Source organism: Flavivirga jejuensis (assembly GCF_030540765.1).
Classification (GTDB): domain Bacteria; phylum Bacteroidota; class Bacteroidia; order Flavobacteriales; family Flavobacteriaceae; genus Flavivirga; species Flavivirga jejuensis.
Genome location: NZ_JAUOEL010000010.1, coordinates 1 through 57,671, shown reverse-complemented (window position 1 = coordinate 57,671; position 57,671 = coordinate 1). Strand labels below are relative to the sequence as shown.

Sequence of the window (57,671 nt, the reverse complement as noted above, 5' to 3'; positions counted from 1 at the left end):
TTACAGTTATATGTGTATGTTCTGTTACATGTATTTTCGATTTTATGATTTCCTGAACTTTAGTATAGAAATCAATTTCGTTATTCTCATTAATGGCTATCACATCATTATGGAGTGCTTTTGATACTTTTTCTGCTAAACGATCCGACCCTCCAGCGAGTAAAACTATTTCATTGGAAATCTTTGAATCCAATTGCTGTACAGGGGTTTCTTTCCATGTCCCAGTATAAAAGTCTAACGAAGCGTAGTTTTCTTTTGAAGTATCAATGGTATCTTGAACGCCTTCTACCGGCAATGCTATAAAATCGACAAACCTTAATAATACATCACCTTCATCTGATAATAAATCAATATCATAACCTCTACCGCTTTTACTATCACGCGCATAACACCAACTCGTCCGGCTGACATCTCCATAAATAGTGACGTCGTCAACAGCATACGGTAATTTTAAAACATTGGAATCTTCTATAAAGTTTATTCCTAAACAAGTATGTAAGGCACTATCCATTAAGCTAGGCTGAAGTACATAATCTGGTTTTATATCCAATCGGATTTTATTCAATGCCTCTTCTTCACTAAAGTATAAAGTCTCCATGCCTTGAAAACTCCTCCCTAAGTTTAAACCCCATGATTTGAGCTCCTTATAATACTCCGCTCCTGCTTTTTGATGGGTTAAACGACTTTTGATTTGAGCGATATCTACTTTCGGTAGCATCAGTAATGGCTCTGTGCTTAGTATACCTTGAGCATGAATAACTTCTTGGTTATCTTCTGACTGACTGTAAACTTCGTATCCTATATTTCCTTCATCTTCAAATAAGCTAACCTGAATCGCTTTGGTTTCTCCATTAACCCGAATGGGATCCAGCCATTTAATATCCTTCAATTGGGTAACAGGTTGATCAAGACTTTGAGCTCCTGCTTCCCTGACCAATTCTAAATAGGCTACTCCTGGAAGTATTTTTTCACCTCTTACAATATGTTCTGATAAAAAGGACTCTTTACCGCTATAAATACTGGTGAATTTCTGTTCCTCCATATTGGAACGATTCTGATGTAATAACGGGTGAAGCTTCCCTATTCCATTAGATAGTCCGGTGGTCTTTGATTTTGTAATCCAATAGCGCTCCTTTGCAAATGGATATACTGGTAGGTTGATTTTATTAGGTATATTCTCTTCAGAATAGAGCATATTCCAATCTATGATCACTCCTTTTACCCAGAGCTGCACTAAGGAAACAGCTTCTTTATCTCGAATTGCTGTTTCTATATAACTTTTTCCTGCGCTTCCGGTTAGCATGATATCGTTGCTATTCTTTTTGATATTTCCTTTGAAAACCGAAGTGCCTTTTCCCGAATTATAAGCTATTAATTTAGATTTTAGTTCATCTACGGTATTTACAACTAACGACAAACGTTCTTCCATGGCCTCTCTACCTAGTTGTAAGGTGTAAGCGATATCAAATATATTAACGGAATCATGTTCTTCCAGATAACTTATCAGGTTTGAAACCTGGGCATTTAATCGTTCTGGATTCTTTGCCGAAAGTAAGATTATCGCGAGATCATTGCTTTGATATTCCCTTAACTTCTGATGATATTCCTCTAGGATTATATGCGAGTTTGCCCCACCAAATCCAAAACTACTTACTCCTCCAACTCGTGGGTGGTCACCATTGGCCTCCCAGCTGGTAGTATCTTTTTGTAAGCTCAATGGAGTGTTCTTAAGTTTTAGGTATTCGTTAGGAGTTTTTAAATGGGGATTGCCCGGAATCATTTTATGTTTGAGCGATTGGATCACCTTGATCACACCAGCAACACCTGCGGCCGCTTCTAGGTGCCCTATATTGGTCTTTGCACTTCCTACTTTTACATGTGGAACTTCTGGAAAATCCAGACCTCTGTCTTTGTATAGTTCCTTAAAGGCAAGTTTTAAACCTTCTGTTTCAATGGGGTCTCCAAGCGGTGTTCCAGTACCATGGGCTTCCATATAACCGATGTTTCGGGGATCGATATTAGCCGATCGATAAGCTTCGAGTAAAAGATCTCGTTGTGCATTAGGGTTCGGGGAAGTCAAGGTATTAGCACTTCCGCCATGGTTCTCAGACGTCCCTCGAATAACAGCATGGATTCTATCGCCATCCGCTTCTGCTTGACTTAGGGATTTGAGAACGACAACACCGACTCCCTCGCCACGGACATAACCATTGGCGCTTTGGTCGAATGTTTTACATCTGCCATCTTCGCTCAACATGCCCGCTTGGCTGAAGGATAAGGTAAGTTCCGGACTTAGCAAGGCATTTACACCTCCGGAAATGACCATATTACAACGCCCGCTCCTGATGTGTTCTACTGCCCTATGAATGGCTATCAACGAACTACTACAAGCTGTATCTATGGGTTCACTTGGCCCGTGAAGGTCCAATAGATAAGAGATTCGGTTCACAAGAACAGAATCGGAAGTTCCAGTAGAATATTGGGCTAGGCTTGTATCATCAGTATGTTTAATTGTCATTGACGAATAATCATTCGTGCAGACGCCCATAAACACTCCTGTATTTGTTCCTTTTATCTTTTCAAAAGGAATACCTGCATCTTCTAAAGCATGATAGGTTGCTTCCAAAGTAAGACGTTGCTGGGGATCCATAAGTTCTGCTTCCAATGGAGAAATCTTGAAGTATAAAGGATCGAATTTGTCCATATCCTCAATAAATCCGCCCCATTTGGATTTGGTCTTCCCTTTTTCAACCTGTGGATCACCAAACAGCTCCTGCCAATCCCACCGGTCTTCAGGAACCTCGCTAATCAAATCTTTATTGTTTTTTAGGTTTTCCCAAAAACTATCAGCATCTGGAGAACCTGGAAAACGACAACTCATCCCTATAACAGCAATAGGTTCATTATTGGATTTTGAAGACAAATGTCCTCCTGAATTTGAATGATTTTTAAAAAAGAACCGCTTCTTTTTCGATAGCTTATCAATGGTTTTTGACTTAAGTAAAGGAAGTGCCTTTTCAGGTTTTTCTCCAGATTGCACTCCTAATTTGTGCAGTTTTTGTACGTTTTCAAGATAGTCTTCAGATATATGAAAGGCTAATTTTTCTATATTAGGATAATTGAAAAAAGCGGTTGGAGAAAGGTCTATATCATAATAATCATTTAAGACATTCGTAAGTTCGGTCATGACTATAGAATCGAATCCATAATCTCCCAAAGTAGTCTGAGTTGGGATAATACTCGGGTCCTTACCTAATAAATCGGATACAAATTCGAGAATAACTTTTTCTACATCAACTTGATACGGGCTCGAATCTGTTGCTGCGCTTTTAGCTTCTTCATTTGTTTTTTCTTCCGATTCGATAGATTCTTGTTTGACTCCATCAACTGGCAGGGCTACAAAATCTTTGAAACTCAATAATACTTCACCAAATTCTGCTATTAAATCAACATCATAATTAACAATATGGCTCCCAGATTTATTGTTTTCACTTTTGCGGACATAACACCAACGGGTTTGATGAACATCTCCGAATATCATAGCATCTTTTATACTAAAAGGAATATTCAATGTCGTCCTTCCTTGTCCAAGATTTAATCCAACACAAGTTTGTAAGGCACTATCTAACAACCCAGGTTGTAAAATAAAGTGTTCTTCTTTTGGTAAAGCGATCTTGCTCAAAGCAGCAGAATCACTATAAAACAATGACTCAATACCTTTAAAACTAGTTCCTAAATTTAATCCCAGTTTTTCGAATAAGGCATAGTACGCCTTACCGCTCTTCTCATTTTTCAAAGAGGCTTTTATCTTCTCTATATCAACTGGATCTGGTTGTATTTGCGGTTCTGTACTTAATTTTCCTTTTGAATGAATAATTTCTTCATCCGGATTTTCTGTTGACTTGCTATACACCTCATAAGCAATATCATGATGGTCTTCAAACAAGCTAATTTGGATTTCTTTTGGATCTTTATTTACGCGAATGGGATTCAGCCAAACAACATCTTTCAATTGTGTGACTTGCTTTTCCAATGAACGGGAACCTACTTCTCTGGCCAACTCTAAATAAGCAACCCCAGGAAGGACTTTCTCGCCTCTTATTTGATGATGATCCAAGAAAGGTTCGTTTCCTGTAAAAATGCTCTTGTATTTTTGTTCTGAAACGTTAGACTCGTTATTATGCAATAACGGATGCATCAATGAACCAAAATATGAACCATTCCCAGAATTATTTGCGGAATCTTGATATATGTCCAACCAATAAGTATCCAACTTAAAAGGATAACCTGGTAAGGAGGTTTTGTGAACGGGTATGGATTTATAAAACTCTTGAATGGGCGTTTCGTATCCCTTGGTCCACAAATCGAACAAAAAGGATTTATCTTCATGGTCATTGAGATCATTAAGAAACTTTACTATTTTTCCGTTTTTTAGAAATATTTCATTTAGATCTAAACTATCCTTACTATTGCCTTTGGTATAGTATCCACTTTTTCCTTCTGAATCAATAAACTTAGATAGCTTTTGAATTAAGTTTTCAATGGTTTTATATCGGAACACAATGCGATGACCCAACACTTTTCGTCCCACCAAATAATTATATTCTACCTCAAGTTCATTACAATCATTTGTTGCCAGGTAATTTTTAATATGTGTCGCATAGTCTAAAAACTGAGGTTCTTCTGCGACTGAAATCGCTAAAAAATAGACGCCAGAATCTTTTTTTTCTTCTTTTTCGGCAATATGTTCTTCCAAAATCATGTGGATGTTATTTCCACCTCCGCCATAATTATTTATGGCACCCCGTCTTGGAATTTCTTTTTGATCAGCATCTTTTAATCTTGACCAATCTTCATCGTTTGCCGACATATAATAGCGTGACTTTTCCAAACTTATTTCGTCACCTAGATTCGTAAAGTCTTTTATGCCTAACTTTTTTTGTTTTTTGAAAGCATAAACCAATCGCACTAATGATGCTAAACCAGATGCAGCGTGCATATGACCGATATTGGGTTTTAGAGAACTTATCGTACAAGGGGCTGTAGTTTGTTTCTGTTTTCCCTTCCCTTTTTTAAAGTGATTTTCTGCTAATTTGAATGCCTTAATTTCTTCTGAATCTGCTAATACCGACGAAGATGCATGCGCTTCAATATGCGTGATTGAATGTAATGGAACTCCAGCTTCATTAACGGCTTCAATTATAGCACTACTTTGTTGTTTGGCATCAGGAAACGTAATGTTTCCTGCATGTCCTGCATGATTTGATGAAGATCCTAAAACAAATGCATGGATATTGTCATCCGCTTCCAAAGCCTTATCTCCCCGTTTTAACAACAAACTTATCACCCCCTCGGAAGATGTAAAACCTGAAGCTTCATTTTGAAATGGCGTATTGCTACTTCCCCCCTTGGTCATTAAACCCAAGGATTCTGTCCCGGCATAAAAGGACTTGGTCCATTCTTTTCCATATATTAAATTAACACCAGCTACGACAACATAATCAACCTCATTATTTTTGAGCATTTTTTTGCCCTGATGAAGCGCCGTTAATCCACTTGTACAAGACGTATCTATACAATAACTCGGGCCTTTAAGGTTAAAAAAATGAGATATTCGATTGGGTAAATACGTATCAAACATGCTCAAATTAGTAAATGCTGTAATAGGCGCTTTATTCAAATATTCAGCGTAAGGGTTAATTTCTTTTCCAACAATTACGGCAACTCTCTTATTTTCAAGAGAAGCAGGTAAAATACAAGCGTCCTCAAACATATGCCATACAGACATTAACAACAATCGTTGTTGAGGGGTCATGTACTTTGCTTCTGCACTTATTGTATGATAGAGATTGGCATCAAATCTTCTAAGGTTTTTGATAAAAGCTCCTTTCTTGGAAAGTACCGTTTCATCAGGATCATGATCATCTGGAATTTCCTTGATAAGACACTCTTGGCGCTCTAATTGATGCCAAAATTCTTCAATAGAATCTGACTCTGGAAAAAAACCAGCCATCCCAATAATGGCAATTGAGTCCTTTTTTTTAGTGTTTGTATTGTTGTTTTTTGCTGACGTTTCGAGTGTATTAGCGGAGGGGGTTTTGAGGGAATTTTGCATTTTAAGGGGGGGGGCGTTTGCATTTTTAATTGATGTAGTTGAAACCCTTAGTTTCTATACTTTTTTAGATCATAAATTATCCTTGACCTAAGAGAACATTTTTCCTAAAAACTTTAACCTTTTGTTTTTTAGGATCTTTAACCGCTACAAGTAAACCATCTGCATGTTTTTTTAGTGTAAGTCGATCGAAATACGCTTCTTCCGATAAATCTTTTTCTGCATAATAGGTCACTGGATTTTGAGACTCCAAATAACTGGTCCAGGACTCATATTTATCATAAGGAAGTTGAATAGATTTGTATTTTGAGAAATCTATTTCCTCTCCATTTAGAAAAGATTGTACATCAGAGTGATTGGAATTTTCTACGTTTAATAGGTAACATTTCTTCTCACTGGGGATAATTGCGCAATAGAAAAAACCTAAATTCAATAAGTATGTTATGTTTTCCACTTTTAATGATTTAATATTATTTAATAGAACGATTACTATTTCTTACTGAAATAAACTTCGTCCTTGATAATTTCCTTTTTTTGTAACGCTTGATATATTTCAAAACTATAATCACGATATCTTGGATCTGACCTAAGAATGCTTTCATATAAGGGCATACGAATTGCGGTTTTTGCAGACTTTTTGTTTTCCGAGAGATTCACCTCTGTATAGCGTTGGTTCGCCATTATAGACAATGGTGATTGATTGATTATTGCATGCGGCCACCATTTTGGAAAGAAAATCACATCTCCTGGCTCTTGATCGTAATAATACTTTGGTGCGTATGCATAGGTAGGATTATGAACCAGATGATAATCTAAATCGTAACGTATACTGGTTTGACCACCTACAAATGACGCCGAAAGCATGGCATTAGGGCTGTGTGGCGGTGGAATGATTTGAAGCGCATAAGCATGTAAAGGATCTAGAAAGAACCACCGTTTAACACCAGAAACTGCTACCGTAGCACTCACATCGTTATTAAGATGCCAATCTGTTCCCCATGTCTTTAAATTTCCAATAAACATCTGCGGAAACAAGGGCATCACAAGATCTTTTATCTTATCGTTTAATATATTTGCACTCAAATCGTCTAATAATTCTGGATAAGCATTAAAGAAATCAACAGAATTGTTGATATAAAAAGTGTCTCTCGATTTTGGATTTAGTTGATTTTCTAACACATATTTGGCTGTTATCTTTTTTGCAGCATCACCAAAACCTATATTGCTTTCTGTAGCTTGGTTTTTTGAATAATCCATACCATAAAGCTGAACGTCGCCATAGTTTTTCAAGAAGTATTCATGACTCCAAACCTTCACCGCTTTGGTGTCTTTCATTAACCCTTTTATAACTATAGGAGGTGCAGCAGGGTCACAAAGTAATGCATTGATTTTTTCGTCATTGATTTCTTCTGGCTTATACGCTTTAAGTTTGATATACGATTTTTTGTAGTCCAGCTTTTCAAAATCGGAACATTCCTTTTTGAATTTCTCAAATTTTCTTTTTAAGAATTCCCGTTCCGAATCCAACCCATAATTTGTTGAGCTTAATTGGTGCCTCACGTTTAAGTATGAATAATGCTCGATTAATTCGGCATCATCCAAAAACAAATGTTTGGCGTTTTCTAATATAAGTTGTTGATCCTTGTCATATTCAAAGGCATCGATATATAATTCATTTCTCATTCTCACTTTATTTAAAATATTGTTAACTAACTAAGATACTTTCAACTTTTTGGTAGTATGTTTTCTTTAAATATTGACTAAACTCCAATAGAGATGTGTACTCTAAAAAAATTGCAGGTCTAACGTCAATATTAAATGTTTCATTGATGATTAAACATAATTTATTCAACTTCATGGATTCGAAACCATATTCATCCAAATCCTCTTCCCATTGGATTTCAAAGCGATCTACATTTAAAATTTCTACCGATTTACTGATCAAAAAATCTTTAATTTGTTCTTCTAGTTCGTTCATTTATATCATTTTTAATTTGAATTTATTTAATTTGGTATATTCTAAATTGAACTCCTCCTCCCATTTTGTATTTTCCAACGCCAACCGAAACAATATCATTTAGCCATTGGTATTTTTTAGAGCCAGTTTCGAAAAAAAGTACTGTTCTCAGGTAATAGGTGTCGTCATCGCCCTCATTTTTACGAGTAAAACCCTTAGATTTCCAGTAAATTAACGCTCCATCATCGGTTTCCATTAAAATTCTGATATCCAGCTTCGTCGTTCCAGAGTCGTATTTCAGTAGCCAATCAGCTCCACTTAATATTTTCCCTTTAAGTTGTGGTCCCGAAAAAGTTTTCCCAATTATTGGAACTGTTGCTCTTTTTCCCTCAAGTGTTTTTCCGACAACTTGTTGCTTACCTATATTTAAATCGGCTTCAAAAAGAAATTCATATTTAAGTTCAAGATCTTGAGCCTTGACTTGTGAAGTAAGACATAAACAAGTTAATACTATAATTACTCTAAGACATTTGGTTGCTTTCATTTGCTAAGTTTATTAATTACAATTGCTTTCGCTTTTTTATAAATCATGCTAAACAAGCACTTCATTAACAGTATGATATTTCATTAATTTTTGTTGGTTTCCATAGTCTATAATAATTTGTTCCTGACCACTTTGTAGAACGTAATGCAAGATTCCAGCTCCAACTTCGGTTGGCAAAGGCTTAGCTCCTTTTGTACTTTCCATAAGTTTAATGTTAGTTTCCGTTAGTTGCATCCCTCCATCTTTCCAATAGGGCCAATTTATAGTCATTGTTCTTCCATGCCGTTTTCCAACCTCGACCTTACGATTTCGGTTTCTTGTAAAACCATCTAAGTAAGCATTAGCCATTGAATAATCTGCTTGTCCTACATTTCCCAAAGCATGTAAAGAAGAAAAGCAAAGGAAAAAACGTAATCTTAAATTTTTTGTGTACTTATCCAGATAAGTAGCGCCATTTATCTTAGGAGCGAATACTGTATCTAACTCTTGGATCGATTTATTTAAAATATAGCTATCTCTAAGTACTCCAGCACAGTGAATAATGTTATCTAAAGTCCCATGGTTTAGTAGAATTTTCTGAGTTAAACTTTTAACTTCTTGTTCTTTTGAAATATCCGATTGATAATACAGAACCTGTGAAGCGCCTTTATTTAATTTCTCTATCAGTTCATTTTGCGTATCGTTAAGCGAAGATCTACCTACCAAAATTAAAGTTAAGTCTGAGGTATGTGATAAAATATCTTTAGCTATTGTTAAACCCAATGCTCCGAGTCCTCCCGTGATCAAAATCACTTCTCCATCTTTATAGATATATTCAAAATCAATGGAATGACTTGGGACAACGATTCTGTTTCTGCTTTCTGAGTACCTTATTTGATTCTCATATTTAATAATGTGATCTGTATTTAGAAGCGATAGATTTTCCTCTGCAATTCGAACCAGTTCATGCTGATCTTTACATGTATCTACAAAAATCAACTGAGGTTTTACCTTGGTAGATTCCATTTGGCACGTGTGAATTAATCCCGATATACCATAACTTTTATCGATACATGACAGCGGAAGGATAATTTGTAAACAAATCACCTTTTTTGGTTTTCTTTTCAGCAAGTTTTGAATCGTTAGCAATACTTTTTTGGCGAGTACTGTAAAAGAGGTTTCATTGTAACGATCTGGTTTGTGAACTTTAGTAAATTGGATATTTTTAGTGATCCCATCAACCGATATATCCAGATAACAAACTAAAACATGATGCTCAATTTCACCATTCTTCTGACTCTTTTCAGCATACGATTCTTTCCACCTCAAATCGAATATAACTAATTCTTTATCCTTATTAATTTCAACTAATGTGCTTACACTTGCAGGTTCTTGATTGGAAGAAATTTTAAATGGCCAACAAAACAATTTATTTAAAGTTGTTGTTGGCAACGGAAGTCGTTTTATTAGTTGATCTGCTGTATTGATACTCCAGTTTACTTTTGCTCCGCGTACCCAATATTGGGCTAGAAGCATCCATTCTTTTTGAGCAATACAACTTTCTATTTTTCCAGGATCAATTTTTTCTGTATTTCCAAAATTGTAAGCATAATTGTAACGAATGCTGCTTTCTTTTTTCTCTTTTCCCCAAGCTTTTATGGCACTTAAAAGAGTGTCAAGTGTATTGGCTTTAATTGCTAACCTGAACTCTTTTTCTTCTCTCCCTTCTTGTAAGGTAAACGCTAATCTGTTTAGCAAAACATTTTCTGTCATTGATGATTTCAACACTGATAAACATTCTAAATAATTATCCAACATCTGCGACAATTGTAGTTCGCTTTCATCTGAAAAAATGAAAATAGACTCAGTATCTTCAAGATGATGACTTGATGTTTTATCTAGATATTCTTCAAATATCAAATGCGTATTTACCCCCCCTATTCCTAAACAATTTATAGCCATTCTTTTTGGCTTAACAACGCTATCATTACTGTTAGTTTCAGACCAATGAGTATCACTTCTTAATATGGAGAAGTGTTCTTTAACTTGAATCGCTTTATTAATTTGAGTCAAGCCTTTTACACCGTAAAACTTTTTATTTTGAACACTAGATAGTAGTTTTAACAAACAAGGAAATGTGGAGGATGTTTCGGCATGTCCAGTTAATGGCTTTAAGCTTCCAATAAAAACAGTGTTATCTTTTACATTAGATTGCTCAAAATAAGAACGATAGACAGATTGTATGGATGTCATTTCCGAAGAATCGACAAACGAGTTACCATTTGCTTCTGCTTCAATATATTCAATGGTTAATGGATCTATTTGGGATTGTTCAATAGCCTTTTTAATGGCTATTTTCTGTCCCTTGATATTTGGGCTGTTCCACTTTAAAGGAGCTTTACCGCCATGGTATACTCCAACGCCTTTAATCACCCCGTGAATATGATCTCCATCACGTTCAGCCTCCTTTAGAGGCTTTATAATAATAGCCCCAATGGCTTCACTTCTTACAAAACCATCTGCGGTTTCACTAAAGCTTTTAGTAGCATTCTGTTTGGAATAAATTCCAGTAATATCTTTTTTACCTAATTCGTGATAGGATAAATTTAAGGTTGCTGTTGCTACAATAGCCTGAATACAATCCCCACGTTTAATAGCTTGAGATGCTTTATCAATAGCCGCAATAAATGCCGAACAACCTGTGTCTACAACCTCGCTAGGGCCTTTTAAATTAAAAAGATGAGAAAGACGATTGGCATACAGCGCAGGAAACTCAATTTCGTAGTTTTTATTGGCATTTTTCATGATATCTACATATCCAGAATGTCCTCTTGTAGCTACAAATACGCCCGTTTCTTTTCTTTGAAAATCCTTAATTCTATAACCACTATTACCGATAGTAGCCCAAACAGTTTCAATTAGTTTTCGCAATTGCGAATCCATTTGAAGCGCTTCTTCATAAGAAAATTTGAATTTTTCATAATCAAAATATTCTATATCATCAATAAAACCAGCGTGATACTGTTTAATTTTACTTAATTGCGAATCTTCTAATCCTAATAAGTCAAGTCTTTTTTGTGGAATGTCTTCTGTCAAAACATTCCCTTTCTCCAGATTTTCAAAAAAAGCAGAAATATTCTCCGATTTTGGAAGTATTCCACTTATGCCAATTATCGCAAAATCATTTTGTGTATTCGAATGATGTTCTAAATCTATACTTCTGGATACATTATTGGTTTCCAGTTTTTTTTTAAGAGCTATTTTATTATCATTAACATGCTGGATTTGCTCTTCTACAAAATCTATTTCTTTAGTGTTCGATACATTAGATTCTGAAGCCTTACCATTGAGGTTCCCTGTAAAATTACTGGCTAAATAAGATAAAATATCGTCAAATGTATCGTATTCTAAAAATAAAGAATGAGGCGCATCGGGAACTAACTTTTGAAGCTCGGCCAATAATATGTTCGACAATACAGAATCAATTCCATAATTACTGATGCTTAAACTAAAATCAATTTTTTCTTTTTCTAACTTAAGTTCATTTACAAGCAATTCTGTTAAAATATTCTCTATTTTATTTTTAATCGTATGTTCATTCGTTTTTTTCTCTCTTAAAATTCCATTTTCGGTTACTTTCTCTAGCTTTTGTCTGGTCTCTTGTACTACTACTTGCGTTTCTTTTGTTTTTTGAGTTTTTAAGCGATTTCCAATATCGAATCCTTCTGCTGGTTTAGCCCAATGAAATACCTTTTTAAAAGGGTATCCTGGTAAAGCAATAGGTGTATAAGGCTCTTCAGAAAAGAATACGTCTTCTTTTATAACCATGCCTGCTTCGGTTAGTTTAGATAATAAGGCCAGTAAATCTTTACCATCTTTCACATGAATAACATCTAGAGAATCAAAATCTGATCGCTCTCCACCAAATTGAATAACAGGAATTTGCTCCTTTTCTTTAAGAGATTTTTGTAGCTGTATAAGATCCTTTTTGTTTTCTGAATCAATCCAAGAATTCATCCAAACATCATCTAGAGATAAAGCTTGCTTCATTTCATGTTTCAGAATGGTATAGGACTTCTTTCTGTCAATTTTTTTGACCTTATTATTGAGATGTGAAACAATTTCTTTTTTAGACAAGTCTGGGTTGAATACTAAATCAATTAAATCCTCATATTGAATAACTTGGTCTACAATTAAATCAATTAATTCATTGAAAGATTCATTCACTATAACTTGTTTCGAAAACAAGAACCAACGCGAATCCAAACGCTTTAAACTACTTATAATAGCTAAAGTTAATAGTGCTCGTAATTTTTTACCTCTGTCATCTATTGCAAATAAAAATGCTTCATCTTTTATTACTTTTTCAACGTTTAAATCTAAATCAAGCTTTTTGTTTAAAGCGACTTCCCACTCTTTAAGGTAATGTTGGAAAGTATATTGATAATTATAAAGCAAGCGAGCCTTATCTATGTAATAGCGAATATCGTTCGAGTCTAACTCTAAACTATTCAGTAAAGTTTCTATATACGACTCGGTAAATAGATATGGTAATAACCATTCGTGCTCATCTGTATTGATCCAAACGGGAAATTTCGGGAATTTTAAAGCATCATATTTACTGTTTTTTGAATTGAAAATGGCTTTTTTGACATCAGATTGCATGGTAATCCCACTTAATACCCCTACTAAGTAATTTGCTTTCCCGATACCACTCATACTCTTGGCAACTAACCCAAGGCGAGATAATTCTTCATAGCTATCCACAAGCCCATGTAGTGTATTTACATCCTTAAATGAACTTGCAATATGAATGTGAAATCGATTTTGATGAACTTCAACAGCATTATTTGGATCGACGTCATTTAAAAAAGCTTCATATTCACTTACTGAAGTAACAACAGTTGAAGTCCTAAATTTCATCAACCTTCTTTTAAATAATGATCGTGAAATTCTTTTTAAGACAGCATATAATTCCGAGTCGTTTGTTTCCTTTTTTAATGCCTCCCAATGTTCCTTTAGAAGTAATTTTTGCGTTACAATTTGGCCTTTACTTCCTGAGGATAATAAGAATAGAAGACCTTGGAATGATTTTTTATTTTCTGGTTTCTTTGTAACTGTCTTTTTTTCGCTATTGTAAGATGCCAATATAATATGAGAATTTGCGCCACCAAACCCAAAAGATGAAATACCCGCTACAAATCGCTGTTCGGAACTTACTTCAGGTAATGACTCAATCTTCATTGGCAATTTGAAGGGTGTAGATTTAAAGTCAATTATGGGATTAGGAATGTTAATATGTAATAATGGAGGAACTTGTTTATTCTTAAACATCATAAGTACTTTTATGACGCCTGCAATTCCTGCAGCTGCTTCTAAATGACCTATATTAGTCTTCACAGATCCTATAAAACGGCTTTCGTTTTGAATATCATGTGCTTTATATACCTGTTTTAATGCCTCAACCTCAATGGGATCGCCTAAACTTGTTCCTGTACCATGTGCTTCTACATAGGCAATCTCCGAGGCTTTTACATCTGCATCTTTCATTGCATTTTCAATAACTGCTTTTTGTGCTTCGATTTTTGGGGCGGTCATCCCTCTGCTTTTACCTGTATGATTTACAGCTGATCCCGATATTACCCCATAGATGTGATGCCCATTTTTAATAGCATCCTCCATACGTTCGAGTAAAACAAACCCAACACCATCACCAGGTACATAGCCATCTGCACTTCTATCAAAAGTTCTACAACGTCCACGATTACTTAACATTCCGGCTTTTGAAAAAGAAATATACTTCCAAGGGTGCAAATTTAAACTGACGCCTCCAGCAAAAACATAATCACTTTCATTTAATATCAAACTTTTTTTTGCCTCGTGAATAGCTATTAAAGAAGATGCACATGCAGCATTTATGGATTGACTACTGCCAGTTAAACCCAAAGAATGTGAAATTCTATTAGCTAGGATACATTCATAATTTCCAATGGCATGAAACGCGTCTATATTGTCGTTTGCTGTATTCAAAACATGCTTATAATCTGTAGACATAACTCCAGTATATACACTTGTATGAGCTTTCTGTAAGGTTTCTAGTTTTATTCCACTGTCTTCCATACAATGCCAAGCAGTCTCTAAACTGATGCGTTGCTGCGGGTCTAAATAATATGCCTCTCGGGCAGATATACCAAAAAATTCATGATCAAAACTGGTCGCATCTTTAACTAATCCGCACCATTTACTAACTGACTTTTCTGGTTCTCTTCTATTTGTAGTATAAAAATTATCTGAATTCCATCGAGTCTTAGGAATTTCTTTAATTGAATCTCTTCCTTTTATTAGATTTTTCCAGTACTGCTTATAATTTTCTGCTTCAGGAAAACGACAAGCAATACCAACTATAGCTACTTTATTTTTTGGGTTACTCATCTAAATCTCATTAATTTTAATTTCACAAAAAGTCATTAATTTATGAGCAACGCAACGTTCTATAATTTTATCTGAAATTGATTTTCTATGATTTCTTCTATCAAGCTTTTTTAATATTCTCATCCTAATTTTATATATAGCTATTTGTGAACTAAATGGGAACCCAATAAGAGATTTGGATTCATCAAACAAAAAAATGCTAAACTTATATTTCAGACACTTAACAAATATCAATGTTAGTAATTATCTCTAGCGGATTAAAACTTGCCTCTAGCGGATTAAAGCTTGTCTTAAAAGGATAAATAATTGTATTAGAGGGATTTGATATTAAAAATCTGTGAGTTGTTTGTGCTTAACTTGTTTAATTATTTCAGTATCTAGAGAAGTCTGTAAGACACATTCAGAATTGTAAGTTGAACAATACTATAATCCTCCTAAATACAGAAAAAAGTTTTGCGGAATTTACATTTGCAAATAAAATTTTCATTTTATAGACTCCATTAAATTGAATAGGAGTTAAAACGTACTTATCTTTGGCATCAAAAAAATGTCAAAAACCAAAAACACCGTTAATTGTACAATTAACAGTATTTTTACTCCCGCAGATACTATCCAAAAAAGAAACTCTTGCTATAATTAATAGTACCAACAACATAAAACATCGTTGCATAGTTGGTTTGCTGTATTCAGCGGGCTTATGTAGGAGTGAACTTTTAAACTTAAAGATAACCGACATTTACAGTGAACGTATGTTGATTTATATAAGTAATACCAAGAATAATAAAGATCACTATTCGATACTTTCAAATACTATTTTAAAAGATTTAAGGATATACTATACACAATGGAAACCTATGAAGGGTGTTTGTGAACAAAAGTATTCGGTAGGAAATGTTACCAAGATTGTAAAAAGGGCAAGTAAAAAAGCTGGTATCATTAAAAAGGTAACCCCTCATATACTGAGACATAGCTTTGCTACACACCTTTTAGAAGACGGCATTGATATTAGATATATACAAATTCTTTTAAGGCATAGTAGTATAAAAACAACAGAAATTTATACACATGTTGCCGTAAATAGCTTCAAATCCATCAGAAATCCACTAGATTTGTGAAAAAGATAATGGATATATGTGTACCAGTACACATATCCCATTGTTATGGGCAATTACGATTTACGTAAAAAATTAACACTGAAACTTGAACATTCCATCTCAAATAAAAAACGATACGTTAGATTTCTTCAATTCTGTTGACCCTTCAAAAGTTAAACAAAACCAAAAAAAAAAAAAAAAAATCACTTAAATCTTTTTGACCAACTTCAAACCAAATTTAAAGTTAAGATCGAGCTTGATGATGACAGGAATTATCATCATTGTGATCGCTTAATCACTTACATTTATCCAAGCAAAGGGATGATTGATCACCCCACTATTTACGACAGATATGAAGACCATGACTTTATTGAATCCATGGGAGGCAAAATTTGGGAACTATTTGTTGTCCTTAGTGATGTTTTTTATACTCCTTAGATATCGTTAAAAATGAAAAAACCTGTTAATCATACGATTAACAGGTTTTTAGTATAGATTGATATTCTATGTCATCGGGGTGGCAGGACGATGCCCTTACCCTCTAATCTCTTTACGTTCGGTATATTATCAATTTTTATATTAAAAAGGTTCCGAATAAGTCCCTTTTTAATTGATTTAACTTAACGTTATTTGATACTAAGATAGACAAATTTAAAGTTAAAAACAATTCAAAATTCCAATAAGTCAATGTCATTCAAAAGATTTTTATAAATATTTGGTTTTGTGTAAAACAGTTAGTCATCCTCTTTATTCATTCGGGACATCAAGCCTTCAGAAAGTTCATCTAAAAACTTTGTACGGCTCTTTTTTCTGGCTTTTATTTCTGAATAGGTTTTATAAAAGTCTTTCATATCAAAATCAAAAATTTCCTGAAATCGAATAACCATTTCTTTAAGCTCTATTTCTCCATTATTAATTGCCCTATTATAATTGAGTGCGTAGATGAGTTCTACTAATGCAGATTTTGAAGCCGTCCATTTAAAGCCTTTTACCACATTCTTTATCTTTGCACCATTCCTTCTGTTTACATTCTTAAACCGTTCTTCTAAATATTTTATAAGCCTCTTATTTGCCGTTAATTTAGCTAACAAAAGGTCGTGGGAAGTGCTAAAATCAGGATCACGGTAGTAATACTTTGAATGGGTAGCATTAAAATTATTGAAATAGATTCTAGTAAAATAATGGTCGTCCAAATACATATGTTCCTGCTCAATGTATTGAACAAAATCCATATTAACTACAAAGAACCGATTTAGCTTATTAATCTTTTTAACTATGGCTTGCTTTTTGAATGTTGTATTACCTTTTGGATATTGTATTTCAAAAGATCGCAATTCGGAATAATAGATTAAATTGGATAATGGAATTTGCTTTATTTCCTTGAAAAACTCAATTTCCATTTTATCATTCTCAAACCCTTTTTTTGTAATAGCCTTTTTAAATTTTGATATCAAGTTGCGACACAGCACAATTGATAAATCTGCCTGTTTTACAACATCTAAAGTAATTAATTGAACGTTATCTAGTTCATCCGATAACTCTTTTGATAAAATTTTCAAGTCCATACCTTTATCCCTTTATAAAATTTGTATCCCCCAAATTTATTTCGGTATAGATAATCTTACTGATGTAGGAGTCGTAAAATTAAAAGGTTAGATAATTATTTTGAAGAATATTCTTCAAAAACTATGCCTGAATTACTACATATAAATAATAGAATACTCCTTCCTTTGGAAAAATACCACCAGTAGTATATGCTGAAATTAATTCAAATGAGGTTAGCACCATTTGAATTAAAAACAATAATTTTGATATTTTTTGAAAAACAAACAGTTCTAATTACGGGAAGCCTACAAGTTTTGGCGCCTAATCCAAAGTTTTATACTTTTAACAAAGACCGCCAAATCTTTTGATTTGGCTTTAAAAATGAAAGCGATTAAGATTATTTTATACATAAACATATTATTTCTTGGCGCGATATCATGTTCAAAATTAAGCGTTGAAGATAATAAGTTTTCTCTTGTTTCTGAGAATGATACACTTCATTATGTTCAAATAAAAACAGATACTACTATTAATAATTGGCAACTTCCATATCCTGTTTATCAATTTCAGGTTGGAGATGTAGACAATAATGGGAAAGACGATATACTTGTTGGGGTAATAAAAACCACGCGATTTGATTCTACGATGAGTAAACGCCTTTTTATTTTTAAAAATTATTATGGTCTGGTAAGACCTCTTTGGCTTGGTTCATCATTGGGACAAGAATTGGTAGATTTTAAATTCGTTGAAGACAAAAAAGGGGCTCGGATACGAAGTATTGAAAAAGAAAAAAGTGGAAAATATTTGGTGGCTGAATATAAATGGCGAAAATTTGGCCTTAAGTTCACAACTTATATAAATAGAGAAATTACTATCGAAAAAGCGAAGGCATTATTAAACGAATAAAAAGCGATAATTATCAAATTATGAAATATTATATTTTAATATTAATCTCATTGTTTCTATTTTCTTGCAGATCAGAAAATTCAAAAAAAAATAATTCTTCAGACTCAAAACAGGTTGATAAAATCATATCAAAAAATATTGAGTCTGAAAAAGAAACTACAGAAGAGACCATAGTATTTGAAGAAGTTGATTTTGAAATGGATATTACCAAACTTAGCCTCTCGGATATTCGAATTCTTCGCAACTCATTTTTTGCAAAACAAGGCTACTGCTTTATGAAAGCCGATCTAAGAGCATACTTTAATACTACCAATTGGTACGAAAAAAAAATGGAGGATAGATGGTGGTCTGAAGAAGGAGGTGAAATCATAGAACCTATTTCATTTACCAAACAAGAACAGGAGTTTATAAACAAGCTAAAAAGACGAGAGGATGAGCTAAAGTCTATAAATTTAAAAACTCAAAATAACAGGACTGTAGCCAATATGGACAATATTGTGAATCTCTTTCAGCTTGAGAAGGTTAATCCAAAACTAATGGATATGCTTGATAAAAATGGTTTTGCGATTGTTCCAAATGATAATATTCAGCTATTCCATGTATACGAGCAAAATGATTATCAGCAATTCCCAAATTTTGTAACTACTGATATGTATATGCAGCTATTTCATATGTATTTCGGATATGTACTTAGAACAATAGAAGAAGATAAGTTCATTAAACTCATATCAGATATATGCCAAAGCATGATGAAAGACATGAATGATATTGCAACATCAAGTTCTGACAGTTCTATTAAAAACATGGCTCAATACAATGAAACATATTATGCTATTGCATATACCGTATTAACAGATAAACAGGTAGAAGTACCTTCTGTATTTGAAAATTTATATCATGAAGAGTTACACCATATTAATGAGGCAATAGATAAAACATCAACTTTTTTAGATTATAATATGGTTGAGTTCCCCTATAGTCTCTATAAACCCAGAGGTCATTATACTAGAACCGAGAGCCTAAAAAAATATTTTAAAGCTATGATGTGGCTACAGACAGCTCCATTTTGTTTGGATAATGACGAACAGCTAAAAAGAGCAATACTTAGTGCTTCAGTTCTTGCAAAGAATGATAATTCAATGAATAATTACAAAGCATTAATGGAGCCTATAAATTTCATTATTGGTGCTCCAGACAATGTATCCTTTCTTAATCTGGCTAAATTATATAATGATGGTAATTATGCATTAGGGGAACTATTATCGAATGTTGATATATTCGATAATTTCAGAAAAGAGGTGAAAAAAGTGGCTGATGCTCAGAATAAAATCAAACCTAAACTCCCTAAAGGCTGTGTGGATAAAATTAATTTTATTCCTCAACGTTATCTTGTCGATAATGAGATACTGCAGGAGCTTGTGGATGCTGAATCTAATCCAACTAAAAGGGGATATCCAAAAGGATTGGATGTAATGGCAGCTTTTGGTAGTCATTCTGCAGAAAACCTTTTACTTAATGAATTGCATGAAGGTGAAAATTGGGATAAATATCCTGATAAATTATCTGACTTAAAACACAAGATGAAAGATGTAAACTGGGATGCTACCCTTTATAATAAATGGATTAAAACCTTACTTGAACTTCAAAAACCAGACAATAGTTATCCATATTTTATGCAAAACGCTCAGTGGCAGAAAAAAGATTTAAATGCATCCTTGTCTTCTTGGGCAGAATTAAAACATGATGCCATTCTTTATGCCGAACAACCAATGGCTGCAGAGTGTGGAGGTGGCGGCCCGCCTGCACCATATACTGTAGGGTATGTTGAACCAAATATAAAATATTGGAGCGCCGTAATAGAGTTAATCGATTTAACTAAATCTGTTCTTGAAAGAAATAACCTGATGACAAGTGAAATTGGAAGAATTACAACTAAAATGAGAGAAAATGCTCAATTTTTACTTACGGCAAGTAAAAAGGAGTTGGCCGGAAAAAAATTATCAGAAGCAGAATATCGTCAGATTGAATATATTGGAAGTACTTTCGAGTGGATTACTTTAGATTTAGTAAAACAAAAAGGTCAATATTTGGATGGCTGGCATAATGTAAAAGGGCCTGATAAATCGGTTGCTATTGTTGCAGATGTTTATACCGCTAATGGTAATAATAATCCAGACAGTGGGATACTCCATGTTGCGACAGGTGATGTAAATGACATTTTTGTTGTTGTTGAAATTGAAGGATATTTATACATTACTAAAGGTGCTGTTTTAAACTATCATGAGTTTAAACTTCCCTTGGGCAATCGTTTAACTGATGAAGAGTGGCAAGAAATGCTGGAAAATAATGAAGCTCCACAGCAACCAGAATGGATTAAGGAAATTATTCTTCCTATAGAATCACCAAAATCAAATGAGAAAATCTTCTATAGTTCAGGCTGCTAATCTTATGTTGAAAAAGAATTTCATTTTTCTGTTAATGAGTATTTTAATAAGCTCATGTCAGTCAAAAGATGAAAAATCGTATACAAAAAAAATAATTTTTGTAGGTGATTTACTTTTAGATAGAGGTGTGCGCGAACGAATAGAGCATTTAGGAATAGAGAGTTTGTTTCATAATTCTATAGATTCTGTATTTCATGAAAATGATATCGTTATCGCTAATCTTGAATGCCCAGCGACCAATATCAAAGAACCAATCAGTAAAAAATATATTTTCAGAGGCAATCCAGAGTGGCTAGATGTATTAAAAAAACATGGAATAACTCATTTAAATCTAGCTAATAATCACTCTATGGATCAGGGAAGAGATGGGCTTGTAGATACACAATCGAAAATATTAAAAAGTGGTTTATTTCCTTTGGGCTATGGCGAAAATGTAAAACATGCTTGTAAGGAAGAATTAATTGCCACTGAACCCAGAAATATCTATGTGCTATCATCATTACGAGTACCATCGGAAAATTGGACGTATTTAGAAGATATGCCATGTGTCTGTGAAGAATCAATTGATAAAATAGCCCAGCGAATTAAAGTATTAAGAAATGCTGATCCTGAGTGCATAATATTAATTCAATTGCATTGGGGAGTAGAACATACTTTAATCCCATTAACATCTCAAAAACAAGATGCGTATAAATTGATTAATTCTGGTGCCGATTGCATTATTGGACACCATACACATACAGTTCAGACAGTTGAAACATACAAAGAAAAACCAATTTATTACGGTATAGGAAATTTTATATTTGATCAATCAAAAGAGATAAACAAAAGAGGTCTGATGGTTCAGTTAGTAATTAGTAAATCGACAATAAAATTTGATACGATTCCTTTTCTAATTGAAAAATGTATTCCTAAATTAAATGGTTCAAACTTATTTGAGGAACTGAAACACGAATAGAACAAAAACAAATTAATGGAATACTAAATATTGACAGACGATTTGCCAGTCGAGTAAGTCAGAGGAATTTCATCCCTAACTTCTCCCAGAACCGCACGTGAACCCCTTAATTCATACGGCTCTTCAAGTTCGTGTAAACGTTTTCAGGTTCCAGTTTTATCTGAGCTCATCTTATAGTAAATGGTTGGCTAACAAGGGTTAGATTTTCGTTACAATAATGAAAGTGAATCCATAATGGATTTAGTTCATCCAAACCGTTGGGATTCTTCTTCATAAATACTCTATCATATTATTCTCTCCCTTATTGCATTTACTTAAAACAGTGTTAAAAACTGTTAAAATTTCACCCGACTCTGGTGGAACTGGTGATTTTTTATCTCTAAAATTATTCAGATTTGCATAAATCGTAAGGGTTGTTATTAATTGATTATGTAATTCTTCAATCCTTAACTAAATAAATCATTATGCCTGCAAATATTATCACTTCGGAGGATTTAAAAGACTTTAAGAAAGAACTGCTTTCTGATATTAAAGAGCTACTAATTAACTATGATAGAATTACCATTGACAAGTGGATAAAATCAAATATTGTCATGGATAAAATGGGTATCAGCCCTGGAACACTTCAAAACTTTAGAATTAATAAAACTATCCCTTTCTCAAAGTTGGGCGGCATTATTTATTACGATGAAGAAGAGATAAACGCCATTTTACAGGATAATAAGAATTTCTTTTTAAAATAATAGATTATGATTATTGCTACTTATAATATCCAAAATATATTTCACAGGGAAAACCATTTAATTAATCAGTTTCGAGAAAACAATAAAGATTATTGGACCATGGAATTTGAAAACTTATTGACGAAAGAAGCTTGTTCTGATAAAGATTTTGAACGCATGCGAGTACTATCAAATTTTCTAGAATTAGATACATCTCAAAATTCTCATTATATAACCATGCGGCATAAATCTGGTGATATCCGTATCAAAAAATCCGATAATCTTGAACCTTATAAATCCAATCATTTGACGAATTGGAACGGTTGGATAAAATTAAACTCCAGTCCTATTGATGAGATAGCCATTAGGAATAAAGCTAGGGTTATTAATAACATTTCCCCAGATGTTCTTATTTTATTAGAAGTTGAGAACCGGAAGGCTTTAATCGAATTTAACCAGTATTTTCTAAGTAAGGATAATGGTTTTGGGTATAAGCATATTTTATATTTTGAGACTAATGATGCTTATGGAAGGGGTATTGGCATATTGACCAAAGAAGGCTATCAAATAACATCCATAAAAACACATGTCAATGATCTAGATTTGGATGGTAATCCCATTTTTGATACGGATCTTCAAGAATATGAATTAAAGACTGTTAAGGGGTATAAACTAAACTTGTTATCAACTTTTTTTACCAATGGTTTTGATGGTACTAATAAAATTGATATTAGAAGAAAGAAGCAAGCTAAAATAATCGCAGAACTCTACAGAAATATAAAAGAAACTAACAGCCTTGTTGCAATCATGGGCACTTTTAATGCGCCGCCCTATAGTGATTCTCTTTCACCGCTTGTTAGGGATACTGATTTAAAGAATATTACTAAACATGACTCGTTCGAGGTGGATTTGGATAAGGGTAAGGATGCTGATTATTTCAGAATGGGTGCTTATAAAATGGGTGTCAATATTAAACAAAGGGACTATCTCATGTTTTCTTCTAAACTTTTTGATAATGTAAAAAAAGGCGGGATTGTTCGTAAGGGTATCTGGTTTAAAAAACAACCGCAATGGCATATTTTTAATACTATTAAACATGAGGGACATGCTGCCAGTGAACATCCTTTGGTCTGGAGTGAATTAAATATTTAAGGTTTTAAATTATATAACCAGCCAAAAGTATATACTATATTATAGTTTTGGCTAGTTATAATTCAATAAACAAGTGTTCCATTGTCAGTTCGTTCTGAACGTATTGATTACTGTACGGGTTCTGGACCAAGCCGTAAGTTGTAATAAACGTAACAAAGATGTTCTTTTTGGTTTTGGTACTATTTGCAAAGGTGTTTACCTTTTGGGCTATGGCATTGGCATACTTTTTATTCAAAGTGTAAGTGGTGGTGTAAAATTTCATTTCACAAAGGTTGATCACATTATCGTCCCTGTCGATAAGTAAATCTATCTGGGCGCCGTTTTCGGTATTTTTTTCAATCCAACTTCCACTGGTTGTTCCTACTCCTCCAATTTTTAACCCTTCTTTGATTTGTTCTACATGCTTTATACAAATAGTTTCAAAACTAAATCCGGACCATATTATATAACTTTTTTGTCCTTGTTTTTTTAACCAGTATCCTTTGACTGATGCTTTTGTACCTTCTATAAATTTTATATAGAATAGAGAGTATTCATCGGTCAGCCTATAAAGGGAGTCTTTCACGCCTTGGTATGGGGTATACTTTTCTATAAAACCTGATTGCTCCAATTCTGTAAGGGTCTTTGTTAGTGTCCCCCCAGATGGTATTTTACTTTTTGATAATATCACGTTTCTTGTAAGCCCTTTGCGGACATTTGCTAATGCCCTAATTATGGATTCGTGGTTTTCGTGTTGTTCAAATAATGAGGCAAATACATTGTTAAATTCTGTCCTTAAAAAACCGTCTTTATTAAAGCATAGCCTATCAAGGGCTTGTGCGACACTTTCCCCTGATCTTATTTTTTCGAGATAATGGGGAACGCCGCCCATGGCCATGTAGATTTTTATGATGTCATAAAGGGACAGCTTGACTTTGTTATGTTTTAACAATTGCCGTGTTTCATTCAGGTTAAAGGGCAATAGTTGTATGCGTTGGGTCAGCCTATTATGTAAGCCCCCTTTGTTATTTATAATCTTCTTTATCATATAGGATGCGGAGGAGCCACATACTACCACCACCAAGTTATCTTTTTTAGTGGCATAACTGTTCCAAAAATTATCAAAAGCGGAAAGAAAGCCTGATTTACGGGTGTCGAGCCATGGGAATTCATCTATAAAGATAACTTGCTTGCTCTTGATCCTTGATTTATCAAAGACCTTCCCCAATTCATGAAATGCTTCTATCCAATTTGTAGGTTTTTTGGCATTTGGTTCCTTGTCCAATAGGGTAAGATGGAATTTTGTTAGGTTGTCTTTTAATGATGCTTTAAATATTCCTGAAAATTCAAAAGCTATATTTTTTTTGAATACTTCCCTGACCAAGTATGTTTTTCCTATACGCCTTCTTCCATAAATAACGACAAGTTCTGCCCGATGGCTTTTTAATGCGTCCAACAGGATTGTTTTTTCGGTTTTTCGACCTATCAATTTTCTCATACTATATAATTATACCTAGCCAAATCTACTATAAAAATATAAGTTTTGGCTACTTATATGATTGTTTTTATTTTTGCACATAGCTTTTGGCAAAGGCTAAAAATGCTTTGATCACATGTAAAATGATTTTTTTTAATAATTTTACCAAACTGAAAAATAATGCTTTCATAATCCTATAGTCTTATTGACATTAGTATAGCTAATGCCAAAGCGTTTATATTTCTTTCTTTTGTTAAATGATTGGCTTCGTCTGAATTGGACAAAAAACCCAGCTCAGCCAGAACCGCTGGACAAATGTTTACGGTTTCTCTTAGCACATGAAAATTGGCTTTTTTTACGCCTCTGTTTCTATACCCTAATTTATTTTTCAATTCCTTTATAAGGTTTATAGCCATTTTATTTGACTTTTTTAAAAGAGCTGTTTCCGAATAGGTCTTGTTATAAAGGTATACCTCTACTCCACTGGCTCCAATGTTATCTGCATGGTTACAGTGTAGGGATATAAATAATTCAGGTTTTAATAGCCTCGCAAGTCTGGTTCTATGGTGCAACGAAATTAAGGTATCGGAATATCTGGTTAAATAAATGTCATAGGTGCTATTGAACAATGTCTTATTTAATATCAAGATTTCATTTGCTACCTCCAATACAACATCTTTTTCTTTTATTCTTGTCTTGCTTATAGCTCCAGAGTCCACGCCTCCATGTCCTGGGCCTATGATGATCACGCTTTTTTTGTTTTGATCTCCTTGTTGCCCCATTAATGGGCTTGCCATAAAAATGAGGGATATTATGAAAGTAAATTGTGCTCGCTTCATTGCCTTCTGTTTTTAATTTTCTTGTGTAATATTCAAAGTTTTGCTCTATAGCATAATTATTATTCAAAATTTAACGCTCAATTCCGTTAAATTTTAGGGTTTTCTGCTTCATCCCTCCTATCTCTTATAAATTTCATAAAAACTTATTTGTTAATCGGTTACCCTGCATTGATTTTGGGAAGCCATAAAATATAATGTGATGAAAAAAACAATTAAAATCACGTGGGGGATGCTTCTTATAAGTCTTCCTGCTTTTGCACAAATTGGAGGTATCGAGGATTCTGTTAATGATGTATCGGATACCATTAGGTCTATTTTCCCCCTTATTCTCGGAGTTATTTTTCTTATCGGGTTCTTATTTAATGCCGGACATTTTTTCGGAGAGAATGCGGATCTTAAAAAAGGCATTACCAGAGTATTGGTATTTGTCTTAATCGCTGGGGCTGTCGTGGGCATCTTTACTTATCTCATAGGTATTGTGGTATAAGGTCGCTAAGCGACTTTACACTATTAAAGATAAAAACTATGAAACAATTTGAAGTCTATAAAAACATTCGCAAGGGGGCTATGATATGGGGGCTCCCCATATCCCTCTTTGCCATGATGATGCTTTCTATTCTGGCGTCGTTACTGATTATCATATTCTCTTTCAGTTTTGTGGTCATTATAGTCGCGATCTTTTGGAATGGGACACTTTACATCGCGCTTACTAGGGCTTCTAGTGTTGTAAACCTCTTAAGTTTTAATAGGGTATTTCCAAAAATCATAAGTAACAAAAACATTAATATGCTTGATTATGTCGAAGATTAATATTGCTTTATATAACCCTATCATTGAGATACAGGATAACATTGTTTTTGCTAATAATGGTAATGTCGTAGTTTGTTACCGCTCAGAGCTTCCGGAAATTTATTCGCTTTCGGAAAAGGATTTTGAGAATTTGTACGGTACTTGGTTTCAGGCTTTAAAATCTTTACCTGCTGGTTGTGTTATTCATAAGCAGGACATCTATTTAAGGAAAGCTTTTTCTTCTGAATATTTGCCTAATGATACCTTTTTAGCGAAAGCTACGCATAGCCATTTTAAGGGTCGGGAGTATATTGAACATCGTTCTTATTTGTTTTTTACGTATCCTAAAAACAAATCGCTTAATAATGCTAAGTATGTCAATCCGTTTAGAAAGGTTTCTAAGGGCATCTATCAGGGACTTGATCAGAACGCGCATAGTTTTCTTACTGCTGTTAATGACGCTGTAACTTATATCAATAATAGCAGAAAGATCTCAATGAAACCTCTTAGTGAAAAGGATATACTTGGGTTGACCTCTGATTTCTTTAACGGTTTTAACGTCGGGTTTGATACGGATATATTGTTGGATGCATCTAAAGTCACGATCGGGAACAATCATTTTGATGTGCTGGCTATTAATAATGAATCTTGTTTTGGCGACAGTGTCCAGACCAGTAAAATTAATGAGCGGTTTACTTCTGATGATTTTGCTTTTCATCAGGGGTTTATCGATGGGTTGGGACTTTCTTTAAATGAGAACCATATCGTCAATCAAATTATTTACTTGGATGATAAACATAAGTGGCGCAAATTATTGGATAAGCGCATCGAGGAGCTTAAAAAGAGTTCGAATTTCGGGACTCAAAATAAAGTCATCTTAAAAAAAGTTGAGGGTATTCAAAATCAAATTAATAATGACGATAATGCTAGGATTATTCGTGGGCATTTGAATATTATCTATTGGAGTCATGAGGGTGCTCAATTGGAGAATATGACTTCCCGGATAAAAGCAGAATTCAAGGAACTGGATATGGTTCCTTATTATCCCCGTGGTGAGGAGCGTAAAAACTTTATTTTAAATAGTTATCCTTGTTTTGCTTCTAATTTTTCTAATGAGGATCTTTTTGTAACGGATTTAAAGCATGCTTTATGTTTTTTTATTAATAATACGAATTATAGATCGGACGTTAAGGGGATTATTTTTAATGATAGGGAGCATAATATTCCTGTGCTCAAGGATGTTTGGGATGAACAAAAAAAGCGGATCAAGGCCAGAAACTTTGCCATTTTTGCACCTACGGGCGAGGGGAAATCGTTTTTGGCGAATAATATCTTGCGCCAATATTTTGAAATGGGTATCCGCTTGGTCATTATTGACTTAGGTGGCTCATACACAAAATTTGCAAGCTTATACCCTGAACAATTTACGGTACTACGCTATGAAAGTGGTAAAAATCTGGGCATCAATCCTTTTTATATAACAAATCCCAACGATGTGGAACCTGAACGCTTAGAAGACCTTTCTATATTTCTTTTTGAATTAATCGGTATTGGTACTAATCCCAAAAAGGAACAGTCTGTTGCTTTAAAGAAAATACTCAATTCTTATTATAAAACCACTTCAGAAGGTCATTCATTGGATGGTTTTTACAACTTTATAGAATCACAACGGGAAGATCTTCTAAGTAAACTGCACATTCATTCAGATTACTTTAATATCGAAGGGTTTTTACACATTTTATCGGAGTATGTACGGGATGGTTTGTACAGTTTTCTTTTTGAAATGAGCGAAGACCAATCGTATAAGATTGAGGATAAGCGATTGATTGTTTTTGAGTTGGACGAGGTAAAAGATAATAAGGAAATATTGTCCGTCATGCTTAAACTGATCAAGACCGCTATTCAACGTACTATTTGGAAAAATAAGGACGAGAAGGGTATTATTCTTTTTGATGAGTTCGCCAAACAATTAAAATTTGACAATGTACTGGAATCTGTAGAGTTTTATTACCAAGCTATACGGAAACAAGAGGGAGCCATAGGGATTATTCTGCAATCTATTAATCAGCTTCCCAACAATTCTACATCTGCAAGTATCTTAGAAAACACACAGGTTATTTATAGCCTTAACAATGAAAAGGGGTATGATGAACTTATAAAACGGTTGAACCTTTCTAGTCACGACCTCAATCAGCTTAAATCCATCAAGAATAATTTATCTGGTGGGCGCAAGTACACAGAAATATTTATAAAGATCGGTAAGGAAAGTAACATATTTCGTTTGGAAGTCCCTCAGGAAGTTTTTGCCGCATACCTCACTGATGGTTCTGACAACGAGACCATAATGGCTCTTTATGAGAACTATGGCTGTATGGAAACGGCTATCACTAAGTTTATTAATCTTAAATCTAAATCGCTATGAAAAAAACAATCATTAAAATCGTATTGGTATCCGCAACCTTGCTCATACCAAATGGCTACAGTGTGGCTCAGGGAATGCCTGTGTATGATAATACCAATTTTATCACATTGGGCAAACAGATTATTGAAGCTGCGAAGCAAACCAAAAATCTTATAAAGACTGTTGAGTTTATGAAACAGCAAAAAGAACGCATTGAAAAAGTAAGCCATGTTATTAAACAGTTAAAGGCTGTTCGGGAACTTGCGCGAAACAACCAACGTCTTTTTGATATGGTCAGGGATGACCTTCGGGATATTCTGAATTCCCCTTATATCAAACCTGAGGAGGTTACCCGGGTTTCGGAGTCTTTTAATGCTATTATCGATAGTTCTTTAGAGGATCTGGAATTTGTAGAACAGGTGTTATCGAGTGGTTTTCTGAAAATGACGGATGCACAGCGGGCTACCATCCTTAAGGAAAAGGAAATGCGCTCTAAGGAAATGGTGGCTGAAGTGGAACGTAAAACAAAGCGGTATCGTGATATTATTTCGTTTCGGGAAATGCAGGACAAAATCAATAATAGAACCGTTAATTTTTAGATAATGCTGGATGTTGTTTCTTTAAATATCGGATTGGAATATGTGGATGCTGTTTTTCAGACCATAAAGGATAGTGATTTTTCCAGATATACTATTACTGGCATGAAGACCCTTGCTATTCTTTTCTTTTTGATTAATATTTTAAAGAAATATAATGAAGGTATTGCTAATAATGAGGGCTATACTTGGGGGTTAACGCCTACGGAACTTGCCAAGAATTTTGCTGTTGTTATATTGGTCATATTCTCTACGCAGGTTTTGGGTGTCTTTGATACTATTTTAGTGGCTATTGAAGGGCAATATCGTAGTACTGCCCCTGCCCTATTACCTTTGCAGCTTCAGGACATTTCTATTGAAGATGATGCTGGGGTTTTAGATGCTACTAGAAAGGGCTTGGCTTTGTTATATGAGGCTTTGGTATCACCGCTATTTGGTTTAAAAATTCTGGCTTTTATTTTAAGTGTATTTCTTTGGCTTTTGGATTTGTTTATTTATCCCCTTTTCCTTACGGAACGTTTTTTCTTGTTGAGTATCATGCAGGCTTTTTTTCCTTTGGTGATAAGCCTTGCGGTATTTGAAAAATTCAGGGCTATGGCTTATTCGTTTTTTAAATTGTATACGGCTGTTTATATGCTAGTGCCTGCTTTTTTTATGGTCAATATTTTTGTGAATGCATTATATGTCGAGCTTACCACTAATTTTTGGTTTAACCTCTTTGGGACAGATTTTGGTAGTTCTGTGTTTGCCCCGATCATTGAACTGGGGACAGTTGGGTTTATCGTTTTTCTGAAATTCAAATTGTATAAACGGGCAACTTCATTCACCTTCAAACTATTCAGCGGTGCCTAAGGCAGCCCATAATGGACATTTAATAGGTAAAAGGCATACCTATCGATATAATAGAATACAAACTAAAAGTTAATTACAAAACAGATGAAAACACATTATAAAAATATATATGAGGTATTAAAACTGAACCGTTTTATTGTTTTGGTGGTCGTTATTGGGGCTGTTACCTCTACGGTAGCTTCAAGTTTTATATCCTATACAATGTACACGAAATCCTTGAATGGGGCTTTTGCTATTCATACGGATGGTGCTATCAGCCCTCTTGAATGGGTAAGTCAAAAAGAAAACCTAGAAGTAGAGGCTTTGGAGCATTTACGCTTGTTCCATAATTATTTCTATGGTATTGATGCTACCAGTTATGAAAATCATATTGAAAAAGCTCTTTGGTTGGGGAATAGTTCGGTGGATGATGTGTATCGTCAGAAAAAGACAGATGGGGTATATAATCGAATTATCCAGTATGCGCTTGTGCAAAAAGTTATTTCTGTGACATCGGAAGTAAATCTGAAAAGTGAGCCTTATTCTTTTAGAACGGTAACGCTTTTTGAAATCAACAGAGGGTCAATAATCGATTCTTATGAGATGGTTACTACCGGGTATTTAATCCATTTGGAAAAACGGCATTTTCCTAAAAATACGCATGGGCTATTGATTACAGATTATTTTGAAAATTCTTTAAAAAAAATTAAAAACCTGTCTGTAGATAGGTAGGTCAACAGTAAATATTAAGATTATGAAACATCCATAACTAAAAGTTCGATACCCAAGGACAATGATTATATGGATGCTACATGTGACAAATAAAAAACAATAGATATAAACACATGAAACTAGATAAGAAAAAAATTGCCTTTATAGTGGTCATAGCCATTGTTTTAATATTCATTATTGGATATTCTGTAATGACATTTGGTAAAAATGATGATTCTGGAGGGGAACTTACGCAACCAACGGTTCCTGCTCTGGAAACGGTACAAGACGAATATACTTCAAGATTGGATGCTATAAATGATTTAAAAGAGGTTAGACAAACCAATGCACCTAGTATTTACGATGAAAAGTTCTTGGACTCCTCTGGGGTATATGATCCTAATCGTATTGAAAAGGAAAAAGCTCGAATCGTGGATAGTATTTATAAAAATGGGCGTATTGATTATAGTACTGGATCGTATAGAAATCTAGTTAAGGATAATGTTGTTAGTTCCGTTGCTATAAAGGAAAAAAAAGACACAGAAATCAAAATTGAATCTACTCGGCCAACAATTAAAGAAATGGCTTTAGATCAACAGTTATTCTTTGCTTCCAGCCCAAAAACCAATGATCTAATCACTGAAACCCCAGAACTTCACGCCGTAGTTGATGGTCAGCAAACCATCAAAATTCATGATAGATTACGGATGCTTACCACTAAAGATATTAATATTAATGGGTTGCTTATTCCTAAAAACACTTTTATATACGGAATCGTTAATTTTAAACCTAATAGAGTGCTTTTGTCTATTGAAAATATCAATCATAAACCCATGATTTTTAAGGCTTATGATTTTCAGGATGGTTTGGAAGGGCTCTACATTAAAAATACATTTAGAACGGAAGCCACTAGAGAAATTGTGGATGATGCTGTGGATGATATTAACGTACCTGGTGTGCCACAGGTAAAGGGTCTAAAAAAGATATTCCAACGCTCCAATCGTCAGGTCAAGGTTACGGTAAATAATAATTATAAACTCATTCTAAAGGCTGATAATCGACAATAATTTAAAATATACGTTATGAAAAAGTTAGTTATACTACTGAGCTTGGGATTTGTTATTTCAGCTCATGCAAAAAATGTACAGACGTTGGATACGATCTATGCCAACTCTACAATGAATATGGCTTTATTCTTCCCTTCGGATATTCGGCAGGGTATTACGGGGTCGGATAATTTTGTGTTTACTTATAATAGAGAGAAACAACAGAATTTAGGGCTATTAAAGGCTACTAAGGGTGTGGATAGTAATTTGCTTGTTATTACCACAGACGGCAAAGTGTATACTTATATTATTCGGTATGCTGAACATTTAGAATTCTCCAATCGGTTTATTAACGTTTTGGAAAGTATTGGTAATGAAAAGCCTACTATTCCCGATAAGATTGTGCAAAAAAAATTAAAAAAGGATACTATTGTTAAGAATACAACACTAAATCGACTTGGTAAGTCTTGTGATGCATTATTAAAATTACCTGAACGCAAACATATTAAAAAGAAAATTGAAGGTCTTTCTTTGACTATTAAGAATTTTTATTACCTAAATGATAAGGTGTTTGTGCAATTTGAAATTGATAATGATTCAGAAGTAGATTTTGATTTTGATTTTCTTAGATTGTTTAGGGTTAGTGGTAATAAAAAACGGAAATCTTCTTATCAGGAATTGCCCATCCTTCCTATTTATAAACATCATGTTCCTAATACATTGGTTCATGGTACTAAGGTCAGGTTTGTTTATGTGCTTCCCAAATTTGTACTTGATAAAAATGAAAAACTGTTAGTGAAATTAAAAGAACAAAGCACGAATAGGTCTGTGGTATTAAAATGGAGAATTTGATTATAGTTGGGTTCCTTGAGGGGTATTTTTGCCATACTACCGCCTCTTTTTAACCTCAACACAATTGTAACTCAATTCAAACTCCAAGCAATCATATAACTAAAATCCAAATTTTGTCAAATGCAGACAGAGCAAAGTATAAGCCACGAAACACCTTATAAAGACGAACGAGATGCCTCCTCGTAAGCTTCGTTTGAGATCTTCAAACACTTATTGCGTTTTGAACAAGTGAGTTCTTCGGGTTTGAATTGAGTTTCAATCGTTCTTAAATCGATATAGGTTTTTACTTAGCGTTTTATCCCACTTCTGGAAACATGGTGTTTCAATCGTTCTTAAATCGATATAGGTTTTTACATTCGAAAATACAAGATCGATTTGGAAAATTGTTTCAATCGTTCTTAAATCGATATAGGTTTTTACATAATGGAAAAATTATGCTTTGGAATTTACCAGTTTCAATCGTTCTTAAATCGATATAGGTTTTTACGTTAAGTTCGTCAAAAACACCATTCCGCAAAAGTTTCAATCGTTCTTAAATCGATATAGGTTTTTACTCATTTTTATTTCAAGTAAGCATTTAAAGTAGCTACCATCGTATTTTCAATTTGTAAAACCTCTTTATTATGCATTTACTAAAATTTTACACTAAATAATTTTTGTTATTTTATTTCCTGCCAAATCATTTAAATCTATTGTAAATCTACCTAATATTTGCATACTTAGAAAATTTTTAGACCTTATTTTTATGCAAATAATACTATTATCACTCGTAGCCATCCATTTTGTTAATTGCTGCCATACTTTGTTTTTTTGGGGATTAAAGTAACCTGTAAAAACTGAGAATTGTAAGCGTTCATAACCTTCTTGTATTAATAAGTTACTTACTTTGGTTCTTAAAGAGTTTTCGGTAATATCATAAATTATAAGGTACATCGTAGTCTGTATTAATTAATAATTTTAAATGTTGTGCTTGCAAATACATATGATTTTGTATAGTCGCTACTCTATTTTCTATTTTAATACGTTGTACTAAATATTTATTAAAAGCAGTAATAACAACTTTTTTACCAGCTTTACTTAACCAAAAACCACCAGTTACCCTTTTAAAATGTATAGGTTTTAATTGATTTTCTTGACACAACCCTATAAGTAAACGATCCATAATAGGTCTAAAAATTTCTATCATATCAAAAACCAAACTTTCTTTAAAAGGTGTTGTATGTATAGCTTTACTATATAAGAATCTTTGTGCTATGCGCAATACTGTTTCAATCGTTCTTAAATCGATATAGGTTTTTACCACTAAAGTTCGATCATTATTACATGCAACTTACGTTTCAATCGTTCTTAAATCGATATAGGTTTTTACTCAATGCAGGTAGCGATGTATCGAAGATAGTGTGGTTTCAATCGTTCTTAAATCGATATAGGTTTATACAGAATTTCAAAGAACGTTGAACAAGCATAAAAAGTTTCAATCATTTATAAATTGATATAAACTTATACACTTTTAGAGGTGTTTTATAAAAACACCATTACCATAGGCTACATTTTGACCTAATGAAAAAAGATCAGGCAAATTGTAATTACACTCAAACTCCACTTTAAAAACCTGCTTTTTCTGGTTGTTTAAAGCCAGTTGCTCGCCAAGAGCTTCTAAATTTGTAATGGCTAACCAAAGGCTATCTAACTTAAAGAGCTCTTGTTCACAGGTATTTAAAATAAAAGTTTCCAAATTTTTTTTTAGGCGTGCTTCAAAATCAGCAAGCTTTTGTGGGGTTTTATCCAGATTATAATAAAAACCATTTTTGTTTTTGCAGAGCCTAAAAGGAATCCAGTTTTCACTTTTATAAATTCTGTTAGGCTGTGTTGGCTCTATTTTCACAGTAGTTTCTTGAGTGCTTATGGTTAATGCACTGGTGTTTATATCGGTTTTTGTTTTAAACAGCTGTAACCAAAGTTCTAAACTAGCAACTCCTTTTTCGCCAAATGCATTAAGGGTAAATAACTTATTCTTTATTAAACTTTGCACATACAACGGTTGTTGCAACTTGTATTGTACTTCTGTACGGTCTTTTTGGTTTATTTTATTTTTAACACTTTTATTGTACGCATCACGGGCTTGCTTTTGCTGTATACTCTCATGTATGTATTGGTTTAATAATCCGTTTTTAAAAAAAGCTTCCTGGTTCTCTATAACACACTGAAACACATACTTTTTTAAGTTGTAAAAAAACGTTTTACGCTCTTTACAGGCTATACCGTCAATTTGTATGGTCTTGGTTGGGATTGGCATGGGTTATATTTCGGTTTCGTTTTTGAATTTTAGTATAAAGTTTAATCATTAAAGAAAAACATTAAACTTTATTTTTCTAACTCGTGTATAAATTGCAACTGATTGTTGATATTACCATATAATTGAGCTGGTGCGTTGGCAAAAGTAATTTTATGCTGTAAATCTGGTTTAACCAAATCTGATGGAAAGTTCCCCACACCTGCTTGCCCATAATAAATAATAGAAGTTGTATCACAAATTTTATTTGATAGATCTACAAGGCTTTTATAATTTTTTAATTTTTTTAATTTCTTATCATCAACATCTTCATTTGCTTCAAGTTTAGTTATGTCTTCCTTTAATTTTTCAAAATCTCCATAAAACTTAGGGAGTTCCCAACGTGAACCATTCTTAAGTGATTGGTTTTCTATAATTAACACTTTATGCTTTTTTATTTTTTCTATTAATACATCACCAATAGTGTCTAGTCCATTTATATTTGTTAACACCTTATTCTTTTTTACATTGACTCCAAACAGCTTCATTACTCTTATAAACCCTGGATTAAATACACTTTTATGTTGATTTAAAATACAAAATGAATTTTTAGTTCGTAATTTTTTATTTGTAAGTTTATTTTCTAAAATATGTTTTAAATCTTTTTGGTTTTCACCAACAATATCTGCTATTTTTTCGACAGTTATTCGCTTCGTCATTTCCTTAAACCCAAAAAAGGCTAATAGAACGCCTATAAAAGCACCAAAACTCCCCCATACTTTAAAAATAGTAAAATACCATTCATCTTTAACTTCATTTAAACTTTCGTTTAAATTTAAATAGTTGTTTTGAAGCTTCGCATACTTATCATATAGAGTTAAATATTCATTTCTATTTACCGGTAAGCTATCTATTTTGTTATATTTTAAATTTAATGCCTCAATGGCTATAGTGTGGTTATTTATTATTTTCTTCTGTTTAGCTATTACATCTTTTTCTGTTGTATAATGGTATCCGATTGAAATAAGACATAATATGGCAGATATAGCAAATACAATGAAAGAGGGTATGTTTGTTACTTTTTTCATTTTTTAGTTAGTTTTTATTATGTTTTCTACAACAAAAGCCTTTACTTTTTTTTCAAAATCTGCTCTATGTTTTTTATTCTTTTTTAAAATTAAATTAGATGCATTTTTTTCAATATAGTCTACATCATCCTTCGTAAACATTTGTTTTTCAATACCTAATTTATCCATATAATCTTTTATTATATTTTTAAAAGCCCCAAAATCGTTACAACCTTCTAAAACAGATCTAATTCCTTTTTCTTTAAGGGTTAGTATTTTTTGTGCTTCTCTTTCTTTTTTAAGTTTTTCTTCAACTTCAAGAGTTTCCTTTTTGGCATTAAAATATGAAGGGACATTTTCTGAATATGAAATTATCTCTGAAAATAAGGGTAGCCTAAGTTTTGTCTTTTTTATATCTAAAAACCCTCTTAAGTTTAAATATTTATGCATATGTGGATTACATGAGTCAACTTTGTTTTTTGCAATTGTTGATGCCATTGTTAAAAGTTCGATTAGTTCTGGGCTTTTATGATGCCAATTAATCCCTTTTGCTTCTAACATACATTTTTCAAAAATTGCTAAATAATGGTTTAAATTTTGTTTTATTTCTTCATTTAAAATATCTACTTTTATTTGACCTAAACCATACGATTTTGCCAACCCTATAATGTGGTTGCAATTTGTGTTTCCATGAAAAGTTATTGCAGATAATAAAGCGCCAAATTCTATTTTATTTAAATTGTGATACTGTATAGTAGTTATAAAGGTTGCTGTTTCAAGGGGTTTAAATGTTGTTGTGAAATTTGACGGATCTCTGGTTTCTACACATTCTGGTTTTAAAAAGTAACGTTTTCTTCCGTTAATTTCCACATCACTATCATGATAAGTAGCATATTTTTCCACCTTAAGACTTTTATTTAATTTTTGCTTGATATAAAAAGGGTAAAAAGAAGCTTTTGGCTCGGACAATACAGTTGTAATTTCGTCTCCTTCTGTTGCTTCTTTCATAAAGGCATGGGAGACTTGTACTCTTCCTTTAATTTTTTTCCCTTCGCTAGTACCAAAAACACATTCTGAAAGATCTAGGTTTGATTCTTCAAACTCATTTTGTGCGTTCTTTACTGCCCTATTAACTCGATGATTATAGGCCATTTTATATAAATTACATAAGCCAAAATCAATTAACTCGTCTTCGTTATTTTTTCTAAAAAAAACAGGAATAGCTTTCCCCTTATCTAAGGGGCTTTTCCAATATTTCCAATCCACTGAAGTTTTGTTAGAGCCGTAATAATCACCATAAATAAATTTAAAATCTTCAAAAATTTTATTATCGACGTTAATCTTTACATCGTTATTTTCATTTAATGCTGGTATTTTAAATTCATGATATTTAGCACCATTATTGTTATTAAATGTAGGTTGCCCCGTAAAAACATAGTTTTCTTTAGTAGAGTCAAATGATTTTTTAAATTGTTTGTATTTAAATTCAGCTGTTTTGCAATTGGCTTTTAGATTGTTCCGTCTATCTTTCACCTCTCTATTCCAAGTTGTATCAGAACTGAACAACTCTTTGAAACTATTTGTAATATTATTTCCTCTAAGCTTTTTAGTATACTTAATTTCACTTTGTAAAACTTTTACTGGGTTGCCTTTATCATAAATTACATAGTCTTTTCCTGTTTTTTTTAAATATCCAATTCTAACAGAATCACTTTCTTTTTTCAATGTATATACATCATCATTATCAAAATCTCGTACCCCAAATCTTCTGTCAGTAAAATAATCACGACTTAGTTTACTAAAGGTCAAAATCTCAAAAACAGATCGCAGCATATTTCGAATAGAGCTACCAGGTATAAAATATTTTTTGTTACCAGTTTTGTCTTTTATAAAACAAAACTCTTTAGAAATTTCTTGTCCATTTTTATCTTTATAATACTCGTCTCCTTCTTCAAAAGATTTTCTAATAAAAATAGGACTCTCAGCAGTAATTTCTAATTTTATTTTACCACTTAAACCATCTTTAAACGGAATGTCATGACTTACAAAAGGCGCCCAATCTGGAAAGAATACTTTTTTATTTAAGGGGACAAAATTATATGGTGCAGAAATGGTTATGTTGTTTTGGTTACGATTATCATTATTTCTAGGCATGCTTCTAGTCTTTAAGTTCTTTTAATTCTAAACCAACAAACAATTTCACTACTGCTTGGTAGGTTTCATAAGAGGCTCCACTTATATTGTTCGGTTTAAGCTTGTATGCCTGTTTAAAATGAATTTCGTATTCGCCAGTTTTTAAATGTGAAGGATATTTAACTCGACTACCAACCTCATCAAAATCACTTTCTTTATTTACAAAAACCAAGTTATTACCATCACTATTTAATATATGGATACTATGTTCACCATCGTACAAATAAGCTTCTTGTATAATGTTGTAGATATTGTTTTTAGCTTTTAAATCGTCTGCACCTAACTCTTTTTTATTATAAATTTCAGGGATCTTTTCTTCTACTCGCCAGGTATAGCCGTTAACTGGTTTGTTTTTTAAAAAAGCAACTAACGTTTCTATATTTTTTACGTTTTTATAATCCAAATCCATAAGTTTATAGTTTTTCAATAACAACACCGTGTCCTTTATTTGTTAATCCGCCAATAGGCAATAGGCCATTTTTTAAATCGTTAAGTGCTGCTTGTAAATACTTGTTCTCCAAAGTAGCTGTATCGGTTTTAAATTTTAAATCAAAAGCATCTATAGCCAGTACTTTTTCGTTAAATAAGGCACCTGCTATAGTACCACCAGTATATCGGTCTATTTTATTGTGGTTAAAAGTGATTTCGTCGTAGCTATCATCTAAATACACATCTTGTATAATGAGTTTACCGTGTTCGCCGTTTTCGTTTTCTGATATTTTAGGCTTCCCGAAGATGTCGCAAACGGCTTGGTTGTTATAACCTATGTGACTTCCTATTAAAATCTCAATAGACTTTGAATTATCTTTATTATGCTCTTCTATTATTTTTTCAATAGTAATATCATTTTTCTTGTTATAATGAAAAGCAACTCGGTGTGCTAACGTGCCTTTTATACTTGTACCTGGAATCACATATTTTTCTTCAAAGGAGGGGGCATCGTTTTCCCAACCTTCAATAACGTCTTCTTTATAGCAAACGGCATCTACTTCGTCGTCGCCAAAACCTGCACCAAAATGGAAAAATGAATTTGCTCCAGACAGGTTAATTTCTTCTACTTCATATTTTTTTGTAATCCCTGCTGTATCTATATCAACAACTTTTAAAGAATCGCTTCCAGAGTTTAAATCGGCAGAAATACCTAAGTATTTTTTGAGTTCCAGCCCGTTAGCAATATTAAACTCAGCGTCCTTTAATTCCACAACTTGTAATTCTCCAAAATTGTTAAACTCGCTAGCGCCTATATAAAAATTATTACTTAGCAAGGTATTCTTTATGGCTTGCCAAGCCTTTGAGTTTTCTTTTTCTAGTTCTAACTCTATTTGAAACTTAAAACAGGAACCTTTAAACACAATTTCGGTATCGAACATACCAGTGTTTTTAGCTGCACCCAAATGCGATATAGCGGTATGCTGCCTTATGGGTAAGTTTTCATATTTTTTTAAAAAATCGCAGGTAATAATTTGAGGTTCTTGTATTACTTTTTGGTCTTTGCCTAATAAAAAGCCGTCGCTTACACATATATTTGAACCAACAGGTTGCTTTTTATTACTTTCTCGATCATCACCAAAAAGTGCATCTATTTCATTATTGTTTACACGTAAAAACCCAGCAATTGCTGTTCCAGGAATACATGGTAAATTGTTACAGTCTTTTACCACCAGATTATCTTGATCGTAAGCTAAAGTATCACTACCAATAGCCAAAGGCGATATGGCTTCCACCACTATTTGTGCTATATATTTAATTGGGAACATCCTCTTGTTTTTTGGTGTTATGAATCATACGCTTTGCTAGTTGTCGGGTTGCATTTAAGGGGTCTAATTCTTTTTTAACAGAACCTTTTATATAGTCTTCTAATAATTTAGTATCATCTTTAAGCCATGCTTTACTCCCTCCATTGCAAATAGATTTGTCTTTAGTCTCATCCGTTTTAAATAAATATTTTTCTAAAGCAGAATATGAGTCTGCTTTTTTTGTAGCATTAAACACTCTTGCCCATTGGCTTGTACTAACTTGACTACTAAAATCTGGTTTAGAATCAGTCACATAATTATGCACATTTACCGCATCAACATACTGAGCGTTTTTGTTTTTTAAATAGTCTATGAATTGTTTTTCGTTTTCTGAAAGTTCCCTATTATTAGGTAGATCTTCTGCTTTCTCCTTTTCTTTATCTATACCTGCAATGGTTATAGGCGTTGTTAAAAATGACGGATTTACCAAAATATTACCATAACCTTCACTGTTATAATGGCCAACGCAATGCTTGGCTATTTCTATTTCCTTCTCTAAAACAAAAACAGACCCTTTTTCTATAATAAGACGCTCGGCATCCCAATTCTTTCTATGTCCATTATAAGGTGTGTAGGTTCTATATTTTATTTGCGAATTTGTCCAATCTATTTTGGCTTCTTTATTACCTGTTAACGCTTCTCCAGTTGGGGTTGGGGTATAAGCTCCATACTCATTTATAAAACATAAATTGCTTTCTGCATAAATATATTTCCCTGTACTAGTCGGTTCTCTATCTGGTTTTTGTTCAAGAAACTCAATATACACTTCGCCTCCAAATTCTGCCGATTTACTTTTTCCAAAATAGTGAGTTTTATTGTTTAGAATGGAAGTTACTTCTTTTAAATATTCAGTCTTATCTGATTTTATTTCAAAAATAAATGTTTGCCCTTTTTCAATATAATGATACACGAATAACCCTTTTTCTTTAGAACTTCGTGTTTCTTCATTTCTAGAAGATTTCATTCGATTGCCATATTTTATATTTTGAATCTGAATGTTTTTTCCTGTATTTTCAGTATCAATTAAATACCCCTTACGGTATTGTTTTGTTTTTTTCGATTTTTGATCTAAATGAAAATTAAACATGGTATCTCTTTCTTCATACTCTTTACCGTTTTTTTCGTAATAAAAAGAATAGGGCACTTTGTAGCTTCTTTTATTATCTACTGCTAAATGTGCATCGCCAAAATGCACATCACCGTTAAAAACAATACTATCTATTTTGCTTTCTTCTTTTTTATTTGCAAATAAATTATTTGCTACTATACCTCTAAAATTATTGCCAGGTATATAGTCTAACGATGCTATGTTTTGATCTGTTTTTGCTTTTTTCACTAATATTAAAGGCGAATTAACCGTGCATTTAAATTGCACTATAGTTGAATCTGCGTTAATATCTTCTTCTTTGTTTTCAGGCTCTTTATGGGTGTTATTGCTAGACTTTTCTATTACGGTAGCTATACATTGTCCAAGACCTCGATGACGCTTTTCTCCTACTCGTTTTAACATTTTAAGCGCAAATGTTATTTCCTCTTTATCTTTCGGGTTTAACTCTCTATTGTCTTTATTATATACAATTTCAGTTGTTAAACGTATTGGGATAACAATTTCGTTTTTTCGTAAGGAATGATTAACAGCCTGTTTATCACTTAACGCTGTTGCTGTTTTGGTCGTAAATAAATGCTTTTTGTAAGGTAATATTTTTGGTCGCAAAGCATTGCTAACCACTACGGAATTAAAACGCAATGCTCCTTCTTTTAATTTTTTATTCTCAATCTCAACATCTATTTCTATTTCTTGACCAAAAAGGGAAATTTCGTTTGTAAAGCCACAGGCTCTATAAGCATCTCTAACTAAACCTTTAAATGTTCTGCCAGGAATAAATGGCAAACCATCATTGTCTTTTATAACAACACTATCTTTACTTCCTCCTGTTTTCCCTGTTCCTGTTGCCCAATTGGAATAAAATTTAAGTTCTACTTTCATATACTTTTTTAGTGTTTTTTAAATTGAGTTTACGGCATGGAGAGCCAAATAATCGTATAATGCTGTTTCATTTTCTAATAGATTATTAAAATCAATTCCTAATTTTGCTTTTAGACGACTTAAAAACACAGGTTTCATTAATTTATCGTTAAAACAGGCATCTATATATTCGCGTAAGCTATTGGTTGGTGCATCGTTTTCTTTTAAAAGGTTTGCGTTTTTAATGAGCTCTGCTATGCTATTTTCGTTTTGAAGCCCGTAGGGGCCATTAACAAATTTCTCCCCAGAAGATGTTGTAAGTTCTTCTTTAATTATGTCTTTATAAACTTCAATAATACTGTCATTCACTTTATGAAATTGCACGCAAGAAAATTTTCGTTCGCTTTTATTTTTCGCATAGCTACATAACTCCTCTGCTAAATGCACAGCATAATGAAACGGAAATTTTTCTTTTACATAAGCAATTCCAGCACAAGCTGTAATTTTGGAAACACCAAGAATAATATCTTTCGTATTTTTTTCAAATGCAGTTAAATAATTCTGAGTGAATTTTAAAGCAAAATCTGCTCTAATAATTAAGGTCACATCGTCTCCTCCAATAATAATTGGTCGCATGTACTTTGCGTTTTTTATATCTAAACTTTTTAAGGCTGTTCTAAAAGCATTTAGAGTGGCATCTCCTATTTTTTTTGAAAACTCGGAAAGTGTATCAAATTTATTAGAATACATAGTATCACTTAAAATCCTTTTAATAATATTTCCCATGCCATTGCCGTCTATATGTATAACCGCTAGCCAACTGTGTGTTCCATTTTTAGAGAGTTCTTCAAACTCTGTCGGGAATTTGATTTCACTTAATTCACTTTCGCCTTTAATTATCTTGTCTGAAATCTCATCTTTATTTATTATTAATTTCGAATGTGATTCTACATCAACATACTCCGCTAAAGTTTTATTTTCAGTATAAGCAAAATTACCTGTACGCCTATTTTTACTGCGCATCATAACTCCCAAGTCAAAAGTCTGTAATGGCACATTACGTTGTGCATCTAATTTTTTGTCGAGTCCTTTTATGGCATCTTCTTCATTTTTACAGTTACTTACTTCAATTACGGCTTGACTAAAAGGCACACCAGGTGCTTTTTTGCTAATCTTAAAATGAAAATCTTTGAATATTTGTTTTGCTGAATCTTCTGTAGTTAAAAAACGAATGTTACCAGCAGCATTTAGTAATTGAATACCTTCTATTTCATTTTTTTTGATAAATTCAAAAAACCATCTTGTACATATCTGCTCGATAATTTCGCTGGCTCCAATAATTTCTTTGAGTTTATTTGTGGAAAAAATATAAGACTGTATGCCTTGTACGGTCAAGCCGTAGATGTGAGGGTTTTTCATAGGTTTGATAGCTTCTTCATAATATAAAACAGCCCTAAAAATCAGACTATTTATCTTATAAATATATACAAAAAAAACGATTGAGTAAGATTAATTCCATTCTATTTGTTTTCTTTTCGTATAAAAAAATTACAGCTATAGTTTTGAAACTCATAATGGGAATTGATTATAGATAAAAACTCCACATTGTTTTAATGGGTTTTAATCCATTAATTTTTATGCTTTCTTGAATATAGTTTAATTGGGATATAAAATTTAGTTTATGCATAAATATCATCGTTATCCTCTTATTATTATTCAACTATGAATTAATTCTAAGTTCGGTCGGTTTAATAATTTTATTTAACCAATACGACAGAATCCAAATAATAGTTTAAAAAAATAATTAGAGCTACAATATCAAATTAGACAACAACATCAAATATGTTTTTATCAAATATCTAAGCTAAAAAAAAGAAATTCTTGTTCATTTTATTACACTTCCATTGCATTCATATTTCCCGACCTCAATTTTAAATTCATTTCTGAAAGCTGCATCTATCACCTTTTTTGGCGGCAAAACTACAACATTCATACGTTGCGTGACGGCATAAAGCCTAACCTCTACCCTTCCTTATTTATACGTCCCACAACGTATGAATATTGAATAGACAATAAGCATCAAAAAAGGTAACAACTGACAGCTCTATGAGAAGTAAATCAAAACAAAAAGCTATGAAATCATATAAAAACAATAAAACGGAAGCATCGCAAAAGTTAAAAAATCAAAAAAGGAAAACGCCTCAAGATATAATAAGTAAATCACTTTTAAACGCCTGACGTATCAGGCAACATCTAATATTAATTTTAAATTTTTTAATCATGAGTAATTTAAGAAACAAAGTTCAATTAATCGGAAATGTTGGGGACAGTCCCAAAATCACCATCCTTGAAAGCGGTCATAAAGTTGCCCGTTTTTCTATGGCAACCAATGAATACTACCGAAATGCCCAAGGCGAAAAGGTACAATCTACAGAGTGGCATTATATCGTTGCTTGGAACAAAAAAGCCGACATCATCGAAAAGTACACTCGCAAGGGTAAACTTATTGCTATTGAGGGTAAATTGACTTCTCGTAGTTACGTCAATGACATGAATATAACATGTTATGTAACCGAAATTGTGGCGTATGACATTCTGCTATTGGACTCAAAAGAGACTAGTACCCTCACCAATGAAAAATTAGTTGAAGCAGAAACACAACAGAAAAATAACTCCCATACTAAAGAGGTGGAAGCATCTGAAAAATCGGGTACAAAGAAATCTCAAACAAGGTCAAGAACCCGAAAGAATAGAAAAGAAACCAATAGCAAAAAGGCTTAGTTCGTAACTATTAAAAATTAAAGAGGGCTTCGCTCGGAAAAGTTCTGCCCTCTTTTCATTATAAATCCTATAAAGAAAATACAATGGAAAGCAAAGTTAATGAAATTAAAATAAGTTATAAACAACGTATTAAATCTGATAAGTGGTGTCAACTAAAATGCTCTTCGGATACCGCAAAATTCATATTTGAACATTGGGATAAAAACACCATCGGCATTCATGAATCTTTTAAAATCTTATTGCTTAATAACGCCAATAAAGTTAAAGGTATTTATCAAGTTTCTAGTGGAGGTATTACAGGTACAATAGTTGATTTACGTCTTCTGTTTGCGGTTGTTCTAAAATCACTTGCTACTGGGGTTTTGCTAGTTCACAATCACCCTTCTGGGACATTAAAAGCAAGTCTAGCTGATATACAATTGACAAGAAAAATTAAAAATGCTGCTGAACTTTTTGATATAAGAATTATTGATCATTTAATTATTACACCAAGTGGAGCCTATTACAGTTTTGCAGATAATTCAATACTCTAAAATTAGAAATTATGATATGTTTAAATTATAGCAATCTCGATAATGAGACTCAACAAAAACTACTTTTGACATCTAAAAAGGGTGTTGAACGCCAGTTTGGAAACTCATTGAAATCCTATGCAAAAGAAAATCATTTGGATTATGATGTACTATTGGAAACCGAAGCACAACGGAATCTATATTCTTATGATTACGTTTTTAATATTTAAGCAGTCATTTTAAGTTAATTGAAAAGGGCAGTTTGTTGACTGTCCTTTTTTCGTTATTGGATTTTTAACAGAATTAAAGAAGTGTTCCATATTTAATAAAATCCGTTTTACCATTTTCTTAAAATAGTGTTTTTGTTCCATAAAACAGTCTTTAGCCAATACCTTGTCTTGGTATTGATTTTCGACCGTGTGCGGGCGAAAAGGAATAGCGAGAGGGTAGCGCGCTAAAGCGACGCTACGGGTTTCATTTTCTTCGAAAAGCGTTGAAAATAAAGGGATTTCAGCTATTAGCAGCTAAAACAGCATATAATATTTACTGTAAACCCTTCTGAAACACCAGTAAACATTTAAAAAAGTTACTGTAAATAATGAGCAAGAACAATAAGACATACAAATTTTCAGCTATTAGCATTAAAGATAATGTGGCTGTTAGATTTCGTCTGTTTTCTAAAAAAATTGCAAAATCCCATACTGCCACTTTATCTATTATGATGGATTTTTTTGAGTGGCACGGCTTCACCCCTTCCGATAGGTTTACCCAAAGCCTTATTCAGGAACTCCTAAAAAACAGAGCACGTACCGAAACATCTATTAAACGTACTGAAGCTACTATTGCTATTATTCGAGATATTGAGGTGAACCAGACCAAACCTAATAACGCTATGTTACTTTCTCTTTTTGGTGAAAAAATAAAGGAGGAAAAACCTATACGAGTTGAAAAGAAATTTGCCGACAAGCCCGTCGATGAAAAAAACGTAGTGGACAGTATTGTACCTAAAATTCGATATGAAAAATTAGCCAGTAAAATGGAAAATGTATCCACAGATTTTAAGTACGTATTGGATAAAGTAACAACCGTAAAAAACAGTTTTGGGAAAGATTATTTGAAACTGGAAATTTCAAAATCTGAACTCGAAAATTTTATACGAACTCTTAAAAAATTATAATCATGTATATCGCCATAACAGCTCAGAAAATAGGTAAAGGATTTGAAACATTTAACAGCAGTGTAACGGATTATGTGAATTATCTGGAGAAAGAAAACGAAGAAAAACATCCTGAACTTCAGGAGCATTTTTTTGATCAGTTTAATGACAAAGTAAGCCCCGAAAAGGTGATTTCGGAAATTGATAGCAATACGGCTAAACTTCATAAAACGGATCCTAAATTTTATTCTATTGTTGTTAGTCCGAGTTACAGAGAATTAAAGCATATTAATAATGACCCTGCTTTTCTCAGAAAGTACACCAGGGATATTATGAGGGATTATGCGGCTTCCTTTTATCGAGATAGAACGGTGAATGTTAACGATATTAAATATTATGCAAAAATTGAACATGAAAGAACGTTTCGAGGGTTTGAGAAAAAGATAAAGGAAAATACCCCTTATCGAAAACAAATTGCCAAACTCAAACATGATATAGTAAAAGTGGAACTGGGTGATTTAAAAGGCAATGTAAAATTGATTCAAAAGCAAATCGACAAACTTATAGGGCAAGCGCCTCATAAAATCGATGGAAAATTGCTGGTCGAAGGCATGAAAAAAGAAGGCGTGCAGACACACGTTCATATTATCGTTAGCAGAAAAGATGTGACTAATACATATAGCTTGTCTCCTGGTGCTAAATTTAAAGAGAATACGACTGTTTTAAATGGAAAAGAAGAAAAGCAAGGATTCCATAGAAATGGCTTTTTTGAGGGTGCCGAAAAAAGATTTGATACTGTTTTTGGGTATGATCGGAATTTTGTTGAGAAGTACAAAAACAGGAAACTATTTAGGGTGGATCCCAAAAAGTTTTTTGCTATGATGGCAGGCTTACCTACTTCTGAAAAACAAGTCGCTCTTAATATGCTTTATAAGGCTGGGATTAAAATCCCTACTATTCCAACCAATAAAGTACAGTTGGCTTATAAAGCGTTTATGAAACTAAAAAAAGGGGGTCGAGGTTGCTTTGCGTTCGGGTTCTATTGATATTTAATTTAATATGGGTGTTATGATAGGTTTAAAGTTTATAATGGGTGTTTTGGGTTTGAGTTGTTTTGTGGCATTCTTGTGTATTAGATATGTTCGGTATGGGTTCGGCATTGTTTTGTTCTTGATTATTTGCGTGGCTATCGGGTTGTATGGGTATTTGGAATTTCAACTTTTTTTAAAGGTGCTGCTGCGGTTTGTTTTACCGTTTATTTTTATTTGTCTTTTGTTTTATGTGTTTGCATCTAAGGGAGAGGTTACCAATGTTAATAAAAAATATAGAGTTTCTTTTAAGACCAAAGGTTTTAATTTGGTTTTGGATAATATACGCCGTGGGGTTTCTATTATTGGGGCTGCTGGTAGTGGCAAAACGGAAAGTGTGGTTTATAGTTTGTTGGAGCATTTGGGGACTCATGATTTTTGTGGGGTGATGCACGATTATAAAAATTTTGAGATCACGGAAATGGCATATCCCCTTTTTCAAGGGAAGAACAAATTGTTTTATGTGATTTCTTTTGACTCTATATATCATAGGGTGAATCCTATTGCTCCCAGATACCTTCCTGATGAGGAGAGTGTCCATGAAATTTCCAGGGTGTTATTGGAGAATTTATTGGAGCTTAGGGAAAGTGGTTCTTCTGGGGTTTCTCGGTTTTTTAATGATGCTGTCGAAGGGCTTATTGGTGGTTTGATCTGGCGGTTAAGGGTAGATTATAAGGCGTATTGCACGATCCCTCACCTTATTGCTTTGTATCAGTCTCTTTCTACGGAGGAGCTTGTTGGTTTTCTTAGTGCTGATCTGACGTCTAAAGCAATGGCGGATGCTTTTATTAGTGGTGTGGATTCGGACAGACAGACCGCTGGGGTTAAGAGTACTTTAGCGAATGCTTTTAAAAAGATCAGTACCAAAAAGATTTTTATGGTGCTGTCTGCGGATGATGTGCCTTTGGATGTGAATAATCCTGATCATCCTGCAGTTATTTCTATTGTGAATAATCCAAAAAAAGAAACGTCTTTATCGCCTATTATTGCGACGGTAGTGCATACTATTACCAAACAGATGAGTATGCGCAATAGATTATCGTCTTTTCTGCTTATGGAGGAGGCTTCTACCCTACGGCTTTTAAATATGCACCGTATTCCTGCTACGCTTCGGAGTTATGATATTGCGACTATTTATGTGCTACAAGATAAGATACAGAATGATATGATGTATGGAGATAAGGCAAGTAAAGCGATACTGAGCAATTTATCGTATCAATTTTTTGGTAAGGCGAATGATCCGGATACAGCTAAATATTATGAACGCTTTTTTGAGATTGTAAAGAAACAGACTAGAAGTGTAAATAAGGGGTATAATCTTAATTTTGATACTCGGGTGACAAAGGGCGAAAAAGAAGTTGCCAAGACTCGCGCTGATGCTTTTTTTGGGCTTAAACAAGCTACGGTGTACCCACATCTTTTATGAGTTTTGTTCCTTCTATTATATATGATAATCTATCCAAACCCCGTTTTAAAGCAATCACACCAGGCGGTCCTTGTGAGTCATAGCCTTTCCATCCACCGATCCGTCCAACAACCCAAGCTGCCCACTTTGTTCGTTGGGGCTTATGATGGTTTTGAAGTTTAATACTTTTTCCTTGTAATTTAATATTCATCATTTCTAGTACTTCTATTTGTTCTTTATCGAAAACCTCTTCTATTGGCTGTCCTCCCTCAGTATCTGCATAAGCTATATTCATTTGTAGAATCTTTAATAGCGCTGTCATTTGCATAATCACCAACTTGCGTATTGCCCAACCATTTTCCAATTCTGTTTCCTCAATTCCAAAACCTTGCTTTTTCAAAATTCGGAACAGTTGTTCGATATACCATCTTGCTCCATACCACTCTACCATTAGCAAAGCTTCTTCATAATTTTCAATCTTATGGGTGGTCAATAACTTCCAATTTATGGCTCTGGATGCTTGACTTGTTTCCTTGACTGATATACAGGTCAAGCTAATGGTTGGAAGCTCAATAGTATAGGTTCCTGCTATGGGCTCAGAATCCATTTCTTTGTATAGACTATTTCCATTGCTTAGGTTTCTTGTAGTTCTTGAACGTATCAGCAAATGGAATTTTTCATCAGGAACCATGGCAAACTGTTCATAAATATCACCCTCCCTGTCTTCTATGAACGTCACTGTTGCTGCCTCTTTTAAAATAGTTTTACTTGTTTGGGCAACTTCAATCCATTTATAGGATTCCTTTTCTTTTATAGATTGTTGTTTGTAATCTCTTTGAATCCTATCTGGCATATCTTCTGGTCGATGAAAGACTTTGATATGGGAAAAACCTAAAGGGTTTAAGCCCTGAACATCTAATACTAGCCCAGGATGTATTTTGAAACAATGCCCTGTATCAGACTTATCGGAACGACCCAATCCACTATTTTCATTGAGTCTTCTCTTGTGAGAACTCAAATTTACTTCACAGGTGTCCTGTAGACATAACAAATGACGACCCTCGGATAGATTGCCCATACGTCTTGAAGATTCATTGATTAAATCTTCTTCCTTTATATTATCATTGTTCAAAAATCTATAATATGCTTTTTGCTCTGCTGTGTTGCTTGCTAGCTGACGAATCGTCGAACTTGGACACCGACTAAGCTTGCTCCATAATTCCATGCCTCGTCGTTCTGAACGCAGATCGCCTAATTCCCCTGTATAATCAGGGTAAAAATGCTGTGGATGAATTGTTTCTCTCATTTGACAAAATTATACATATTTGTGGGTACACCGTAGCTGCCGGCAGGCAGGTTTGTTACTTTTCTTTGGACGAAAAAAGAAATCGAAGATTCATGAACTCCTATTTATCAAATAAGATTTGTGAACTAAAAGTAAATCATCAAATAGAGGTATCTAACGAGTTTATTGAATACCTGATGGTTAACTCATTCAATGATGTTTGGAAACAGCTTTTTAGATGAAACCCTCCTAAATTTCGATTTTATCGAAATTATCCTCCCTTTTGAAAAAAGTGAGGAACGAGTTCGGTTCATATTTTCGAGTACAGTTTTAAATTTTAGTTTTAATCTAATATTGAAACAGACACACACAACTTTTGTACTTGATCCACTTCTCAGTAATGGGGATACACACAGACAGCTGTTAGCTAGAAGCCGATATCTGTTATTCAAATCAAAATCTAAATGGACGCCAAGACAAATTGAAAGGGCTGAAATATTATTCAAATTATATCCTACTATTGAAAAAGCATACAACCTAGCTCAGGGATTAAGTTATATTTTTGAAAATAATACCGATAAGAATGTTGCTAGACTGAAATTAGCACATTGGTATAATAAGGTAGAGGTTTCTGAATTTAAATCATTCAATACCATAGCCAGATCTATACAAATCCATTATGACTCTATCCTGAACTATTTTAATAATAGAAGTACCAATGCTTCCGCAGAATCTTTCAATGCCAAAATTAAAGAGTTCAGAGCGCAATTTAGGGGTGTGAGGGATGTGAAATTTTTCCTCTATAGACTAACTAAATTATATGCTTAATTTTATGCCCTCCCCAAAAATATTGCTTGATCCATCTTTATTACATATTATTCTGAATCACTCAGCATAATATATTATTAGTACACAAAAAACCTCAAATTATTCATCTAAAAAATAGAAATGAATTCTGTTAAAAAAAATGCTTTTTTTCAAACAAGGAAATTGGCATTGCTACCAGACTGGAAAAATTGAATGTAGAGAAATGGAAAAAAGAAATTTTTATAACCATATCCTTAGTTTTTTTAGCACTATTATTTATAGGAAGCTATCTATACTATAAAACGATTCTGCAAAATAAGATCATTTCAAAACAAAAAGAACATCTTAATGATCTAAACATCAAAAAAGATAAGCTCTTTTCATTATTAACCCATGATCTAAAAACCTTCTTATATGTTTTAAATAAAAAACTATTGAACATACGAAATAGTAAAAACTTTAAGTCTTTGTTTACAACAAAATATTTAAAACTGATAACAGAAAGCAATCAAATATATCCCCTTTCCTTAGCTTCATAGATTAGGTCACGGTCAGTACCATTAGAGACCTCAAATAACAATTTTAAATATTTTTTTCTTCTTTCAATAGTAGACATAGACATAGGGATATGGTTTGGTAAATTTTTCATTTTTTCTCCAATAGAAATATAGTACAAAATTTTTTGGTCTAAATTCGTTACTTCTGTATAATTGTTGTCTTTTGAAGAAATAAGTTTATTTACTTTTTCACAAAAAACAGTCCTATTATCCAAAACGTTTAGGATTGTATTCACTAAAAAAGGAGGTGTAACCTCCTTTTTTAACAGAAATCCATGTGGTTCTATGTGTTTTAAAATAGTCTTGATAAGCAATACATCATTAATCCCTGTATTAACGATAATTTTGACTTTTGGATATAATATTTTGACTTTATTTCCTAAATCAAACGTATTAATTAATACTCTACCATTATTAAGTGTTGATAAATTTGTCTCCATTAGAATGACCTCGAAAGGAGTCTTTTGATTTTTTTTTAAAAGTTTTAAAGCTTTAACGAAATCACCTGCATATTGCACTTCCCAATTTAGGTGACCTGCAAATTCTCTAAATATCAATTGATAACTAAAAGCATTGATAGGGTGGTTATCAATCATTAAAATCTTTACATTTTCCTTCATTAAAATAAGTACTTAATAGGTTCATAGGCTGTAACGGCATTTTCTAAAAAGACGAATCTTTTAGAAGTTACAATTTAGATAGTTGGGTAAAAAAGAAAACTATTTTAGTAATTTTAGAAATAATTTAATTACTAATTTGTATTCATTTCCTAATTAAAACAAAGTTACAAATTAAACTTTCTTATTCTTATTAAATTTGATGGTTTTTCCCTCAAATTATTTCATATTTATTTTATAGATTTACTAAGTAGAATTACAATTCTATTCTTTTTTTTTAACTCTTTCTGATGTAGTTCAGAACGGCGAAGCCATTTCCCTTTGTCTTTTTCCTTATGAGTAGAATTATTTTAGATTGGTATGTATTGTATATCAAATCACGACATGAAAAAAGTAAATACTTTATTACAAGAAAGGAATCTCAATTTATTTCTTCTTACAATAACTACCATTCGCCAATAGGACAATTAGGAGAAAAAAGAGTTCTTTGATGCTTTAAAATTAAATAGAGCTATTCCTTATTATTAGAATTGGAAAAATTATGTTCGTGTAAAGGAGAAGGAGATTGACACTAGAAGGGCTAGAACAATTAAATAAATGTGGTTTCTTTAATAGGGCAAAAATGCAAAGATTAACAATAAAAATCAGATTCACACTTCAATCGATTTCCTGAAACATAACATAAAAGCAGTAGTGCCTTTAAACTGTCTTAAAGAATTAAAAATTCTAGCTCAGGTTCTTTTTACATAAGTGTTTCAAATTTTTAGGAAATACATGAATTTTGATTTCTCAACTAAGATTTAGTCTGATAGATGGAAAAACTTAAAAAAAAAATCAATATATAGAATTGGATAAAATTATCTTCGAAAAGATAAAAGAAGGGACAATACACCTTTTAAACGTATAATCTATCAAATCATAATTGATTAAGTTTTGCTGAATTTTTTAAACAAAAAAATGTAAAATTGAATTAACAAAATATCTTTAATTAGTTTTTATAAAAAAGGAAATAAGCGTTGAATTAACCTATTCTCACACAAAGCCATTTGGCCTTAGCAACTACTTTTCCTTTAACAAATGCAGTACCTAATTGACTTATTATTTTATTCGAAACCCTAATATTTTTAATAATCATTTTAATTTGTTCTCCGCAAACAACAGGATTGAGAATTTGTGCTTCATTTATAGTTGCAAAAGCAAAAATACCATCTGTTAATCCTACTTGCTTTACCCCTGCCCCACCAGCTTGGGCCATTGATTCAAAAATAAGAGTTCCTGGAACAAAATTAGACTCCGAAAAATTACCCATAATTTCTCCACTATGAAATATTTTTAGAGCAACCGTCTCATCCTTATTTGCGGTAAGTATCTCATCCACAAAAAGAAACGGATATCTATGGGGTATTAATGCTTTAATTTTTTCACTCATGATTTTTTTTTATGTTGGACAAATATACAAAATAACCTACGGATTGATAAAGAAAATAACCATACCTCTATAACTAAAGATAGCTTAATTCATTTCGTAATTCTTCTGCATAAAAACCACAAGAATTAAAAAAACCTGATTTTAAGTATAATAATAGCTCATTTAATTTCTTTTATATAATGAAAACAAATACAAATGACATTGCAGTAATTGGAGTCTCATGTCGGTTCCCTGGAGCCAAAGATTACAAACAATATTGGGATAATCTATGCTCGGGAATTTCCAGTATACAAGAAATTCCCAAGAAAAGATGGAATTGGGAAAATTATTGGGGGGATCCTATTAAAGATACAAATAAGAGTAACAGTAAATGGGGTGGATTTATCAAAGATATTGACTCCTTTGATTGTGGCTTTTTTGGACTTTCTGGTAAGGAAGTAGAAGCTATGGATCCTCAACAAAGGATTATGCTTGAGCTTTCATGGTCTTGTTTTGAGGACGCTAGTATACGTCCTTCAGATCATTCAGGTGATCAAATTGGAGTTTATCTTGGGGTATTTAATTTCGATTATAAAGAATTACAAGAAAAAGGGGGTAAAACATCTATTGAAGCTCACCATTCTACTGGGACTGCCTCAGCAATTATACCAAACAGAATTTCATATTTCTATAATTTTAACGGTCCGAGCGTTCCTGTAGATACAGCTTGTTCCAGTTCACTTCACGCAATCCACTTGGCAATTCAATCTCTTCAATTGGGTGAGTGTAATATGGCTCTTGCTGGGGGTATAAGTTTAATATTGACTCCAACAAGGCATATCTCTTTTTCGAAAACTGGGATGTTATCTCCAACAGGTTCATGTAAAACTTTTGATACCAAAGCTGATGGATATGTGAGGGGTGAGGGAGCCGGTGTCATATTACTTAAACCATTATCTCAAGCACTTAGTGATGGTGATACAGTTTATGGAGTTATAAAAGGTAGTGCCGTGAATCACGGTGGAAAAAACTATACATTAACATATCCTAACGCAGATGCTCAAGCCGCTGTAATTACCAGTGCCCTAAAAAAAGCAAAGGTCAACCCAAATACTATAAGTTACGTCGAGGCGCACGGAACTGGCACACCAAAAGGAGATCCTATTGAATTTGAAGGATTGATCAAAGCATTTGGAGGCTCTCGAAAAGAGCCTGCTAGGAATCCCCATTGTGGATTAGGTTCTGTAAAAGCCAATATCGGACATCTTGAATCTGCTGCAGGAATTGCAGGTTTTATTAAAGTTTTACTGGCACTTAAACATAAACAGATACCAGGGCAACAAAATTTTCACAATCTGAATACTAGAATTCAATTAGACAAGAGCCCTTTTTATATAGTTGAAAAGCTGCAAACCTGGAACCAACTACGCCCCGACGAAAACAAAAAAGCCATACCACGAAGAGCTGGAATAAGTTCTTTTGGTTTTGGTGGCACCAATGCACATATAATTATAGAAGAGGCTCCAATTTCAAAAATTGATTTTAATAAAAATAATCCTGCATATCTAATCGTATTTTCAGCCGTAACAAAAGAATCCCTAAATAAAAAAATAAAAGAGTTTGTTCATTGGATGGAACATAATATGGATCAAGAAAATATAGGGGATATAAGTGCAAATTTACTTTTAGGACGAGAACATTTTGAGTTTCGGATCGCCTTTGTAGCAAAAGACAAATCCGAGATGTTAAAACTATTAAAAGATATCATACAAAAGAAGGAAGTAAAAATAATTTCAAAATTTATAAATCATTTTAAATCATTTTCTTCTTCCCTTTTCGAACATGTTGGTCAAAATGTCTTGAAGGAACTTAATCTTGAAAGTAATAACGGAGAAGAAAGTTACTTAGAAAAACTAGATACTCTATCACAATTGTATATGATGAGCTTAGATCTTGATTGGAGAAGCCTATTCAGTGGTGATTCTTTTCGGCGAATTTCCCTTCCAACTTATCCTTTTCAACAAGACAGATTATGGATTCCTGAATTGAGTTTGAAAACCTCAGGAGTTGAAAACAATCAACAATTTTTGTCAAAAATACATCCATTTATACATAAAAACATTTCTGACCTCACTTCTCAAAAGTATGCGTCATCATTTGATGGAGAAGAACCCTTTCTAAAGGATCACGTCATTAACGATAATAAAACATTCCCAGCAGTAGCTTTTCTTGAAATGGCAATCGCAGCTATCAAAAATGCTATAAGTAGTAAAAGTTTTAATGAAGGTATTGTACTTAGAAATCTGATATGGATTCGTCCAATATTAGTAGATTACACGTCTGTCAATGTAGAAATTATTCTTAATCCAAAAAGTAGTGAGCTTATTGATTTTGAGATCTATACTAAATCAAATGACTTGGAAATCCAAAAAATAACTCATTGTAGCGGTGATGCTGTTTTGAAAAATCTAACAAATCTAAGTCCTATATCATCACAAGAAATTAAAGGTCAATGTGCTAAGCATTATTATTCTTCAAAAAGGTGTTATGAAATACTATCCAATAAAGGTTTTAGTTATGGACATAGCCATAAATTATTGGAGGAAATCTGGTTCGGCACCAACCAAGCCTTAGCGAAAATATCCTCCTCCTCCTTGACAAGTTTACTCACTCAATATTTCTTGTTCCCAGGTATTTCAGATGCTTGTCTTCAGGCTGCCATTCTACTGTTTGCTTACGAAAAAGATAAATTTAGCGATACTGAGAATTCATTTTTGCCATTTTCTCTCAAAGAGCTTAAGATTTTTAAAAGATGTGAGAATGAAATGTGGGCTTGGGTAAAAAGAACCAGCAACATTAAAAACTCAAATAATTTTAATAAAGTAGATATTATTCTTTTTAATAAACATGGAGCTGTCTGTATATCGATGAAGGATGTTTCGTTTAAACAAGCAACAGGTATTTCTAAATCTATCTCTACGGATAAAATGCTTTTGACACGTAACTGGTCAGGTTCGGTGGGTGAAAACCCAGATCCCTTTCCTTTCGATAACCATATCGTATTTTTTGCTGGCCTTCAAAATAATATGGACCTTGGGGATATCGAATCAAGAACTCTGCACTCTGATGCGGACAGCATGCCCGATAAGTTTACCGACTTCGCTATTGACCTTTTTAACCAAATCCAAAAGCTACTCAAACAAAAAAGTAACGACAAGGTACTCATCCAACTGGTCGTACCAGAAGATGAACCCAACTCCTTGTTTTCAGCCCTCTTCGGATTGCTCAGAACTGCGCAACAGGAAAATCCACGAATAAGCTGTCAATCCATTGCTTTAGACAAAAAAAGCAGAGCCTCAATCCATTCACTTTTGATCCAGGAGCGCTCACTTAAA

The 57,671-nt window shown here is 33.2% G+C and carries 41 protein-coding genes, 2 pseudogenes and 1 CRISPR repeat array (1 of these 44 running past the window's edge); of the genes and pseudogenes, 21 read left to right on the top strand and 22 right to left on the bottom strand.

Annotated features, from left to right (window positions below; genetic code table 11):
• The 6 genes from Q4Q40_RS22450 to Q4Q40_RS22425 form a co-directional block, all read right to left on the bottom strand.
• Positions 1 to 6,115, bottom strand: the 5' end (the start) of a protein-coding gene (locus tag Q4Q40_RS22450) for a non-ribosomal peptide synthetase (protein WP_303304305.1). The gene continues 17,777 nt to the left of window position 1, outside the view; only the first 6,115 of its 23,892 coding nucleotides appear in the window; the start codon lies at positions 6,113 to 6,115; the stop codon falls past the left edge of the window.
• A 76-nt stretch (positions 6,116 to 6,191) separates the two neighbouring features.
• A complete protein-coding gene (locus Q4Q40_RS22445; RefSeq protein WP_303304304.1) occupies positions 6,192 to 6,566 on the bottom strand; it encodes a hypothetical protein in 375 nt (124 codons plus the stop codon).
• Between the two features lie 35 nt (positions 6,567 to 6,601).
• The gene (locus tag Q4Q40_RS22440) at positions 6,602 to 7,795 is read right to left on the bottom strand and encodes a cupin-like domain-containing protein (RefSeq protein ID WP_303304303.1); all 1,194 of its coding nucleotides are present in this window, start codon (positions 7,793 to 7,795) and stop codon (positions 6,602 to 6,604) included.
• A gap of 22 nt (positions 7,796 to 7,817) precedes the next feature.
• Entirely contained in the window at positions 7,818 to 8,090 is a 273-nt protein-coding gene (locus tag Q4Q40_RS22435) for an acyl carrier protein (protein ID WP_303304302.1), read from the bottom strand.
• 22 nt (positions 8,091 to 8,112) lie between these two features.
• Positions 8,113 to 8,613: a DUF3237 domain-containing protein gene (locus Q4Q40_RS22430; protein WP_303304301.1), complete on the bottom strand. Its 501-nt coding sequence runs from the start codon at positions 8,611 to 8,613 to the stop codon at positions 8,113 to 8,115.
• 48 nt (positions 8,614 to 8,661) lie between these two features.
• Positions 8,662 to 15,024 carry an SDR family NAD(P)-dependent oxidoreductase gene (locus tag Q4Q40_RS22425; protein WP_303304300.1) on the bottom strand — a complete coding sequence of 2,121 codons (6,363 nt, stop codon included), beginning with the start codon at positions 15,022 to 15,024 and terminating at the stop codon, positions 8,662 to 8,664.
• Positions 15,025 to 15,620: 596 nt separating this feature from the next.
• Between Q4Q40_RS22425 and Q4Q40_RS22420 the strand changes: the two are divergent.
• A pseudogene (locus tag Q4Q40_RS22420) lies at positions 15,621 to 16,139 on the top strand (tyrosine-type recombinase/integrase); the annotation flags it as partial.
• A gap of 713 nt (positions 16,140 to 16,852) precedes the next feature.
• On the opposite strand, the gene Q4Q40_RS22415 reads toward Q4Q40_RS22420, so the two are convergent.
• A complete protein-coding gene (locus Q4Q40_RS22415) occupies positions 16,853 to 17,683 on the bottom strand; it encodes an RteC domain-containing protein (RefSeq protein ID WP_303304299.1) in 831 nt (276 codons plus the stop codon).
• Positions 17,684 to 18,044: 361 nt separating this feature from the next.
• On the opposite strand from Q4Q40_RS22415, the gene Q4Q40_RS22410 reads away from it, so the two are divergent.
• The 5 genes from Q4Q40_RS22410 to Q4Q40_RS22390 all read left to right on the top strand — a co-directional run bounded on the left by Q4Q40_RS22410 (position 18,045) and on the right by Q4Q40_RS22390 (position 23,845).
• Positions 18,045 to 18,569 (top strand): hypothetical protein, encoded by a 525-nt coding sequence (locus Q4Q40_RS22410; RefSeq protein ID WP_303304298.1) that lies wholly within the window; start codon positions 18,045 to 18,047, stop codon positions 18,567 to 18,569.
• 20 nt (positions 18,570 to 18,589) lie between these two features.
• Entirely contained in the window at positions 18,590 to 21,013 is a 2,424-nt protein-coding gene (locus Q4Q40_RS22405; RefSeq protein ID WP_303304297.1) for a DUF3160 domain-containing protein, read from the top strand.
• Positions 20,982 to 21,971 carry a CapA family protein gene (locus Q4Q40_RS22400; protein WP_303304296.1) on the top strand — a complete coding sequence of 330 codons (990 nt, stop codon included), beginning with the start codon at positions 20,982 to 20,984 and terminating at the stop codon, positions 21,969 to 21,971. Before Q4Q40_RS22405 ends, Q4Q40_RS22400 begins: the two co-directional genes overlap by 32 nt.
• Before the next feature lie 464 nt (positions 21,972 to 22,435).
• Positions 22,436 to 22,714: a helix-turn-helix domain-containing protein gene (locus tag Q4Q40_RS22395; RefSeq protein ID WP_303304295.1), complete on the top strand. Its 279-nt coding sequence runs from the start codon at positions 22,436 to 22,438 to the stop codon at positions 22,712 to 22,714.
• A 6-nt stretch (positions 22,715 to 22,720) separates the two neighbouring features.
• Positions 22,721 to 23,845, top strand: a complete 1,125-nt coding sequence (locus Q4Q40_RS22390; RefSeq protein ID WP_303304294.1) for an endonuclease/exonuclease/phosphatase family protein — start codon at positions 22,721 to 22,723, stop codon at positions 23,843 to 23,845.
• 55 nt (positions 23,846 to 23,900) lie between these two features.
• Here Q4Q40_RS22390 and Q4Q40_RS22385 read toward each other — a convergent pair whose 3' ends face one another.
• Together Q4Q40_RS22385 and Q4Q40_RS22380 are read right to left on the bottom strand one after the other, a co-directional pair.
• Entirely contained in the window at positions 23,901 to 25,322 is a 1,422-nt protein-coding gene (locus Q4Q40_RS22385; RefSeq protein WP_303304293.1) for an AAA family ATPase, read from the bottom strand.
• A 173-nt stretch (positions 25,323 to 25,495) separates the two neighbouring features.
• On the bottom strand, positions 25,496 to 26,140 hold the full coding sequence (locus Q4Q40_RS22380) for an N-acetylmuramoyl-L-alanine amidase family protein (protein WP_303304292.1): 645 nt from the start codon (positions 26,138 to 26,140) through the stop codon (positions 25,496 to 25,498).
• Positions 26,141 to 26,339: 199 nt separating this feature from the next.
• Here Q4Q40_RS22380 and Q4Q40_RS22375 point away from each other — a divergent pair, with 199 nt between their 5' ends.
• The 7 genes from Q4Q40_RS22375 to Q4Q40_RS22345 all read left to right on the top strand — a co-directional run bounded on the left by Q4Q40_RS22375 (position 26,340) and on the right by Q4Q40_RS22345 (position 33,366).
• Positions 26,340 to 26,627, top strand: coding sequence for a hypothetical protein (locus Q4Q40_RS22375; protein WP_303304291.1), 288 nt, complete (start codon positions 26,340 to 26,342; stop codon positions 26,625 to 26,627).
• A gap of 309 nt (positions 26,628 to 26,936) precedes the next feature.
• Positions 26,937 to 29,351 (top strand): TraG family conjugative transposon ATPase, encoded by a 2,415-nt coding sequence (locus tag Q4Q40_RS22370; RefSeq protein ID WP_303304290.1) that lies wholly within the window; start codon positions 26,937 to 26,939, stop codon positions 29,349 to 29,351.
• On the top strand, positions 29,348 to 29,929 hold the full coding sequence (locus tag Q4Q40_RS22365; protein WP_303304289.1) for a TrbJ/VirB5 family protein: 582 nt from the start codon (positions 29,348 to 29,350) through the stop codon (positions 29,927 to 29,929). Before Q4Q40_RS22370 ends, Q4Q40_RS22365 begins: the two co-directional genes overlap by 4 nt.
• 3 nt (positions 29,930 to 29,932) lie before the next feature.
• Positions 29,933 to 30,778, top strand: coding sequence for a hypothetical protein (locus Q4Q40_RS22360; protein ID WP_303304288.1), 846 nt, complete (start codon positions 29,933 to 29,935; stop codon positions 30,776 to 30,778).
• Positions 30,779 to 30,862: 84 nt separating this feature from the next.
• Positions 30,863 to 31,489: a conjugal transfer protein TraK gene (locus Q4Q40_RS22355; RefSeq protein WP_303304287.1), complete on the top strand. Its 627-nt coding sequence runs from the start codon at positions 30,863 to 30,865 to the stop codon at positions 31,487 to 31,489.
• Between the two features lie 113 nt (positions 31,490 to 31,602).
• Positions 31,603 to 32,535 carry a conjugative transposon protein TraM gene (gene traM / locus Q4Q40_RS22350; protein ID WP_303304286.1) on the top strand — a complete coding sequence of 311 codons (933 nt, stop codon included), beginning with the start codon at positions 31,603 to 31,605 and terminating at the stop codon, positions 32,533 to 32,535.
• A gap of 15 nt (positions 32,536 to 32,550) precedes the next feature.
• Entirely contained in the window at positions 32,551 to 33,366 is an 816-nt protein-coding gene (locus Q4Q40_RS22345; RefSeq protein WP_303304285.1) for a DUF4138 domain-containing protein, read from the top strand.
• A 252-nt stretch (positions 33,367 to 33,618) separates the two neighbouring features.
• A CRISPR array of direct repeats spans positions 33,619 to 33,920; the repeat unit is 35 nt; unit sequence GTTTCAATCGTTCTTAAATCGATATAGGTTTTTAC.
• A 91-nt stretch (positions 33,921 to 34,011) separates the two neighbouring features.
• On the opposite strand, the gene cas2 is transcribed toward Q4Q40_RS22345, so the two are convergent.
• The 9 genes from cas2 to Q4Q40_RS22300 form a co-directional block, all read right to left on the bottom strand.
• Positions 34,012 to 34,299, bottom strand: coding sequence for a CRISPR-associated endonuclease Cas2 (gene cas2, locus Q4Q40_RS22340; RefSeq protein WP_303304284.1), 288 nt, complete (start codon positions 34,297 to 34,299; stop codon positions 34,012 to 34,014).
• A complete protein-coding gene (locus Q4Q40_RS22335) occupies positions 34,280 to 34,669 on the bottom strand; it encodes a CRISPR-associated endonuclease Cas1 (protein ID WP_345027400.1) in 390 nt (129 codons plus the stop codon). Before Q4Q40_RS22335 ends, cas2 begins: the two co-directional genes overlap by 20 nt.
• Before the next feature lie 207 nt (positions 34,670 to 34,876).
• On the bottom strand, positions 34,877 to 35,662 hold the full coding sequence (locus tag Q4Q40_RS22330; RefSeq protein WP_303304282.1) for a hypothetical protein: 786 nt from the start codon (positions 35,660 to 35,662) through the stop codon (positions 34,877 to 34,879).
• A gap of 68 nt (positions 35,663 to 35,730) precedes the next feature.
• The gene (locus Q4Q40_RS22325; protein ID WP_303304281.1) at positions 35,731 to 36,726 is read right to left on the bottom strand and encodes a hypothetical protein; all 996 of its coding nucleotides are present in this window, start codon (positions 36,724 to 36,726) and stop codon (positions 35,731 to 35,733) included.
• A gap of 3 nt (positions 36,727 to 36,729) precedes the next feature.
• Positions 36,730 to 38,859: a TIGR03986 family type III CRISPR-associated RAMP protein gene (locus tag Q4Q40_RS22320; protein WP_303304280.1), complete on the bottom strand. Its 2,130-nt coding sequence runs from the start codon at positions 38,857 to 38,859 to the stop codon at positions 36,730 to 36,732.
• Positions 38,860 to 38,863: 4 nt separating this feature from the next.
• Entirely contained in the window at positions 38,864 to 39,307 is a 444-nt protein-coding gene (locus Q4Q40_RS22315) for a hypothetical protein (RefSeq protein WP_303304279.1), read from the bottom strand.
• A 4-nt stretch (positions 39,308 to 39,311) separates the two neighbouring features.
• A complete protein-coding gene (locus tag Q4Q40_RS22310; RefSeq protein WP_303304278.1) occupies positions 39,312 to 40,655 on the bottom strand; it encodes an RAMP superfamily CRISPR-associated protein in 1,344 nt (447 codons plus the stop codon).
• Entirely contained in the window at positions 40,642 to 42,681 is a 2,040-nt protein-coding gene (locus Q4Q40_RS22305; RefSeq protein WP_303304277.1) for an RAMP superfamily CRISPR-associated protein, read from the bottom strand. Before Q4Q40_RS22305 ends, Q4Q40_RS22310 begins: the two co-directional genes overlap by 14 nt.
• Before the next feature lie 18 nt (positions 42,682 to 42,699).
• Positions 42,700 to 44,079, bottom strand: coding sequence for a Cas10/Cmr2 second palm domain-containing protein (locus tag Q4Q40_RS22300; protein WP_303304276.1), 1,380 nt, complete (start codon positions 44,077 to 44,079; stop codon positions 42,700 to 42,702).
• An 861-nt stretch (positions 44,080 to 44,940) separates the two neighbouring features.
• Between Q4Q40_RS22300 and Q4Q40_RS22295 the strand changes: the two genes are divergently transcribed.
• The 6 genes from Q4Q40_RS22295 (at position 44,941) to Q4Q40_RS22270 (ending at position 49,623) form a co-directional block, all read left to right on the top strand.
• Positions 44,941 to 45,441, top strand: coding sequence for a single-stranded DNA-binding protein (locus Q4Q40_RS22295; protein ID WP_303304275.1), 501 nt, complete (start codon positions 44,941 to 44,943; stop codon positions 45,439 to 45,441).
• 83 nt (positions 45,442 to 45,524) lie between these two features.
• Positions 45,525 to 45,974 (top strand): JAB domain-containing protein, encoded by a 450-nt coding sequence (locus Q4Q40_RS22290; RefSeq protein WP_303304274.1) that lies wholly within the window; start codon positions 45,525 to 45,527, stop codon positions 45,972 to 45,974.
• 11 nt (positions 45,975 to 45,985) lie between these two features.
• Positions 45,986 to 46,183, top strand: coding sequence for a hypothetical protein (locus Q4Q40_RS22285; protein ID WP_303304273.1), 198 nt, complete (start codon positions 45,986 to 45,988; stop codon positions 46,181 to 46,183).
• Positions 46,184 to 46,551: 368 nt separating this feature from the next.
• Complete coding sequence (locus Q4Q40_RS22280; protein WP_303304272.1) at positions 46,552 to 47,130, top strand: BfmA/BtgA family mobilization protein; 579 nt, start codon at positions 46,552 to 46,554, stop codon at positions 47,128 to 47,130.
• A gap of 2 nt (positions 47,131 to 47,132) precedes the next feature.
• A complete protein-coding gene (mobB, locus tag Q4Q40_RS22275) occupies positions 47,133 to 48,155 on the top strand; it encodes a MobB family relaxase (RefSeq protein ID WP_345027401.1) in 1,023 nt (340 codons plus the stop codon).
• A gap of 22 nt (positions 48,156 to 48,177) precedes the next feature.
• The gene (locus Q4Q40_RS22270; protein ID WP_303304271.1) at positions 48,178 to 49,623 is read left to right on the top strand and encodes a type IV secretory system conjugative DNA transfer family protein; all 1,446 of its coding nucleotides are present in this window, start codon (positions 48,178 to 48,180) and stop codon (positions 49,621 to 49,623) included.
• Here Q4Q40_RS22270 and Q4Q40_RS22265 read toward each other — a convergent pair.
• Both Q4Q40_RS22265 and Q4Q40_RS24155 read right to left on the bottom strand, forming a co-directional pair.
• Complete coding sequence (locus tag Q4Q40_RS22265; protein ID WP_303304270.1) at positions 49,598 to 50,680, bottom strand: transposase; 1,083 nt, start codon at positions 50,678 to 50,680, stop codon at positions 49,598 to 49,600. The genes Q4Q40_RS22270 and Q4Q40_RS22265 overlap by 26 nt on opposite strands.
• 48 nt (positions 50,681 to 50,728) lie before the next feature.
• Positions 50,729 to 50,908: pseudogene (locus tag Q4Q40_RS24155) on the bottom strand (transposase DNA-binding-containing protein); the annotation flags it as partial.
• A gap of 333 nt (positions 50,909 to 51,241) precedes the next feature.
• Between Q4Q40_RS24155 and Q4Q40_RS22260 the strand changes: the two are divergent.
• Positions 51,242 to 51,715: a transposase gene (locus Q4Q40_RS22260; RefSeq protein ID WP_303304269.1), complete on the top strand. Its 474-nt coding sequence runs from the start codon at positions 51,242 to 51,244 to the stop codon at positions 51,713 to 51,715.
• Between the two features lie 487 nt (positions 51,716 to 52,202).
• Here Q4Q40_RS22260 and Q4Q40_RS22255 read toward each other — a convergent pair whose 3' ends face one another.
• Both Q4Q40_RS22255 and Q4Q40_RS22250 read right to left on the bottom strand, forming a co-directional pair.
• Positions 52,203 to 52,871 carry a helix-turn-helix domain-containing protein gene (locus tag Q4Q40_RS22255; RefSeq protein WP_303304268.1) on the bottom strand — a complete coding sequence of 223 codons (669 nt, stop codon included), beginning with the start codon at positions 52,869 to 52,871 and terminating at the stop codon, positions 52,203 to 52,205.
• A gap of 1,018 nt (positions 52,872 to 53,889) precedes the next feature.
• Complete coding sequence (locus Q4Q40_RS22250; protein WP_303304267.1) at positions 53,890 to 54,297, bottom strand: 3-hydroxyacyl-ACP dehydratase FabZ family protein; 408 nt, start codon at positions 54,295 to 54,297, stop codon at positions 53,890 to 53,892.
• A 179-nt stretch (positions 54,298 to 54,476) separates the two neighbouring features.
• On the opposite strand from Q4Q40_RS22250, the gene Q4Q40_RS22245 reads away from it, so the two are divergent.
• On the top strand, positions 54,477 to 57,671 hold a 3,195-nt coding region (locus Q4Q40_RS22245; RefSeq protein ID WP_303304266.1), incomplete at its 3' end, for a beta-ketoacyl synthase N-terminal-like domain-containing protein.

Excerpts from the sequence above, each read along its gene's own strand:
- Q4Q40_RS22430 (WP_303304301.1), bottom strand. The coding sequence starts at position 8,613 with ATGAAAGCAACCAAATGTCTTAGAGTAATTATAGTATTAACTTGTTTA.
- Q4Q40_RS22435 (WP_303304302.1), bottom strand. The coding sequence starts at position 8,090 with ATGAACGAACTAGAAGAACAAATTAAAGATTTTTTGATCAGTAAATCG.
- Q4Q40_RS22265 (WP_303304270.1), bottom strand. The coding sequence starts at position 50,680 with ATGGGCAATCTATCCGAGGGTCGTCATTTGTTATGTCTACAGGACACC.
- Q4Q40_RS22310 (WP_303304278.1), bottom strand. The coding sequence starts at position 40,655 with ATGTTCCCAATTAAATATATAGCACAAATAGTGGTGGAAGCCATATCG.
- Q4Q40_RS22395 (WP_303304295.1), top strand. The coding sequence starts at position 22,436 with ATGCCTGCAAATATTATCACTTCGGAGGATTTAAAAGACTTTAAGAAA.
- Q4Q40_RS22270 (WP_303304271.1), top strand. The coding sequence starts at position 48,178 with ATGATAGGTTTAAAGTTTATAATGGGTGTTTTGGGTTTGAGTTGTTTT.
- Q4Q40_RS22305 (WP_303304277.1), bottom strand. The coding sequence starts at position 42,681 with ATGAAAGTAGAACTTAAATTTTATTCCAATTGGGCAACAGGAACAGGG.
- Q4Q40_RS22390 (WP_303304294.1), top strand. The coding sequence starts at position 22,721 with ATGATTATTGCTACTTATAATATCCAAAATATATTTCACAGGGAAAAC.
- Q4Q40_RS22415 (WP_303304299.1), bottom strand. The coding sequence starts at position 17,683 with ATGGACTTGAAAATTTTATCAAAAGAGTTATCGGATGAACTAGATAAC.
- Q4Q40_RS22255 (WP_303304268.1), bottom strand. The coding sequence starts at position 52,871 with ATGAAGGAAAATGTAAAGATTTTAATGATTGATAACCACCCTATCAAT.
- Q4Q40_RS22280 (WP_303304272.1), top strand. The coding sequence starts at position 46,552 with ATGAGCAAGAACAATAAGACATACAAATTTTCAGCTATTAGCATTAAA.
- mobB (WP_345027401.1), top strand. The coding sequence starts at position 47,133 with ATGTATATCGCCATAACAGCTCAGAAAATAGGTAAAGGATTTGAAACA.
- Q4Q40_RS22410 (WP_303304298.1), top strand. The coding sequence starts at position 18,045 with ATGAAAGCGATTAAGATTATTTTATACATAAACATATTATTTCTTGGC.
- Q4Q40_RS22320 (WP_303304280.1), bottom strand. The coding sequence starts at position 38,859 with ATGCCTAGAAATAATGATAATCGTAACCAAAACAACATAACCATTTCT.
- Q4Q40_RS22285 (WP_303304273.1), top strand. The coding sequence starts at position 45,986 with ATGATATGTTTAAATTATAGCAATCTCGATAATGAGACTCAACAAAAA.
- Q4Q40_RS22380 (WP_303304292.1), bottom strand. The coding sequence starts at position 26,140 with ATGAAGCGAGCACAATTTACTTTCATAATATCCCTCATTTTTATGGCA.
- Q4Q40_RS22425 (WP_303304300.1), bottom strand. The coding sequence starts at position 15,024 with ATGAGTAACCCAAAAAATAAAGTAGCTATAGTTGGTATTGCTTGTCGT.
- Q4Q40_RS22365 (WP_303304289.1), top strand. The coding sequence starts at position 29,348 with ATGAAAAAAACAATCATTAAAATCGTATTGGTATCCGCAACCTTGCTC.
- Q4Q40_RS22330 (WP_303304282.1), bottom strand. The coding sequence starts at position 35,662 with ATGCCAATCCCAACCAAGACCATACAAATTGACGGTATAGCCTGTAAA.
- Q4Q40_RS22315 (WP_303304279.1), bottom strand. The coding sequence starts at position 39,307 with ATGGATTTGGATTATAAAAACGTAAAAAATATAGAAACGTTAGTTGCT.
- Q4Q40_RS22440 (WP_303304303.1), bottom strand. The coding sequence starts at position 7,795 with ATGAGAAATGAATTATATATCGATGCCTTTGAATATGACAAGGATCAA.
- Q4Q40_RS22295 (WP_303304275.1), top strand. The coding sequence starts at position 44,941 with ATGAGTAATTTAAGAAACAAAGTTCAATTAATCGGAAATGTTGGGGAC.
- Q4Q40_RS22360 (WP_303304288.1), top strand. The coding sequence starts at position 29,933 with ATGCTGGATGTTGTTTCTTTAAATATCGGATTGGAATATGTGGATGCT.
- Q4Q40_RS22400 (WP_303304296.1), top strand. The coding sequence starts at position 20,982 with ATGAGAAAATCTTCTATAGTTCAGGCTGCTAATCTTATGTTGAAAAAG.
- Q4Q40_RS22325 (WP_303304281.1), bottom strand. The coding sequence starts at position 36,726 with ATGAAAAAAGTAACAAACATACCCTCTTTCATTGTATTTGCTATATCT.
- Q4Q40_RS22300 (WP_303304276.1), bottom strand. The coding sequence starts at position 44,079 with ATGAAAAACCCTCACATCTACGGCTTGACCGTACAAGGCATACAGTCT.
- Q4Q40_RS22250 (WP_303304267.1), bottom strand. The coding sequence starts at position 54,297 with ATGAGTGAAAAAATTAAAGCATTAATACCCCATAGATATCCGTTTCTT.
- Q4Q40_RS22385 (WP_303304293.1), bottom strand. The coding sequence starts at position 25,322 with ATGAGAAAATTGATAGGTCGAAAAACCGAAAAAACAATCCTGTTGGAC.
- Q4Q40_RS22355 (WP_303304287.1), top strand. The coding sequence starts at position 30,863 with ATGAAAACACATTATAAAAATATATATGAGGTATTAAAACTGAACCGT.
- Q4Q40_RS22290 (WP_303304274.1), top strand. The coding sequence starts at position 45,525 with ATGGAAAGCAAAGTTAATGAAATTAAAATAAGTTATAAACAACGTATT.
- Q4Q40_RS22375 (WP_303304291.1), top strand. The coding sequence starts at position 26,340 with ATGAAAAAAACAATTAAAATCACGTGGGGGATGCTTCTTATAAGTCTT.
- cas2 (WP_303304284.1), bottom strand. The coding sequence starts at position 34,299 with ATGTACCTTATAATTTATGATATTACCGAAAACTCTTTAAGAACCAAA.
- Q4Q40_RS22370 (WP_303304290.1), top strand. The coding sequence starts at position 26,937 with ATGTCGAAGATTAATATTGCTTTATATAACCCTATCATTGAGATACAG.
- Q4Q40_RS22405 (WP_303304297.1), top strand. The coding sequence starts at position 18,590 with ATGAAATATTATATTTTAATATTAATCTCATTGTTTCTATTTTCTTGC.
- Q4Q40_RS22345 (WP_303304285.1), top strand. The coding sequence starts at position 32,551 with ATGAAAAAGTTAGTTATACTACTGAGCTTGGGATTTGTTATTTCAGCT.
- traM (WP_303304286.1), top strand. The coding sequence starts at position 31,603 with ATGAAACTAGATAAGAAAAAAATTGCCTTTATAGTGGTCATAGCCATT.